Raw genomic sequence first — 54,788 nt, 5'->3', positions numbered from 1 at the left:
GATCAGATGTTCAGCGCGTTCGTCCAGAGCCTGACGGACCTCAGCGCCGAAACCGCTGTCCGACAGCGCGATCGGATCGCGGGCGATGGCCTGCCGGTCGAGCCAGGTCGCGCCCGAGGCGCCGACTTGCGCACCAAGATCGAGATCGGCGCGGACGGCGAGCGCGACGCGGCGCTGCCCCTGCGGGTCCTCCCAGGATCGCAACTCGACGATGGAACCGGGCGGACTGTCGCCGGCGGCGTCGAGATGCGGCAGCTTGATGTGATGGGTCCGCCCGTCGGTGCCGTCGACCACGGCATAAGCGGTGCCCTTCAACTCGTCGTCGAGGCCGCGCTCGACCAGGCGGCCGATGACGGGAACGTCAAGGCTTTCGCCGGCGAGGACATAGCTGGCCGAGCCGCGTTCGATGCCGCGTTCGGTCAGGGCACGGTGCATGCGCTTGATGATGTCGCCGCGCTCGCCCAGTTCACGCAGGACCGCTTCGGCTTCGGGCTTGATGAACCATTGCGAGAGGCCGATCTCTTCGGCAAGCCCGCGGATTTCAAGGGTTCGCAGCCGCCCCACCTTCAGAGTATGAAACTCGTCCGGCTGGCGGTCGGGAAGCGGGGCAAGGTCGATGATGCCGGACTTGCCGGCGTCGCGCACAAGCTGCCGGTCGAGCTGCGTCCAGCGTTCCGCCTCGACCTGCCGCTCCAGATTGCGGTGGATCTCCAGATCGGTGCGGGGCCCGAGTTCCTGCGTGACCAGATCCTGCGCACGGGCGCGCATGCCCTCCTTGAGGTAGTCGCGGGAAATCACCAGGTCCTGGCCATCGTCGGTGCGGCCGCGCAGGATGATATGGATATGGGGATTGTCGGTGTTCCAGTGATCGACGGCGACCCAATCGAGGCGCGTGCCGAGATCCTTCTCCATCTGCCCCATCAGCTCGCGGGCGTGATCCTTCAGATTGGCCATGTCCACCGCGTCTTCGGGCGAGACGATGAAGCGGAAATGATGCCTGTCGTCCTGGCACTTTTCCGCGAAAGCGCCGACATCCATGTCGTCCCTTTCCGGGCCGAACATCCGCGCCTTTTCCCCGTCGCGGGTCACGCCATCGCGGCGCAGATAATTAAGGTGTGCGCCGAGCGGAGCCGAGCGTGCCGTTTGGCGAACCACGCGGGTCTTGATGACGGCGATGCGCGAGCGTCCGGTGAGAAGCCGGTTGGCCTGGATGCTGGCGCGCTGACCGCGCCCGAAGCGTGAGCGGTTGCCCGAGGTGATCTTGCCGGAGCGCGAGACGCGTCCGCCGGCTTTCTGGGCGGCGGCGAGCGCCTGGGCGACAAAGGGCCTCGCCTGTTGCGCGCGGGTCGAGCGGATACGGCCCGGACGGATGCGGAACTCGTTGTCATCGGACATGGGGCGCCCCCGCACGGTGCAAATCATCAAGGAAAATCAGGAAGAGGAGCGCGCAGCGCACGGTGCGCGCCAGCGCCGCACGGTGCGGGACGCGCCGGAAACCTGAACAAAAACAACCGCCCGCCACAGCCGCACCGTGCGGCCTTTTATCTCGCCATCTTTCGGTCGTGGTGCCTGCCGCCACCCTCTGCGCCCTCCATGACACGCCAGCGCCCGATGGGATGCGAATTGCGGTGCCGCTGCTCATGGCCGGTCCCCACCGGCATCGCGGGCGACGAACAGCCCCTCCGACTGCAAGGCGGTGAGTGCGTCCGGTGCCGCCGGGACGAGCGAAGGGGCATCGTCCGGCGTGCGGTCGGGGGACGCGGGATCGGCAGCGGAAGCGCCGATTTCACGCGCGACGAAGAGCGCCGCCTCGCGCCAGTCGGGCGGCGGAGCGACCGTCGAGCCGCTGCCGGAAGGCCGCTCGCCGAGCAGGATCGGCGTCAAAGCAGCGACATAGGCGCGCGTCTCGGCAGGCAGCGGACGAGCCGTCGCGCGGTATTCATCGTAGCGACCGGGACCGGCATTGTAGGCCGCGAGCATCGCGGCAACATTGCCGTAGCGATCCCACATCTCGCGTAGGTAGGCGGTGCCCGCGAGGATGTTGTCGCGCGGCTCGAAGGGGTCGCGGCCGAGAGCATGGCGGATGCGCAGCTCCGCCCAAGTCGAGGGCATGACCTGCATCAGCCCCATCGCGCCGGCAGACGATATGGCGTGCATATTGCCCGCGCTTTCGACCTGCATCACGGCGATGATCCATGCCGCCGGGATGCCGAACCGCTGCGAAGCCTCTTCGATATGGGCGCCGTGCGGATGCACGGCGACGGCACGACCCATCACGGCGATCTGCGCCAGGCCGGGCAGCGGGGCAATGGCTGTGACGAACAGGCCGGAAAGAAGAAGGAGGAGGATGCGGCGGCGGGCGCCACATCTCCCCGAGGCGGGACGGATGCAGGACGTGACCATGATCACTCCTGCTCGTCGCGCTTCTTTTGGCGGGTCCAGTGCAAGCCCCAGTCGCGGCCGTCTTCGTCCGACTGGAACAGGCGGGCGCGGATCGGCTGCTGGAAAACTGGATCGTCGAGAAGCACGGAGACGAACGGTCCCGCGCGCTCGCCGGAATGTTTCCAGCCTGCGCCGACTTCCGGCCCATACTCATCGCCGAGATGGATGCGATAGGCAGGCGCCTTGTCGGCGTCCGCATTTTCCGACGGCGTAAAGGTCAGCTCGACGTCCAGCGAGAGCGTGCGGAGTCGCCCGGAATAGCCGGACGGGGTGCGGGTAAACTGGCCGATCTGTGCCATGGAAGGCTCCTTTCCTATGCGGTGGAGAAGACGCGGGACGGCTCAACGGCCCCGCTCTGGACGCGCTGTCACCGCATCGGCGCGCGCCAGACAAAGCGGCCCTCGCCGTCTTCGTCGGTGAAAAGCGGGATCGCGTGGCCGATCACCGCCGAGGCGGGGAACGGGCCGAAATAGCGGCCGTCGAGGCTGTCGCCGACGTCCGGGTTCATCAGGAACACTTCGCCCTCGGCGATGACGCGACAGCCCTGCCAGACCGGCAGGTCTCGGCCGAAGCTGTCGTGGTCGCGCGCCTCGCCGAGCGGAACGCCGTCGACGATAATGGCGCGGCCATCGCGGCACAGGCGCTGTCCGGGCAGGCCGAGAACGTGCTTCAGAAGCGGCACGTCGCGTGCGACGTAGCCGCGCTCGACCATAAACGAGGCGAAGGGTTCGGGTGGGATGACGGCGACCAGATCGGGCACCGCGATCCGGTCGTCGGGTGCGACAGTATAGAACCCGATCGGCACGCTGGCCGATGCGTTCCAGACCAGCCTTGGCGCAGTCGGAACGAATCCGGCAAAGGCGATCCCGAGCGTGGCAACCGTCGTCACCATGACATAGCGAAAGCGCGTCATGGGGCGATCTCCCGCCGCCAGAGCCATGCCTGATGACGCTCCGCGGTGTAGGGACGCGGCGCTTCGCCTGCGTTTATCCAGTGGGAGACGTGCCGCCAATGATCGGGATCGACTTGGGCCGGATCGACACCTATGGCCTCGATCCCGTCGACATGGCGAAGGACAGCCTCGACCTTCGGCCAGCCTTCGATCTTCAGCAGGATTTCGCCCCCTGGACGGACGAAGGGCAGCGTCTGATAGGACTGGCCCGGCGCAACCGCGCGCAGGATGTCGAGGCGCGAAATGATCGTGCCGTGGTCGTTCGCCGCCCAGCGGACGAACGCAAACACCGTGCCGGGATGGAAGAATACAACACGCCGGTTGCGATCGAGGATCTGCTCACCAGTCGCATGGCCGAATCTGATCCAGTATTCGGTCTTGCCTTCCACCCAGGTCAGTTCCGCGCGGGTCAGATCGCCGTCATGGGCGTCGATGCCGATCATGGGCGGTCTCCCCCTATGTCGGGAAACTCGCGCGCCAGCAGGTCGCGCAGCATGTCGGCGACGGTGATGCCGCGCTGGAAGGCCGCGATCTTGATGCGGCCGCGCAGCGCCGGCGTGATGTCCACGGTCAGCCGCGCCGAATAGGCGTCGGCGGTATCCGTGCGCTTTGGCGGCGCGTCGCCGGCCTTGATCCAGCTATCGGGATCGGCCGGGCGCGTAGCGAAGCAGCGCTTCTCGGTGCGCGCCGTCATGACGAAATTCCGTCATGGAATGGCAGCACGGTGGCGATGCGCGCCCGCGCGCACTCGGCCATGTCGGGGTCGATCTCGCAGCCGAGATAGCGCCGACCGGAAAGCCGGCAGGCTTCCCCGGCCGCGCCGGAACCGGCGAACCAGTCGCCGACCAGGCCGCCTTCGGGGCAGCTCGTGCGGATCAGGATCTCCAGGAGCGCCGACGGCTTTTCGGTCGGATGGATGGCGCGGCCGTGGCAGTTGCGCAGGTAGATGACCGAGCGCATGAGGCGCGGCCCGCCGTCATGGCTGACATAATGGCCGGCGTCGATCTGGCCGGTATGGGGCGGGCGCTGCTTGCGCCGCACCGTGCGGGCCGTCGCGTCGGGCGTGGTCTGGACGTCGTTGTAGATGTCACGCCAAGCGGTCTCGGCGGGATAGAACTGGACGGCCAGTTCATGCACCCGCTTGAAGCGGTCGGCATGAAAGCCGGTGCCGTTCTGCTTTTCCCAGACGATCTCCTGCGCGATCCGCAAGCCGGCGTCAGTGAAGCGGTCGGCGGTCGCCATGAAGCTGCGCAGCGAGCCGAAGACCCAGAGCGAGCCGGTCGGCCTGAGGGCGGCGCGCGCCAGCACGACCCAGCCCTCGACGCGCCGATCCCAGGCGAGCGAAGTGTCGCCATAGGGCGGATCGGCGATGATCATGTCGTAGGGTGCGTGCCAGGGCATTTCTTCGCGGCAGTCGCCGGTAAGGATCGTCATGCCGATACCCTCCCGATCCCCAGCAGGCCGATCTCGGCGGCCAGGGCGGCAATCTCGCGCGCGGCGGGTGATCGGCGCCCGATCTCGCGGACGAGCCGCCCGGTCTGCGCGGCGTCGGCGAAGACGACGCGCTGGCCGATGGCGCTGGTGAGCACGGGAGGATCGTGGTCCGCCAGCGTCTCGGCGGTCTCGCGGGCGATGACGGTGCGGGCACCGCAGCGGTTGAGCACGAAGCGGGCAACGAGCTGGGGCCGGTAGATGCGCGCCTCCGCCAGGAGGGCGAGCATCTCCGCCGAAGCCCAGCCGTCGAACGGCGATGGCTGCACCGGGATCAGCACGAGATCGGCGGCGAGCAGCGCGGAGCGCATGAGGCCGGCGACGCGCGGTGGCCCGTCGATGACGATGCGATCGACATCGCGGGCGAGTTCGGGCGCTTCGCGATGCAGCGTGTCGCGGGCCAGGCCAACGGTGCCGAAGGCGCGTGGCAGGCCCTCACGCGCGCGTTGTTGCGACCAGTCGAGGGCGGAGCCTTGCGGATCGGCGTCGATCAGGGTGACGCGCTTGCCACCCTGAGCCAGTTCACCGGCAAGATGCAGCGCCAGCGTCGTCTTGCCGACACCGCCCTTCTGGTTGAGGAGCGCGATGATCATTTGCACCCCCCCGGCAGATCGAGAGGCAGGCGGGGTCTTTCTGCAGATTCAGGAGCCTCGGTTGCGCCTCGATCAGATGCCGGTCGAGGCGATGCCGGGGCGTCGGATGCCCTCTTCTTAGCGGCTCTACCAAGGCTTCTGGCGGTGTCGCGGATGAGGTTTTCCACATCGCGCGCGCGCTCTTCAAAGTTAGACTCTTTGTTAGACTCTAAGTTAAGGGCGCGATTTCCTGAATGGGTTCCGGGTGTTAAGCCCGGTTTCGGTTCCTGATAGCACGAGCCTCCGGTTCCCGATAGCACGATAGTCCGGGTTCCCGATAGCACGAGGCCATCCACAGGTTTTCCACAGGGCGCGAGCGGCTCGAAGGCCAGCAGCATTCGCCCGCCGACCTCGGCCTCGAGAAACAGCGAATAGCCCGGCAGCGGCTGGCGCCGGATGATGTCGCGCAACTCGAAGGCGAAGCGCTTGAACGGCGACAGGCTGCCGGATTTCTGGTGAAGGTGACGGAAATCGAACCGCCAGCCATCGCGCTGGCGGCCGCCGTGCTTGCGCACCAGGCGGTAGAGCCAGCGGTCGAGGCCGCCGGTGAGATCGAAATAGGTCCGGTCGATGGTCAGCACGAGCGCATCGTCGAGGACGGCCTGGTAGAACCAGTCCGGCACGATCATCTCGATGCCATCGGGTCTGCCGCTATGGTCGGTGCGTTCCTGCCATTCGTTGATCCAGGAGAAGCGATGCCGGCGCCCTTCGACCGGCTGGCGGATCGAGGTGGAAATCGTGGTCGATTGCAGCCGGTCGAGCGCCGCCTTCAGGCGCTGATAGTCGCGCAAGCCGGTGCCGCGCCCGACATAGGTGAGAATCTCGTAGGGCGTGGCGGCCATCAGCCGGGAGGTGCGAAGGCCGCTGTCGCGGGCTTCGACGATCTGGCTCGCCGCCCAGATCAGAATATCGGCGTCCCAGATCGTGGCCATGCCGTGATCGGGAACAGCCTCGACCCGGATGGAGACATTGCCGGCGGCGAAGTCGATGGGCGCGATGCGCTTCGACTTGGCGAGGGAGAAGAAGGGATAGGCCATGAGATCCTGCGCGTCTCGTGGCGCGAAATCGCCGGGGAGCGCCCGGAACAGGTCGAGCTGCCCGCGCTCAGAAAGGGATCGGCGTCGCACCGTCATGAAGGGAACCGGCTGCGATCAGCGGGCGTAACGACCGGCCTGCGGGCCGGACGGAAACGCATGACGCTTGGCGGGCAGCACGGAGCCGCGCGGATCGGAGGTGGAGGTCACCGCGCCGCGCTCGGTCCAGGCCTCAAGATCGTCGATGGCATAGACCACACGGCCGCCAAGCTTGCGATAGGCTGGCCCGGTTCCGTAGGTGCGGTGCTTTTCGAGGGTCCGGGCCGAGAGGCTGAGAAAGGTCGCGGCCTCCTTGGTCCGTAGAAAACGCGGCGGCAGGACGACGGGTTCATGTGGCATGATCGGGCCTCCGTGGGGTTGCAAGCGGCCGCTGCGGATCAGCGGCGGGCAATGACCACGGTGGCGCAGGAAGAGCGGCGAGTTGCAGGGCGAAGTTGGGGGGTATCGAAATCGCCCACCATCAGGGCAAAGGATCGCGTTATCGTGGGCGGCGATGACGCAGGAGTTTCCGATAACCGCCGGCGACCATGGAACGGGCGTCGCGCAGGAGTGCCTTGATGGCATGACGGGCCGAGGACGCCTGCCATTCGTCCCGCTCAAGCCGGCCGGTGTTCAGAAGAACCCGCGCGATCTCCTGCTGCGTCGCGCCGGCCCGATGGCCATCGAAGGCCCGCAGCATCCGTCGGAGGCGCGCGCGTTGCTGGCGTGTCAGGCGCGTATCCGGCGGGATCGCGCGACCATGCAGGGCCGAAAGGAAGCGTTGAATGGCCTCGATCCGGTCGAAACCGGCGAGGCTGAGAGGGACGACGGCGACCGCGATCGCGTCCCCCATAATGGCGCCGTCGAAGATCTGGAGCTTCCGCCCATTGCCAAGCGGGACATGGAACTCCGCGCCAGCGTTCTCGACCGAGAAGTCGAGGCGCCAGTTCGGCGGAGCGCCGTCAGTGCTGTCGTCAAGTTCCGAAGGGGCTTCGGTCAGCACCACCACACTTGTGTCCTCCGCTGGGAGCCAGAAGACCGGCGCATCGGGTGGCGGGACCAGCGGATCGACAGGGAAATCGCAACCCCCAGCGCTGCCGGATCCGTTCGGTCAGCGGTTGGGGGTCTCCATGGTCGGCAATTGAGGCTTCAAAATCTGCGTCATAATCGTCATTGCGGCGCAGCCATTCCCAGGCCAGATCGGATGCCGTCAGTTCATCCAGATGGTCGTATTGCGCCGACGAACGCCAAGTCGATGCGTCAGGGGTCATCGCGGCCTCCCGGGTCTACTCAAACGAATTGAGAAGGGTCAGGATTCCCGCACGCGTTGAATTGAGGAAGTCAGGCGATGGTCAACAGGTGATGCGCGGCACGCATCACGCGTCAGGAATTGCGCTGGCTTTCGCGGACCAGTTCGCGGTAGCCGTGTTCGGTCATCCAATGCGCGCGAGCGAGATGAGTATCATGGATGGAGCGGCAGCGGTCGGGATCGCACTCTGGATCGAGGCCAAAGAGAACCTGCACAGCTTCGCGCCAATCGGCGCCATCACGCTCGGCATCGAGAAGGCGCATGTAGAGTTTCATATGCTCGCGATCATAAGACGTCAGCGTCTGGCTGGACGGTGGTGTGTCGAGATATGTCTGTGTCGCGCGGCCCATCATTCGCTCACGTTCGGGTAACGTATTTGTTAACCATCTTCGGCGGAAGATAGCCATTCCTTTTGACGAGAACCTGACATCACGCTGGCCGCTGTTTCACCGTTTGTCGGTGTTGACCGTATCGTGTTGCAGCAACACGCCCTCGCCCTTATCCGTCGACAAGAAAACGATCCCGGCCGCTTCGAGAGCGCGGCGCACCTGGTCGCGGGTGGACTCGAACACCTCGAGCCCGCTTTGGGATTCGAGGCGTTTGAGTGCGGTCAATGCGACCTGGGCCTTGTCGGCGAGCGTCTCCTGTGTCCATCCCAGTAACGCGCGCGCAGCCCGAGATTGGCGAGCGGTGATCATACATGATCACCTCCCACCGGGATACGCACGCACTCCAGAACTACGACTATAATAGTCGTTCTCGCTGTGAGCACCAGCCGAAATTCAGGTGCAATTATCAAGGATAGAGAGACGACGCTCCCGTCCATGCCCGTCTGATTCGGTCGCCGGACCTTGCCAGAAGCGGCGGGCGCGATCCGGTGAAGCAGGAGGGAAACCCGGCGGCTTGCGCCGCCGGGCCTCGGGTTCCCGATCAGAACGGAATGTCATCGTCGTCGATGAACTTGCCGTCGTCGTTCTGGGTCTGCTTCGCCCGGCTCAGGAAATCGACCGTCTCGGCGATGATCTCGCAGCCGTAGCGATCGACCCCGGCGGCATCGGTCCATTTCGTGTAGTGGATGCGGCCGCGAACCAGAACCTTCATGCCCTTGTCGCAATGCTGCTGGACCGTCTTGCCGAGGCCGTTGAAGCAGGTGATGCGGTGCCATTCGGTGTCCTGGACCCGATAGCCGTTCTCGTCGCGCAGGACGCGGCCTTCCGAATAGCGGGGGCGCGAGGTGGCCAGGGTGAAGTGGGTGATGCCGGTGCCGCCCTGGGTGGTGCGGGTTTCGGGGGCCTGGCCGATGTTGCCGGCGAGGATGACGATGTTCTGCATTGTAGGTCTCCGTTGCTCCTCGGAGGGACCGTCCCTCCGACGAGACCCGGCCAAGGCCGTCGGAAGACTCCTGCAACTGCCGCCCTTGCTGCAGCTTGCCCCCAAGGCCCCAGGTGGGGCGGGCAGCCGCGTTTGCGCGGCAACACGGCTGGGAGCCGCGGGGGTTGCTGGTGGAAGCCGAACGGACTTAGGGGATCAGTCAGGCGGAGGGATGGTGCTTTCGAAAGCAGATCGGGGACGCACAGCAGAACCATCGTCCTTGCTGGCGACAGCGACCAGGCAGGCCCCCATGCGAACCGAGACCACCGGCATGGCACTCCTTCAACCGTCTTTGCCGGTCACCGTCGTGTCCGCCGCCGGAAGGCCATGTCATCCGCGATGTGATCGGACAGGCTATCGGGTTCTCAGGTCCGGTATGGCGCCGCCCTGCTTCATCGGCCAAAGGCTCGGTCCCTCAGCATCGTGAAGGGACAAGGAAGGTGTTCGCGAAGGCCCCACGAAACGACGTGGACCGATGCAGCGGGGCATCGACCGCACGGGACCACGGTTCGCACCGCAGACCATTTCAAGCGCCGCGAGAAGCAGACCGGGTGCGATGGTGACATGCTGCGACGAACTGCTTTTCCGTCTTGGGCGAAACGACCGGGGCTCGGCGGCGCAAGCTGCCGGCCTTCCTCAGAAGTGGCTGATCGCGTCTGCCGTTTCAGCGCGAGAACACCGACTCGCCGAGGGCGTTCAGATTGACGATGGCCGAGATGCCGAGGACGAGACCGCCCATGCCGCCGAACAGGTTGAGAACCAGCCCCGAGTCGATGGCGTTCTTGGTGATGCCATAGACAAGGGCATAGCCGGCGATGACGGCGGGCACGGCGAAGAGAGCGAGCGCAATGAGCCGCAGGGCCGGGTTCTTCGCGAAGCCAAGAGTCACGATCACAAGCGCGATCGAGAGCACGGCGGCGCCGATGGCCATGAGGCCGGACATCACGACCCCGGCGCCCGCGCCCCAGGCATATTGCGCGGCCGTGATGGCTGCCATGACGGGCAAGGCATAGATCGCGAGATTCCAGGCGATCACGCAGGCCGCGATGGTGAGCGAGATGGCGAGCAGGATCAGCGTCATGGAAACCTCCAGAGAACGGTTGGGGATCACGACAGGCTGCCGGGAGATGCGCTCCGCCTGCGACTATGCTGCTTCGCCGGTTCTGCAAGGATGTTCCATCAAAGGCGCGGCCTTGCATCTTGTCAAGTATCGGCGGCCGAAAGCCGCCAGGCGGCGGCGCTTACGCGCCGCCGTCGAACTTCATGACCGGGATGCCGAGCTTGCGGGCCTTGTCGGCGAGATTCTCCTGAATCCCGGTGCCGGGGAAGACGAGGACGCCGACCGGCAGCACGTCCAGCATGGCATCGTTTCGCTTGAACGGCGCCGCCTTGGCGTGCTTGGTCCAGTCGGGCCGGAAGGCGACCTGGGGCACCTTGCGGTGATCTGCCCAACGGGAAGCGATCAGTTCGGCTCCCTTCGGCGACCCGCCGTGCAGCAGCACCATCTCGGGGTGCTTGGCATGGACCTGATCGAGCTTCGCCCAGATCAGGCGGTGATCGTTGAAGTCCGCGCCGCCAGTCACGGCAACCTTCGGGCCGGCGGGCAGCATCACCTCGGTCTCGGCCCGGCGCTTCGCGGCAAGGAAGTCGCGGCTGTCGATCATCGCGGCGGTCAGGTTGCGATGGTTGACCATCGAGCCGCTGCGCGGCCGCCAGGCACTGCCGGTGTGGTGCTCGAAAGCCTCGGCCGCGAGGTCGCGGAAGAGTTCCATGCTGGCGCGCCGTTCGATCAGGGTCTGCCCCTCGGCCGTGAGGCGTTCGAGTTCGACCGACTTGACCTCGCTGCCGTCCTGTTCCCGCTGAAGCCGGCGCTGCGCCTGCTCGTTGTCGTCGAGATCGCGCTCCACCCGGCCGGTGGCGCGGTGGAAGAGATTGACGGTCCCCCAGAGCAGCTCTTCGAGGTCGGGCTCTAAGCGGGTGTCGCCGAGCGTCGCGACGAGGGCGTCGAAGATGTCGGTGACGGCGGCGGCGACGGTGTTGCCCTCGGGCAGCGGCCTCGGATCGGGTTCGTCCTGGAACGGGCGCCAGCCGTAGAGCTGGAGTTCGGTGAGGGTGTGATCGGTCTGGGAGGAGGTGTGGACCGGCTCGTCGCCTGCGGAATAGGTTTCGTTCGTCATCGGGAGCGTCCTTCGTCTGGAGACCGCGCCCATCGCGGCCTTCGCAGGCGTCGAAGCGCACGGGCGGGACGGGTTGGCAGCCCTCGCCCGCTCCGCGAGGGCCTTGATGGCCGGGGGTGGGCTATTTTGACTTTCGCGATGCAAAGGCGGGGTTCGTCCCCGCCGGCGGAAAATAGTCCAAACCCGGCCATTGCCTGCCCGGCCCGTTTGTGCGCCGATCGCCCTCTCCGAAGGCCGTGGGCGCGGGACTCTCCGACGATGGATGCACCTGCCGATGGCGAAAGACTGAAACCGGCAGAGGATGACGCTGGGCCGCGCCTCCGGGACCGATCACGACCTCACCTCTCCATGAACCGGCGGACGTCTTCAGGATGAAGCTGATCCTTCAGACGCGCCCGGAGGGCATCGGCGCCGTGGCGTCGCAGATCATCGTTGAAATCGCCGTTGAGCGGCGTGAGCGACATCGCCTCGATCCCGAGGCTCTCTGCTCTGGCGGCCAGGCCGTCTCTTGCACCGTCCCCGGCCGGGTCGCGATCCCTGACGACATAGAGCCGGCGCAGCGACGGCGGGAACAGGATGGCAGCGAGGTGAGCGGCCGAAAGCGCCGCCAGCATCGGCATGCGGGGCAGAACCTGACGGGGCGACAGCACGGTCTCGATGCCCTCGCCGGCGGCGAGAACCTCAGCGGCGGTTCCGAAGCGGACAGCGTGCCCGAGAAGGACGCCCATCGCCCGCCGCGGTGTTTCGACAGCCGCCTTGCCGGAACCGTCCGGGGCGAGCCAGGTGCGATGCGCGCCGGTCTGCTGGCCCGCAAGATCGGTGACGGCGGCAACGAGTGCCGGCCGGATCTCGGTGGGTGAAGACTCGTCGGGTCTATAGTAGCACCTCGGATGGTAGCGCAGCGCGGTGGTGTCCGAGAGGGAGGTGATCGCCCGCCCGTTGAGGTAGATCGCCGCAAGGGTGCCGTGGATCGGCTGCGCCATGGCGAAGAGGCGGCGCGACGCTTCAGGCGAACCGGGCACGCTGCTGGATGTGCTGCCGGTCGGCGTCCTCGTCTTCTCCGGTTCAGGATGCGGGAGGGCAAGGAAACGGCGCGCTTCCTCGGCCACGTCCTTGAAGTCGACAAGGCCAAGCGCCTCGCGGATGACGTCGAGCAGATCGCCATGCTCCCCGGTGGCCATGTCGGTCCATTTCCCCGCCGCGCCCTTGCCGGAACCCGGGCCGGTCAGGCGCACGAACATCGAGCGGCCAGGAGTGTTCTGCACATCGCCGACCAGCCAATATCGCCCGGCGCGGTGGCCGGACGAGAGATAGTGGCGGCAGACCGCCTCGGCCTCTCGGCCGAGACGGGTCGCCAGTTCGAAGGCGTCGTGACGCGGCATCAGGCTGCCTCCCGTTCACCGATGCGCTCGACCGGCCAGCGGTCGAAGAGCTTGGCCAGCACGGCGGGTCCGCTGGCATCGACTGGCACGAACATGCGCAGCTTCCAGGAGATGATCTCGTGGAAGAGGCCGTATGCCGTGAGACGCTGGCGCATGGTGTCGGTGAAGCCGGAAAGCTCGATGCGGTTCACCCCCATGACGCGGACCCGGCGAAGCTGGAGGCCCTCGGAGAGATCGAGGATCGTCCGGCCTTCCATCAGCGCCGCGAAAGCATCCTTCGGCGTGACCTTCGCGATGCCGGTCGTGGTCGCGTTCGCGGCCCAGGCCGGGGAGACCTTGCGGCCGATGATGCGCTCGCCCGCGTCAGACTGGAGGCGATAGACGCGGGTGGACTCGTTCGGCAGCCGTTTCCAGATCGGCAGCAGCAAGCCCGTCACCATATACAGGGTGCTGTCTGCGAACTCCGGCACCTCCGCAAGTTCCGCATTCCAGGCCGCAGCGAATGCGTCCCGGTCGGCCTCGACCCAATGGGTCTCGCCCATCATCCTGATGGGGATATTGTGTGCTTCCATCGGCCGGATCAGCCTGACGCGGCGCTCGATCTCGCCATCGTCCAGCATGACGCTGGTGGTGGGGATTTGCACCGCCGCGCGGCCTGAGCGCCCGTTGATCAGGAGCTTCGCGCGCGGATCGTCGAGTTCCGCTAGGGCGGCATCGAGCATGACGGGCCGGTTGCGCTTGCGTTCGGTGATCGTCAGCAGGCTGGTCTCGGCCCCGGTGCGGGGATGGGTGTAGATCACCTGACGGTCGGTGACGGTGAAGCTCTCGGCGCGCAGCGTCTCCAGCCCAGCGTCATAGATGCCGGACGCGATGGCGCCCTCGATCCGCGCGGTCAGAAGCTGCTCGAAAGCGCTGAAGAGAACGCCCTGAAGCTCGACGGTCAGCGCCAGCAGCCGGTTCAAGAAAGTCGTGATGGCGGGCAGCTCGTCCTTGATGCCGTTCGCGTCCATCAGTTTCAACCCGGTGGCGGATTCGAAGCGTTCGAGCGAACATCCCTCGACCTTGCCGCGCACCAGCAGGAGATAGAGCTGGCGCAGCGCGTCGCGGGCGTAGGGACTTTCCAGATTGTCCTCGGGCCGGAACAGGCCCTGGCCGCCGGTCTGGCGCTGGCCGCGCGTGATCGCGCCCAAAGTGTCGAGGCGGCGGGCAATCGTGCTGAGGAAGCGCTTCTCGGCTTTCACATTGGTCGAGATCGGCCGGAACAGCGGCGGCTGCGCCTGATTGGTGCGATGCGTCCGGCCAAGGCCCTGGATGGCGGCGTCCGCCTTCCAGCCGGCTTCGAGCAGGTAATGGACGCGCAGCCGGGTGTTCTTCGCTGACAGTTCGGCGTGATAGCTGCGCCCGGTGCCGCCGGCATCGGAGAACACCAGCACCCGCTTCTGATCGTCCATGAAGGCTTGCGTCTCGGCCAGGTTGGCCGAACCGGCGCGACTTTCCACGACGAGCCGGTCGATGGTAACGCCGCCGCCGCGCTTGCGGACGATACGACGCGAGCGGCCCGTGACCTCCGCCACCGTGTCGGTGCCGAAATGCTGGATGATCTGGTCGAGCGCGCCGGGAACCGGCGGCAAGCTGGCGAGGTTGGCGATCATCTCGTCGCGCCGGGCCGCGGCCTCGCGGCTCTCGACCGGCTGGCCATCACGATAGACCGGGCGCGACGACAGGTTGCCCTCCGAATCCGTGAACGGCTCATAAAGCTGCACCGGGAAGGAATGAGCGAGGTAGTCTAGGACATACTCGCGCGGCGACAGGTCCATTTTCAGATCGCCCCATTCCTCGGTGGGGATCTCTGCCAGCCGCCGTTCCATCAGCGCCTCGCCGGTCGAGACGATCTGGATGACGGAAGAATGTCCCGCTTCCAGATCGGCCGTGATGGACCGGATCAGCGTCGGGGTTTTCATCGACGTCAACAGGTGCCCGAAGAACCTCTGCTTGGCGCTCTCAAAGGCCGAGCGGGCGGCGGACTTGGCCTGCCGGTTCAGCGTGCCGGACCCGCCCTCGCCGCCGGTGATGTTGGCGGCCTGCATCGCCGCATCGAGATTGTTATGGATGATGGCGAAGGCATCGGCATAGCTGTCGTAGATGCGGACCTGTTCAGGGGTCAGTTCGTGGTCGAGCAACTCGTATTCCACGCCTTTGAAGGACAGCGAGCGGGCGGTGTAGAGGCCAAGCGCCCGCAGGTCGCGCGCCAGCACCTCCATCGCCGCGACGCCGCCGGCCTCGATCGCCTCGACGAACTCCGCCCTGGTCGAGAATGGGAAATCCTCGCCGCCCCAGAGACCGAGCCGCTGCGCATAGGCGAGATTGTGGACGGTGGTGGCGCCGGTGGCCGAGACATAGACCACGCGGGCCTGCGGCAGGGCGTGCTGGAGGCGCAGCCCGGCACGGCCCTGCTGGCTGGCGGCGACATCGCCGCGTTCTCCCTTGCCTCCTGCGGCATTGGCCATTGCGTGCGCCTCGTCGAAAATCACCACTCCATCGAAGTCGGAACCCAACCATTCGACGATCTGCCTGACCCTGGAAATCCTTTCTCCGCGGTCGTCGGAGCGCAGCGTGGCATAGGTTAGAAATAGGATGCCTTCGTTCAGGGTGATCTTTGCGCCTTGCGGGAATCGCGACAGCGGCGTGACCAGCAGCCGCTCCATGCCAAGCGCCGACCAGTCGCGCTGCGCATCCTCCAGCAGCTTGTCGGACTTCGAGATCCAGACCGCCTTGCGCCGCCCCTGCATCCAGTTGTCGAGGATGATCGCTGCGGATTCCCGGCCCTTGCCGACGCCGGTGCCATCGCCGACCATGAACCCTTGGCGGAAGCGGACGGCGCCCTTGGCGTCCTCCGGCGTGGCAGCAAGATTGTCGAGCGTGTCGTCCACCGTCCAAGCCCCGGCGAGGAATCCCATATGGGCCTCGCCGGCATAGATCACCGTCTCCAACTGCGCCTCGGACAGCCTGCCGAGAATGTCTTTGGGCAGCACCGGACGATAGCTCGGCTTCGGCGGCGCGATGCTCGCCATCGAGGCCGACTGCACGAGCTGGGTCGGATGCGCCTGCGCCCCGGCGATGCGGATGGTCTGAAGACCGTATTCCTCGTAGATCGCGTCGGAGAGGCGGCCGCCCTCGGCCGGTTCCCAATCCACGATCTCGTAGGCGACCGGCACGGCCTCCGGTTCCGCAAGGGGCGCGTCGGGCGCGGATCGCGCGGCGCGGTTGACATAGCCGCGCACGGTGCGCGGCGCGGTCGGTCGTGCCACCGGCACGGCCAGGCCGGGATCGACGGGAAGCCTGGCCGGAAGTTGCTCCGCCAGCCAGCCCATCAGGGTGGCAACATCCGACGCCACACCGGGCGCTGCCGGGAACACCGCCGGGTCTTCGGCGGGCAGCTTGTCGATGACGGTCAGCCGCGTGTCGATGGTGGTGCCGTGCTTGGCATAGACCGATCCATCGATGACGGCCGAGAAGACCACGCGGCCGCGCTCCTGCAGCCGTTTCCAGTTAGCCGTCCAGGCCGGATTGTCGGGGGCGAAGCTCGCGCCGGTGATGGTGACGAGCCGCCCGCCGGGCGCAAGGCGCGCCAGCGTCGAGGCGACATGGCGGAAGGCGGCATCAGCCACGCGGCCCTCGACATGGGCCATGACCGAGAACGGCGGGTTCATCAGCACCACTGTCGGGATCAGGCCGGGATCGAGATGATCGTCGATCTGGGCGGCGTCGAAGCGGGTGATGGACAGGGCCGGAAAGAGGGAGGAAAGCAGGCCGGCGCGGACCTCGGCCAGTTCGTTGACGAGCAGCGCACCGCCGGCGATCTCGGCCAGGATGGCGAGGAGCCCGGTGCCGGCCGAGGGCTCCAGCACGCGGTCGGCGTGCGTGATCGCCGCCGCCGTCACCGCAGCGAAGCCGAGAGGGATCGGGGTGGAGAACTGCTGGAAGGTCTGCGCTTCCTCGGAACGCCGGGTGTGGGTCGGCAGGAGCCCGGCAATTTTCGTAAGCTGCGGCAGGATTGCCGACGGAGACCCGGCTTTGCGGAAAAGTGCATTGCCGTATTTGCGCAGGAAGAGGACGGTCGCCGCCTCGCAGGCATCATAGGCGGTCTTCCAGTCCCAAGCGCCGGCGGCATCGGACGTGCCGAAGGCGGCCTCCATGGCGCCGCGCAGCGTGGCGGCGTCGACACGCTGACCGCGTTCCAGATGCGGCAGCAGCAGACCGGCAGCGGTGAAAACGCAGGCCGCGGTCTCAGCGTCATGGTCGAACGGAAGCGGCGCGGTGGCGGATGCCGCCGCGGATGCGGAAATCATGTTCATCGGGGATTCCTCGGGAGAGCAAGTCAGGATCAAGCCGGGCAGCGCTCTCTCTCGACCGCACCGGCTCAAACCCCTTCCGGCCCATCTCTCGCTCTGAAGCCGTGGCGAAAGCAGGCATGAAACAAGCGCCCGACCGTCAGGCTGGGCGCTTGTGGGTTTCAGTCGATGGCCTGGAAAATCGCCGCCGCCTCCGCGTGATCGGCGGCATGCTCGTAGAGGCGACCATAGCCCTCGGCGAGTTCGTCGTCATCGTAGCGGAAGGAAAGATGCGAGAAGGCGAAGAGCGTGGCGATGATCCCGGCGGCATCGCTTGAGACCTCGCCCTCGAAGCCGTTGCCTTCGCAGAACAGGCGGCAACGGGGCTTTGAGGTCGGCGCGAGATAGAGCGGCTGGCCGGCGCGTTCGTAGAAATCCCAGAGCCCGCCGCCGTAATCGCCGGGGCTGAGTATCTCCATGAAGCGAAAGACGGTATGCTCGCCGATGATGAGCAGGCGCCGGCCAAAAAGGCGCGGCAGGAAGTCCATGCGGCGCTCGTCGGGGACGCGGATTGCGGATTGGGAAGCAAGTTCGGGCAAAGCCATGATCGGTCTCCGAGAGGGAAAGGGGCACCTGCCGGACGACCCTCTCTCAACCCGTCCGGGGGCACCTGTTCCCGGCCCTCCTTTCGCTCTGGGGGCTTGAAGTGGACCATTATCTGGACCATCTTGTGCAGAATAGCGGAGAACATCTGGAGTGATATGCGATGAGGGTTTCTGTCACCGAGGCGAAGGGGCAGCTCACCGAACTGGTGAAGCGGGCCGAAGCCGGCGACGAGGTGATCCTGACGCGGCGGGGCCACGAGGTCGCCCGCCTCGTGCCGGTTGCCGTGGTGGCGACCCCGAAAGGCCGGCGCGCGCTGATGGAGCGGGTCCGGGCCACGGCGCGGGGCAAGGCATTGCCCGGCGCGGCTGCCGCGCGCAGCCAGGATTTCCTCTACGGGGATGACGGGATGCCGGCATGATCGCCGTCGATACCTCGGCGCTGATGGCCATCGTGCTGGACGAGCCGCAGGCCGAGACCTGCATGGTGGCGATCGAGGCGGCAGACGGCCTGCTGATCTCGGCCGGAACAGTGGCCGAGGCGCTGATCGTCGCCGGGCGGCGCAATGTCGGTGAAGAGATCGCCGCCCTGGTCGAGGGCCTTGGGTTCGAGGTGGTCTCCGTCACTGAAGCCTCGGCACGCAGGATCGCCGAAGCCTATGCCCGCTGGGGCAAGGGCGTTCATCCCGCCGGACTCAACTACGGGGATTGCTTCGCCTATGAGGTCGCCAGCGAACGCGGCTGCCCGTTGCTCTTCGTCGGCGACGACTTCTCACGGACGGACCTGCTGTCGGTTCTGTGAGGCAGCGCAGAAGGGTTTCAGCCGAAGCGCTTTCCATCAACTGTGAAGCTGTATTCGTTGGCAACGATGGCCTCATCGACCGCCTCATCCGAAGTCAGGTAGTCGTATTCGCGCTCAAGCTGGCGATAAAGCCAACGGGCGAGATCGCGCAATGCCTCCATGACGGTCTCCTCGGCATCGGCGGTCATGTCCTGCCAGGTCGGGCTGTCGCGGGTGACCGAGATCGCCATGCAGTATTCGTGATAGTATCGCCCCCGATGGGTCGCCTCGGCGGTCAACTGGTAGAAGTTGCGGCGTTGCGCCTGGTGCAGGGCATCCGCGATGCGGTGCAGCTCCACATCCTTCGGCGCATAGGTACGGATTTCCGCCGCCGTGCCTTTGCGATAGGAATAGTGGCCTTCGAACGCGGCGCCATCGCCCTGCGACCAGAAGCCCGTAAACCAGATGCAAGGCTCTTGTCGCACGCCGCCGCCCATGAGGCGGACGGTGCGGCTCTTGATGCGGATGCCGAGGATGTCCGCGATCCGCCGGAAATCCTCATAGACGGCATCGTACCAATCGTAGTCGAAGCCGCCCTCGCGATACCAGGCGCGGGCATTGTCTTTCGCGGCTTCGGAAAGCTCGTCGAGCCGATAGACCGTGGTTTCGATGACGTCAGGCATTGGGGTCGCCCCCGTCCAGAACGGTGGAAAGCCAACCGTCGGTGTAGATCCAGTCCACCGTCTCGCCGGTGGCGAGGTCGAGGACATGCGCGCCGCCCCCGAACCCGTCGATTCTCGGACGTGAGCAGGTATTGGCGTATTGCATCCCCCATAGCCCGGTCAGGCCGAACGCGGCGGCACAGCGTTTGACGAACTGGATGACATGCTCGGGATCGCCGGTGCCGTCATCGCGCATCCAGAGCTGGGTGCCGCCATGTTCGGGCTGGATCGAAAGCATGAAGCCGTCCGAGGGCGGATCTTCGGCGGCGTTTTCGCGCGCCAGCGCGTTGTAGAGATCAAGCGCGCGGGCGGCGTTCTCGGGGCTGCCCACGTCGAGCAGGCAGGAGAAATGGGTGAAGTAGTCGGCCATGTCAGGCTCCTGAAACGAGAAGGCCCGGCGCGGGGCCGGGCCTAGTGGATGGAAAGGGGCGACAGGTCAGGCAGCTTGTGGCAGCCGCAGCAGATCGGCAGTCGTCTCGCGCCAGAAGGGATCGACCAGCCGCGCCTCGAGCAGGCTGGCGCGGTGGCGGAGATCACGAGCCGATACCGCATCGCCGCGCCCGGATGCCGTGAAGGCCATGCCCCGCAGACGGCTGGCCTCCGTGACGGTGCGGCGAGCCTCGGCGTCGGAGGCGACCGGATGCTGCCAGAGCACGATCCCGGCCCGGACCTCACCGGCAAGGACAAGGCCCAGTTCGTTGTCCTGAATGACCATGACGCGGGGGCGAAAGCGCAGCGCATCGCCCTGTCCAACGCGGAAATCACCGCGCGCAACGCGCTGGCTGGCGATGATCAACGCCTCTTCGGGGGATTGGCACTGGCCGATGACGAGCGTGCGCTCGAAGCCGCCGACGTCATCGCTTTCGTCATCGCTGGCGATACCGATGCAGGAGATGCGCAGCGGCAGCTTCTGGGCATGACGCAGCCGGGGCAGGATCTGTCGCGCGACAATTTCGCCGATCGAGGCGAAAGTGGTGTGGTGGGAAAGGCTCATGGGGAATGCTCCGCGACGGACGGCGGAAGCCCCTCTCCCGCCTCACAATCCGTCACGGCCAACCGGCCCGCACTCTTACTCTCCCGTCCCGACGGTGGATCGTCCCGCACCTCGCCGGGACGATCCGGCGATCAGCACCAGGGCTCACGCCGCCCGGCCCAGGTTCTCGCCAGCCCTTCATCGACGAGAATATCGCCGACATCGCGGCCTTCGACGCGTATCGCCGCCAGGGTCCGGCCATAGCGGTCGGTCCCCTGACGCAGGATTTCGACCCGCCGACCTTGCAGGATTTCCGCCAGCCTGATCTTCGCTTGCCGGGCAAGGTCGGTTTCATGGATGCAGCGGCCCTCCATTTCGGGAGCGTCGATGTTGAATATCCGAACAGCTTCGGACTGCTGTCCCATACCCAGCCGGATCGAGTCACCGTCCCAGACGCGGATTTCCGCCGGTTCGCAGGAAGCCGTGCAGAGCAGGACGGAGATGACGATATGGCTGAGCATGGCAAGAGGCTTTCATAAGGGGGAGGCTGACGCGACTGCTCAGACTTCTTCCTGAAGTCGGCCATTGACGCAATGCGGATCGACCTCCGCCTCGATCCGCTGCGTCCGCCCCATCCAAGGCGCCGGGTGGATTGCCCGCGCCCAATCGGCGAAGGACGGGATACGGCCCAGATCCTCGCGGACATGCTGCTCCCCGACCCATCGGGCCGGGATCACCCTGCCGGTGGACAGGGTGATCGTCGCCCCGAAAATGGTCTCGGCCATGAAGATGCCCTCGGCATGGTGGCGAAGCGCGCGATGACGAAAATCGGCCAGGATCTCCTTGCTGGCATCGAACCAGCTATGGATGGGCAAGTAATCCTCGACCGTGCCGCCCCATTTCTTCACCGACGAGAGCGCATGATGATAGGGATGTGCCATTTCCACCCCCTCAGAACTCGTGACTGTAGAATTCGGTGGCGGTGTAGCGCTCGTTGTAGTCGAGCGTGATGGTGCGCGCCGCCACATCGAAGCTGAACTCGCCATAGGCGCCATCATTGTTCTCCCAGCCGCCATGGGTTTCCGAGAGGAAGTCATAGGCGAGCTGTTCGATGGCCGCCTCAACGCCCATTGAGATTGCGGTCACCTTGTCGGTTCCCCATGCCACCGTGGCAATGGTGATCTCGCCCTGCGGCAGGTCCACGGTCCGGTCGTCCGATTGCGCGGTGATGTCCTCGATCTGGCCGCTGTCGCCAGAACCGTCGAAGGTGACGGTCACGAGAGTGATGCCTGCGGCGGCCAGCGCATCGAACAGCGCCGTCTTGTTGTCGGGACGGACCGCTTCAGCGCGACGGTTGCGCTCATCGCGCTCGGCGAAGAAGCGCGCGACGCTGGCGGCCATGTCGAATTCCGGCGTGGCTGGTTTGTCGGTATCGGTCATTGGATGATCCTCCAGGAGAGCGGGATGATATGGCCCGGCGGCGCTCTCCTCTCCTTCCGCCAGGCTCGCCCCGATCCCGGCCCAACTCTCCCTTTCCAGAGCCGAGGCGAGGCCTCGGCACCGCCGCTGGCGATGCGCAGCCTGCGCATGGCACAAGGCCCGGCTGCGCCTGACGCGGGCCGGGCCGTCGGGCGGAGGCGCTTTCGCGCCTCAGCCGAAGGGATCGAGTTCGAGCTTCACCATCTCTTCGTCGCCGTCGAACTCGTCGGCGGGCATGGCGCCGTTATCCTGACTCTGTGTTCTGTCTTACCGCTGTGACGTTCGCAGCACACGATCAACGTTGACGACATTCCCCTTCGCTTGAGGTGAGGCGATGCGATTTTCCCGCCGGGACGGGCTCGAGCCCGTCCCGGCGGGAAAATCGCGGCCGAGGAGAACAGGATGCCCCAGCTCTTCTTCACGGATCTTTCGACGCTGCGGCAGTCTGTTACGGTTGATGGCGTCGTCCACAGGCTGTCGGTGGATGAAGTCGCAGCCGCCGAGAAGCTGAACCTCGTGGACGGCATGCCGTTCATTCTTGGCGATGACGACAGCTACGATCACGACCTGAACCGGTTCTTTCGAGCTTGCCCCACGTTGGGGGTTCGTTCGCCCAACAGCTTGCGCGCCTATGGTTGGGATATCCTGATCTGGATGCGCTTTCTTGCCGAGCGCCGAGACAACAGAGCCCTCTGGGCGGCTGATCGGCACGATGTCGCAGCCTTCCATGCGGCGCGACGTCTGGCGCTTCCTCCGGCGCGCATCTCGGCCGCGAGCTGGAACCGGTCGGTAGCAGCGCTCGACAAGCTTTACCGATGGGCTCTTGAAGAGGGAATGATCGCCAAATCGCCTTTCACCTATCGGCAATCATGGCGACGGACGAACGGCGGCGGGGCCATAGCGGTCGCTGCCAATGTTGCCACCGAGCGCGGCGCACGGACACGCGATATCCGGTTCCTTTCCCTGGATCGGTATCTCCTGTTTCGCGAGATCGGCTTGCGTGGTCGTCTTCCAGACGGGAGCGAGGATCCCACCTGGCAGGGCCGCAACAGCGAGCGCAATGCGTTGTTCGCCGAATTGCTCGTCACGACGGGCCTGCGGCTCCAGGAAGCGGCAAGTCTGCTCTGGATCGAGTTCCCGAGGACGGAGCCGGTCGGTGCATTGAGGAGCCGATCTTTCCGACTGGCGCCGGCCATTGCCAAGGGTAGCAAGGGGCGCGAGATCCGCTTGCCCGAGCGCGTGCTGAAGCGTCTGCATGAATACGCGGCGTTGGAACGGACCAATGTCCTCATGCGCCTTTCGCAACCGCGCAATAGGTCAATCGAACATCCGATCCGTGTCGTCAGCCACGATCGGGGAAGGCTCCTTCTGGAAAAGGACACAGTTCGAGCCAGTGTCGACGTGCTGGCGCCGCGCGAACGCAGCCGCTTGGTATGGGCGGAAACATCCGAACCATTGTGTCTTTGGCTGGCGGAAGGGGCGCGGCCCATGCCCCCGGCCGCTTGGGAGGTGGTCTTCCGGAGGGCAAGCGTACGGTGCAGGCGGTTCGGGATCGACCTCGACGTCACTCCGCACATGATGCGCCACACCTTTGCGGTTCATATGCTGTCGCTGCTCGTGCGTGAACAGATCGGATGGGTACTCGACGAACGCCGATCCCATATCGGCGCGGCGTACCGCCGCTTGATTGGCGATCCTCTTCTGAAGTTGCAGCGTTTGCTGGGCCATAGCCGCATCGAAAGCACTCACATCTACCTGGATTGCATGGAAGAAAGCCAGGAAATGATCGACGCTGCGGTCGAGGCCTGGGAACTGCGCGTTAATGCTGGTGGACCCCTGTGATGAAACGCGGTCGTCGTGCCACCTTCCCAGTTGGAATCGAATTGTTCGACACTCAAGAGGAAAATCCGCAAAATCCGCTCGTCTTCGTCCTTCGGACGGAAGATGCCGGGAGGATCGACGTCAATCTGTCTTCCTGGCCGCTGACGGCGCTGACCCATGAGGTTGCGCCATTCCTGCAGGAGTATCTCCACCGGATGGGGCCGGCACCACTCTGGAAAACCGCAGGCACCTTTATCCGCCGTCTGCGGCGGTTCTGGCTGTTCCTGGAAGGGGCGTCGGTAAAACCTCGTCGTCTCGACGACTTAACTCCGGCGGTAATCAATGCCTATGAGGACTGGCTGGAGCAGAACGGCGGCGAGCGACCCAATCAGCGCAATGTGCTCGGTGCTCTGATCGGGGTGCTGCGCGTCGCCGCCGAGCTCAATCCTGAAAGGCTTCCGCCCGAAACACTGTTGCGCCTGAAATACATCGGTCACGGCGAGCACGGCGTCTCAAAGCCGCGCGATGCCTACAGTGGGAGGATTGCCTCGACGTTGCTGCAGGCAGCGATGCGCCAGATCATCGAGGCTCGCGACCGGATAGCGACGGGCGAGGCTCTGCCTCCCCCACTTCTGGATGTAGGCCGTGATCCAGAATTGCGCCGTCGCTATGACCTAGTGGTCGAACAGATTGTGACGGCGGGAGTAGTCGCCGGGGAAGGCGCGCTGTTCGACAATCTGCGCTACCACGCTCATAGATGCGGGCTCGAGCCGCCTCCGGTCGAGGAACTGCATGCCGGCTTCCATCTGACCCGGTACGATGTCGTCGGCTTCCTCGTCTGGCTGTCCTTGACGACCGGCATGGAGATCGAAGCGCTGCGTGGGCTTGAGGCTGACTGCTTGCGCAATCCCAACCGGGGTTATGTCGAGATCGAGTATCGAAAGCGGCGCGCGCATCATGCCCAGTGGAAGCGCTTGCGTGTCCGCGATGGCGGACGGGAGACGCCCGGAGCCGTCCTGCGGCTGGCGATCAAGCTGACGGAAAAGGCTCGGCAGCACACTGGATCGAGCAAGCTCTGGATCACCTGGAAGCCGGGGCGCCTGTCGTCGCCGAAAAAGCTGGGGACCTGCGTGGCCGCGTTTGTCGAGAAGTACGGAATCGTCGATGACGCCGGAAAATCGCTGGCGCTCAATCTCTCCAGGCTGCGCAAGACCCAGAAGGCTGACTGGTATAAGCGGACCGGAGGGCAGTTGGAGAACTTTGCCGTCGGCCACACGGTAGCGGTGGCGGCCAACCATTATGCCGACATCCCCGCCCTTCGGCATCTGCATGAGCAGACGATAGTCGAGGCACTGACCGACGCGATGGCGCCGGCTCTGCGACCTTGGATCGTTGTGCCCGCGGATGAAGCCCGGCTGCGAACCTCAGCCGACGCGACCGGGCTGCCGGTGCCGTCGGAAAAGATCGGCCCGCTCCTGGACGGAGAGCAGGATCTTTGGCTGGCGGCGTGCAGCAACTTCCGCGTCAGCCCTTTCGGTCGGGAAGGCGAAGCCTGTCCGACGCCGTTCTGGGGGTGCCTGGAATGCTCCAACGCGGTCATTACCGCACGGAAACTACCGGCGCTGATCGCGTTCCAGGCGTTCATGGACGAGCTGCGGGAGGCGTTGCCTTCTGGCGACTGGAACGAGAAATTCGATCGGCCATACCGCAGGATCACGGAGCAAATTCTGCCGATGTTCCCGTCCTCCGTCGTCGGAGGCGCACGGGTTGAGGCGGCAGAATCCTCGGCGCGGTTGCTCTATCTTCCGCCGGAGGCTTACGGCTCATGACCACTACCTCTCCTTTGAACGATGAGCGTGCCGTCTCACGCCTCAGGGTCGATGACGACATCGTTTTGGCTTCGATGCCTCTCAGGGATGGTACCGACCGAGCGGCGCTCTCGCGGTTCGGCGATGATGTCTGGGATATGGCGCCGGCGATGTTCAACATGGCCAGAAAGGCCTTTCGAACGGTCGACTTCGGCGTGATCCCCTGCGCGGCAGAGCGGTTGCTTGCGAAGGAATACATCTATGCCTGGATGAATGAACGGCGCGCCGACGGTGAGCCGCGGTTGCGGCCAGTCTCCGGCCATACTGCGCTTGCGACGCTGCGCCGGTTCCTGGACTTCGTGCGCTCGCGGATCGGCAAGCTCGATCTGGCAAACGTCGATCAGGATTTGATCGATGCATACGCGACCCATCACCGGGCGCGGCCGATCACGCCGGGGCGCGTGGGTGTGTGCCTCAGGCCCATCGTCCAGCTTCATCGCCTGGCGCCCTATCTGACGTGCGGTGGCATCACCTTCACCCCGTGGCGCGGCCGACCGGTCTATCGGGCAACCGGCCAGGGAACGCGCTGTTCGGAAAACCGGACCGCGCGCATCCCGGAGCCGGTCATCGGCGCAATGCTGCGATGGGCCTTGAAATATGTCGAGCACCTCTGCGACGACATCTTCACTGCCCGGGCTGAAGCCGATGCACTGAACAGCCGGTTCGCAGCACGCTCGCGCGCCCGCCACACGCGGCCCGCGGTAATGCTGGCCTCCTGGATCGACAAGCGTCGCGAGGAAGGAAGAGGCATTCCTGTCTGGGAAAGACCTCTTTCGATCGGGGGGCTGACCGGCAGATTGTCGCGGGGCGGCAGGTTTGATGGCGAGGTCATCAATCTGAAGCTCCTGACGATGCAATGCGGGCTGCATCTCACCACCGTCCACAAAGATCCGGCCCTGTTGTCGATGGTTCATGATGCTGTCGACGAGCTTGGGTTCGAGGTGGGCGGGATGGACACGCCGATCTCCCCGGATCCCGACACGGGGCGACCGTGGCGGGAGCGCTTCGATGCCATCAGCCTGGCGCGGGAAGAACGGCACCTGCAGACGGCCGCCTATATCGTGTGTTGCTATCTGACGGGCATGCGCGACGGTGAGGTGCAGTCGCTGCGATCCGGCTGCCTGAAACGGAATCTCGACCGGGACGGGCGAACAGAAAGGCTGGCGATCGAGGGCGTGACCTGGAAGGATCGCGGCGCTCGCGGCGAACAGGTCGAATGGATCACCATCGAGGCCGCCGTCCAGGCGATCCGGGTTGCCGAGCGTCTTTCGGAACGATTCCGCCGGAATGCGGGGACAGAGCGGCTATGGCTTGCCCTTGACGACCGCGAGACGAACAATGCCGAGACGCCGATACTCATCGCCAAGAAGATCAACCAATTCCGAGAACATCTCGATGAGCGATATGGCGCGGACGATAGTCCTGTGATCCCCCGAGTGGGAGAAGACGTCTGGCGCTTCAACACCCGTCAGTTCAGGCGAACGCTGGCCTGGTACATCGCGAACCGGCCCTTCGGGGTTGTCGCCGGCAAAATCCAGTACAAGCACGCCTCCGTGGCCATGTTCAACGGCTATGCCGGCTCGTCCGCATCCGGCTTCAGGCAGGAGGTCGAACAGGAACTGGCGCTCGGACAACTCGACGACATCATCGACTACTTCGAAAACCATCGACGCGGTCACGGTCCAGGCGGACCCGCCGGTAAGCGCGTCGGCGTGGAACTGGAGCGGGTCGGCCGCGAACTCGGCCCGCTTCCGGGGCAACTGGCCGATCGCAAGCGCCTGAAGGCGATGCTGGCGCATCTGGCGCGCACGCTGCATGTCGGATATCTGAACGACTGCTTCTTCGACCCATTGACGGCGCTCTGCCTGCGGGAGTCTGAGAAACCTTCAGCCTCGGTGCCGGTCCTGTCGCGATGCGCGCCCGACCGATGTCCCAACGCCTGCCTCGTCGAGCGACATCTCCCGCCATGGGAAGCCTCCATTGCACAGGCGGAGGATCTTCTCGCCGACAAGCGTCTCTCCCCGCTGCAACGCGAAGCGCTGCGCCTGGACAACGACAGAAAACGCAGGCTCATCGCGCCGTTGAAGGAACGCACATCATGAAGCCGGTCAGTGCAGCCACGGAACAGGCGCTTCGTGAGGCGATGGCGCGCCTCCTTTATGGGTGCCCCCGCGTGGCTGATGGCAGGCTGACGGTTGTGAATCTGGCCATCGAGGCAGGTGTCAGTCGCGCGACCGCGAACCGCGCTTCCGAGGTGCTGGAAGCCTTCCGCCATGCAGTTGCCGAGTCGAGAGCCCGGCGCAACGCGACGGATCGGCCGGCGGGGACGGCCCGGGCCGAACATGAGCGGCGCGCCGTCGAAACCGTGCTCGCCCAGCATCGTCAAGTCCGCGCGCTGTGCCAGCTTATGGAACGGCGGCGCGATAACCGCACCGCCGACGTCATACCGATCATCGGCAGGAAACGCCCTTGACGCCGATTGTGCTCACCCGGCGCAGCAGGAGAGTTTGGCGATGTCCTTGCCGAACGAAAGTGCTGCGAGCTTCAGCCCCTCGACCGTGGTGAGGTAAGGAAAGATCGTGTCCGCGAGGTCATCGACGGTGAGACCCTGGCGGATCGCGAGAGCCGCGGTCTGAATGCTGTCGGCACCTTCCGGCGCGAGGATGTGGGCGCCGAGCAAACGACCGCCAGCAGCATCGGCCACGAGCTTGATAAGCCCACGAGTGTCGCGGGCGGCGAGTGCGCGCGGCACCTGATCGAGACCGATCGTCGAAACGCGGATCTCATGCCCGGCCGCACGCGCCGCCGCCTCGGTGAGACCTACGCTTGCGACCTGCGGATCGGTGAAGACGATAGCGGGCATGGCGCTGTTATCGTAGCGCAGGCTGTCGCCATTGAGGGCGTTCTTGGCGGCGAGCTTGGCGCCATAGGCGGCCATGTAGACGAACTGGTCGCGGCCGGTGACGTCGCCGGCGGCATAGACGCCAGCCTTGGTCGTGCGCATGCGGTCGTCGACCACGATGCCGCCCTTCGCCGAGACGGTGATCCCGTGCTCGGCCAGCCCAAGGCCTTCGATGTTGGGCGTGCGGCCCGTGGTGATCAGCACCTGATCGGCGTCGATCTGGACATCGTGACCGTCACGCGTGACGGTCAGTGACGCTCGGCCCTCGGTTTTGCGGATCGCGCGGTAAGCGATGCCGGAGATAACGGTGATGCCTTCATCCTCGAAATACCCCGTGAGCGCCGCGCCGATCTCGGGCTCGGCCTCGGGGAGCAGTCGGGACCGGCAGACGAGGGTCACCTTGACGCCGGCACGGGCGAACATCTGGGCGAGCTCCGCGCCGATATAACCGCCGCCGATCACCAGCAGCGATCGCGGCAGTTCCTCGAGGTCGAGCGCCGTCGTACTGGTGAGATACGGTACGGTCTCGAGGCCAGGAATAGCAGGAACTGCCGGCCGCGCGCCGGTTGCGATAATGATCTTGCCAGCGGCAATACGCGCGCCGTCAACTTCGACACCGCCGTCGAGGAGGCGAGCCGGCCCGTCGCGATAGGCGATACCATTGTACGCGGGGAGCAGGTCCGCGTATTTGGCCTGGCGCAGCCCAGACACGAGCGTGTCCTTCTGACGAACGGTTCCGCGCCAGTCTGTCAGTTCGGCTTCAGCAGTAATGCCGGCAAAACGTGCCGCCACGCGAGCGTTATGAAGCGTCTCGGCCGCGCGGATCAGGGTCTTCGACGGCACGCAGCCGACATTGACGCAGGTGCCGCCGATGGTGCCACTGCCGATGAGCGCCACCTGTGCGCCCTGATCGGCGGCCGTGATCGAGGCCGAGAAGCCGGCCGAGCCGGCGCCGATGACGACGAGATCGTAAGCGCCTCCATTGCGACCGTTTGTGCGCAAGGGTCGGTTGGCGACCACCAGGCTCTTCGACGCCACATCGAGACCAGCGAGGCTCGGCCCGAACAGAGCACGGCCGGCTTCCAGTCCTTCCTCGATCGACAGCCGGAAACCTGGCTCGTCGGTGGAACGTTCGTCGCGCCAGGCGGAAAGATGCTCGTCCGAGCAGAAAAAAGCGGTCGTCGCGCAGAGCGAGCTCGCGGCGCAGCCGCCTTCATAACGGACGCTCTGCCACATGACGGCCGACTGTGGCTCGACGTCGGCGAGTGCCCGCCCTCGGTCCTGCGTGGTGATCCGGATCAGTGCGCCGCAATGGCCGCAGGGCGAGGCGATCGCGGTGTCGCGATCGGTCATGGCACCGATGCCCAGCGCGTCGACCGCGCACATTGCATTCAGCGTGCGTCCGTCCAGAGTGACCCGATGGCCGGTGTTATGATCGCTGAACGGATAGGCGCCGACGATCAGCTCGCCATCGAGAACGACGAGGTCGCGCCGGCGGAGCTCGTCGAGCAGTGGCCGGATGACCATCTCACTGAGTTTTGTACGCTCCGCAAGCGCGCTTATGGTCGGGGCACCCCCGTGGTCGGCGTAGAGTCGGAGCAACGCAACACGCACCCTGTCGGTGGCGGGATCGTAACCGCTCCAGCGATTGAGCACGTGGTCGGACCCGACCATCGCCTGCAGAGCGTTCTTGACCACAGGCGACGTGACCGCCGACCAATCCGGAAACGTTACGCCCGGTCGAACGGCAAAGCTCGCCAGTGTCGCGGGCTGAGAAACGGCCGGGTTGTCCCGGGAGGAGGTTGCACAGCAATCGTTCATGGCTTCACGCCTTCCTTGCGAATCTTCGTCTCATAGGCCGTGGCTCTTGCCCGGCGATGATGGGGCCCCCACGCGCCGAAGCCGAAGCCCGCGACGATCAGGGGAAGCACCACTGCACCCACACCTGTCAGCCACGTGCCAAGACCCGCCAGAGACAGGCCGACGGCGAGGAGCGGCGCCGCGCAGCAGATCGCGGCGAGGACGGCGCCAACGGCACCTGCGCGGATTACGGCGCGATCAGTCATCTAGCTGCCTTGCTGCGTCGGGTGGGCCGGATAACCAGCATTCATGCTGGCGGCTGCGATGGCATCGGTGCTCGTCTTAGCGTCGTCGAAGGTCACGGTCGCGGACTTCGCCTCGAAGGAGACGGTCACCTTCGCGACACCGGGGATTGCCGCCATCGTGGTCTTCACGATGTAGGGGCACGAGGCGCAGGTCATGTTGTCGACGGCAAACGTCACAGTGCGTTCGGCGGCGAAGGCGGCAGGCGCAGTCATCACCGACGCGATCAAAGTGAAAGCGCTCAAACTCTTCCTCATGGGGTAGTCTCCTCTTGGTGTCAGGCGGAAAGCAGCAGCGGCGCGACGTAGTCGAAGGCGAAAGCAGCGGCGACGAGTACGGTCGCGAACCAGAGCGCGATCTGAACGAGGCGGCTGGGGACGGCGCGCGTGCAGGCAGCCCCATCGGCACAGGCCTGTCGCGGCTTCCAGTAGACAAGGTAGAAGCCGTAGCCGAGCATGCCCGCCGTTGCGGCGACAAACAGTGGCTTGTAGGGCGCAAGCGCCGTCAGATTGCCGATCCAGGCGCCGCCGATGCCGAGGCTGAACAGGACGAGCGGAATGATGCAACAGGACGAGGCGGCGATGGCGCCGAGTATGCCGCCGACGGCGACCAGGCGCTGTCGCCCGGCCTCGCTTCGCTCTGGCGTCGTCAGGTTTGCCGCAGTCGGTGCAACGTCTGCTGGTCCGTGTCGGGATGCATTCATGTTCGACCTCGCTCTTCTTGTCGAAAACCTATCCAGGCGCTAATGTGCGGTCTGTAGCAACTACAGGGTCAAGGGGTATTTTTGGATGCGCGATCACGCTGGCGTGAAAGGCCTCAAGCGCGCCGAACTCGCACAGCGCACAGGGTGCAATCTGGAGACGGTCCGCTATTACGAGAAGGTCGGCCTCCTGCCGGAGCCGCCGCGCACGGCGAGCGGCTATCGCAGCTACGACAGCACCCACGAGCGACGGCTTCGCTTCGTCTTGCGGGCGCGCGAGCTCGGCTTCTCCCTCGATGAAGTCCGTGAACTGCTGCGCCTCGTCGACGAGCGCGACCAGCCCTGCGCCGAGGCAAGCGCCGTTGCCGCCGCGCATCTCGACGACGTGCGTGAAAAGATCGCCGACCTGAAACGCATGGAGCGAGTGCTGAAGGACGTGGTGGCCCAATGCACAGAAGGCAATCGGCGGGAATGTCCGCTGATCGAGACGCTGTTCCGGGAGCCGGCGAGCTCAGCGAAATGCCAGTGAGACAGCTTGACTGTTCAGATAAACGCCGTGGGTGCCGTCCCCGGCCTGGAACACGACGATCACGACCATCAGCGTGGTGGCGAGGCTGGCGGCGAAAGCGGTGGCATCTGCGTAGGACATGGGTTCCGGCTCCTGTCTTTGGAGGCGGGGGACCATCCCCCGCGCGACAGGCGCCCGAAGTGTCTGACCGGATCTGCAATCACCCTCGGGCGTTCGGATTCTTTCCGAATCCCCGAGGGCGGCACGCGCGCGTAAGCCGACCCCACCGGGGTTGAATGCAAAGAGACGGTCGGACCAAGGTTAGCGAATGGAAGCGGGGGATGGTGCTTTGCGTCGAGCCGGTGCCGGAAACCCGTCGCAGATGCTTTGCTGCGCCAGCCTCGTTGCCGGCGGATATTCAGGGTGTGTTTCAGGCCGGGGACGGAACCCGTTGCCCCCACAACACCAAGGAGTTGGCGCAATGGTGAAGCTCGAACTCGATCCATCGCTGCTTGTGCAGCGATACCCGATAGCCCCGTGTGCAAGGTTCGGCTTTCAGGGCCGGTCAGTCCCAGAACCCATCGGCGATTTCGCGGGCGATCATGGCGCGGGCCTTCATCATCACATCGTCGCCGGAGGTGTCGATATGACCGAAAAAGCGCGTCCGGGCGCCATGGGCCGTCCAGTCGGCATAGCGGCAGTATTCGCGGGCATCGAGCCGGAAGGCGCGCATGTCCTCGGCCCAATGCGGTTTCGGTTCCACGATGACGGTGACGCCGTTGCGGGTTTCCTCCCAGGGAAGCGAGCGCTCCGATGGCGGATTGCGGCGGTCATCGGCGAAGATTTCATCGACCGTCATCATGATGCGCCCCCATCTTCGGCCTTCTCGACAAAGCCGGCAGGATCGTCGGGATCCGGCGGCAGATAGGCGTCATAGGGGTTGCCGCTTGCGAGATGGCCGAACGGCGTGAAGACGTAATCACCCCCGTCGCGGCCGACCGCGCACAGGACATAGCGTGTCTCACGGGTCGCGGCGTCGAGGCATTCCATAAGGGCGAGATTGCCGTCATCGGCAGCACGAAGCAGAGTGTCGAAGTTCGTTCGAACGGGATCGGGAATGGCCATTGTGTTCTCCTGAAACGAAGAAGGCCCGCCGTCACGGGACAAGCGGGCCGGATGAACGGGATCGGCGATGGTCACGCGGCAGCTCGACCCTCGACGGCATCGGCGCCTGCCTCGTCGGCGGTGATCTCCTCGAGGCGCGCGCGGCTGTAGCCGTTCCTGGCTAGCCAGAGTTCGGCCGCCTCGTGGTTCTCCGCGAGGTGCAGCAATTCGACGTTCTCTCCGACATCCTGCACAACACGGACCTGACCGATCTTCGGGCGTTCGACAACCCGGAAGCTCAGATCGCTGTCGATGCCGTAGCTGCGCATGATGGTGATGAGGATGATGCCGCCTTCGCCGAAATCACCCTCATGCAGGGTGAAGGACGGCGGCGTCGTGTAGGTCGGGCGCTCGCGGCCCGGTTCCTTGCGCACGAGGCGACCGGCCCCGTTGCGGGATTTCCACGCGGCGAGCTTCTTGGTGAAACGTGCGGGCGGTTTCGGCTGGCCGTCGCTATAGGCCACGAGCGAGCCGAGAGGCGCAATGTCGAAAATGAGGGAAGCGGACATGATCTTGCTCCTGAAACGAAAGCGGCCCGGCGAGATGCCGGGCCTTCAGATGGAAGGGATGGAATGCGGGGCGGCGGAGGCCGCCCCGCTGCTGCGCGTCACTCGGCGGCGACGAGGGCCTCTGGATCGTCGGCGGCCTCGGCCGTGTCCTCATGGCCACCGGCGAGGAAGTCGGGCAGCGCCACGCTGTCCTCGTCCTGATCGGTCGCGCCATCCACGGCCTGCGCCTCGATGGCGGGGCGCAGCGGCTCCGGCAGCCAGCCGGTATCGGCCAGGAGCCGTTCGGCCTCCTTCGCCATATCGCCCTTCTTGAGATGCGCGATGAGATCGGCCGCGCGATCGCCGGCGCCCTCGCGCACCGCCTCGATGATGCGGGTCTTGGTCACGCGACCCAGGTAGTTCTCGACCGTGGGCCTCCAGCCCGCTTCGACGAGATCGAGGCCGGTGGCCTGTGCCAGCCGTTCGGCCTCGGCCATGCGGCGGTCGAGACCGTGCTGCGAGATGCCATTCCCCGAATAGGGGTTGGGCCGCTCGTAAAGCGCGTTGACCCCGAAACTGACGCAATGGGCGAGCAGCGCCAGGCGGCTGGCATCGTCGAGACCGTCGATCCAGTCCCAGAGCCGGTCGTCATCGCCAGCGGGGATGTCGCCCCGCCAGGCGTCCGCGCGCTCGTCGATCATCTTCGCGGCGGCGCTGTCAGCGAGCCCGGTCGCATCCGTGGGAAGATAGATGTGACGCACGGCGGCATAGAGGCTGGTTCCCGAGGTGGCGGTGCGCTCGAAAGTATCGAGAACCAGCTTGTGCAGCAGCGCCGTCATGGCGACGCGCGGATTCTCGGCAAGCGCATTGCGCAACGCCAGCGTCCGCCAGGCGGTCAGGTCGGTCACCAGCCGCTCGGGCAGCGGCTTGACGGCATCGTCCTCCTCTTCATCGCCGTCCGGGACCGGCTCGCCGCCGACGGTGATAACCGCGCGCTGCACCGCATCGGGATCGGACGGGTCGGCACCTTCGCCCGCATCCTCACCATCGACGCTCTCGGGTTATTCGTCCTCGGGGCGGACATAACCGGGACTGACGATCAACTCGCCATCGCGGTCGATGCTGACGAAAACACCGGCACGGGCGATGTCTTCCGGCGCGAAGGTGACGGGCCGGTTCTCGAAGCCTTCCAACTCGGCTTCGATCTCCCCGAGCCGCTGGTCGATCTCATCGGGCAGGTCGTCGGCTTCTGCATACTGCGCTTCGAGTTCGTCATACTCGTCGCGCAGCGCCTCGCGGGCGGTGCGCTCCTCGTCGGTCAGCTCCTGGGTCACACCGACCAGCCTGCGCAGGCCGTTGGCGTAGCCGTAGGGAAGTTCGACTGCCGCGTCGATCCACTTCCAGCCCTGTCCGGCGATCTCGTCGGCGACAGTGCGCAGCTTATCGTCAACCAGGCGGTCGAGCAGCGTGACGTCCTGCAACCAACCGCCGTTCTCGTCGGAGAAGAGATCGCGCAGCACCGGGCCGCCCGCCGCCTCATAGGCGTCGATGCCGATGAAGCGGGCGCGCTTGTCGGCAGCCGGAACCGTGGTCTCGGTCAGCAGGCTGCGGATGTGCCAGGGCTCTTTCTGCCACGACGTGCTGATCCGCTCCCAGACCTGCTGCTGGCGCTCGTGGTCGGGATTGACGGTGAAGGCTTCCAGCATCGCCAGCGTCATCTCATTCCGCGCATAGGCGTCGTGCAGCGCCGGCGCGACCGTCGCGAGACGAAGGCGCTGCATGATGTAGCGCGGCGTGGTCCGCCAGGCGTCGGCGATCTCCTCCTTCGACATGCCCATGTCGAACATCCGCTTGAACGCCTTGAACTGGTCGAGCGGATGCAGGGCGAGGCGCAGCAGGTTCTCGGCCAGCGAGTCGTCGACTGCCGAGGTCTTGGCATCGGCCTTCTTGACGATGCAGGGGACGAGGCCATCGGCCGGGAAGCGACCGGCTTCGACGAGGCGCGCGATGGACCTGTAGCGGCGGCCGCCGGCCGGGGTCTCGAAATCGCCGGTCTCAACGCCGTCCGCGTCGAGGATGGCGCGAACGTTGAGGCCCTGCACGAGATCCTCGCGCCGGTCGATGTCATGGGTAAGTTCGTCCAGACCCGCCTCGACGTCAGCCTCGCGAACATTGCTGTCCGACAGCCTGATCCGGTTGAACGGAATGTCGCGCGCCCGTGAAAAGACGATCATCGGGGCGACGGGCTTCTTCCTGGCAGCTTTGGCCATGGTGATTTCTCCGCGACGGGCGGCCGGGAGCCACTCTCTCGACCTCCAACCCGTCACGAAGCGAAGCGCCGCCCTCTTCCTCTGAAGAGTGCGACGCCAGGCCACAAAGCCGGCAACCGGAAATCAGGATTCCCGGCTTTCCGTATCTGTGGATGTGCGGGTGAATGCCGCACCGGCGCGGTAGAGGGCTCGTTCCGCCGCCTGGATGCTGCCGGTTTCCCACGCAGCCTCCGCCCAGACCGAGATCGGGAAATCCCCGGTGAAGAGCAGATCCCGCTCGATCCCCATGCCGAAGGGCAACCGGACCCCACGCAGCTCTTCCAGGCTCCACGAGCCGAGTTCGGGGTAGCCGATATCGGCCAGGCCGAACATGATGTCGCCGCCCTGATCCAGCTCGGTGGCGAGCCAGACGCCCGCGCCGAAGGGGTTGAAGAATTTCACGACGGGGATGTGATCCCCGCCGCGCTGGCATCCATTGGCCAGAAGCCGGTCACGCTGTGTTCCGGTCAGGAGGATCATGCCGCGACCCTCCCGTCGATTGCAGCCGGATCCGGTTCCCCGGCATCTTCGGCCGGCAGATGCGCCAGCAGCCAGTCGGCCGCCTTACTGGCCTGTGAGGCCGCGCGGACAATGGCGCGGTTATCCTCGCGCAGCACCTCCAGCCAGGAGCCGATGTAGTCGGCATGGCGCACGGTCGGCACGATGCCGAGCGAGGCGCAGCAGAAGGCCGCGTTCATCTCAGCCACCAGCTCCTCGAAGGCGTATTTCTTCGTGCCGAAACTGCCCGAAAAATCCCGCCCCAGGCGCGAGGCATGGCCTGTGGCGTGACCCATCTCGTGGAGCGCCGTCCTGTGCCAGTTGATCGGTTCGAAATAGGCGGCCGGTGGCGGCACCTGGACATAGTCGAGCGCCGGAACATAGAAGGCGCGATCCCCGCCGATGCGGAAATCGATACCAGTGGCACAGATCAGCGCCTCGACCCTCGGCTCGATCATGCCTGGCGGTGGTGGTGGTGCCTCGACAGCGATGTCCTCGGGCAAGCCTTCGCATTGCGCCGCGTTGAACACGGTGAAACGCTTCAGGAACGGGACGCGTCCCGGTTCTTCACCGGTCTCGCGGGCTCGGCGCTTCTCGTCTTCCGGGGTGAAGCGGTCGGCATAGACGACCGTCGTGCCGTGCTCGCCCTTACGGACATTGCCGCCGAGGGCTGCCGCCTGGCGATAGGTGAGCCAATGCTGGGTCGGATAGCCGTTCTGGACCACGGCACCCCAGAGGATCAGCACATTGATCCCGGAATACTGCCGCGAGGTCGCGGCGTTTCGCGGCATGGCAAGCGGCGCTTTCGCCGCAGTCCCCCAAGGCTGGACCCAGGGAAGCCGTCCTTCCTCCAGCTCGGCGATGATCTTGTCGGTGATGTCGTCATAGAGATTGCTGCGGGCGCCGCCTGGGCGAGCGCGGTCCTGTCTGGCCATCGGGATGATCTCCGCGACGGGCGCCGGAGGCCACTCCTCCAGCACTCAACCCGTCACGGAAAACCCGTCCGCACTCTCCCTCTCAGGGGGCGTTGCGGGGTCTCCCCGCTGAAGGGGGTGCGCCGGCAACGATAGTGCCGGCCAGGGGGAAGGCCTTCCCCCGTCAGGCCCACGGCAAGATGCGCGTTTATTCGCGGGAACAATAAAAAGAGCCCGCGCGAATGAAGAATCAGAAGCGAATAGCCGTCGCCGGTGTTGGCGTCTGCCGGTATGATGAGGTGAGTTTGGCGCTCAGGCTTGGAAAACTAATGACGCAGCATGACCAGCACATCGCCACGTGGCGGGATGCTTTTCGCGACGAGACAACGGGCATCCACAGAACCATTCAGGATCTGCTCTGGAACTACGCCGCCTTTCGCACGACGGTTCGGATCGTCCGTCTTGCAAATGAGAAGAGAGGCTCGAGACCCCCGCTTAACCAGATGATGTTCAATCTCGTTTCCGAGGGATACTGGTCAAGCCTGCTTCTCGGCACTCGCCGACTTCTCGATAAGGCCCCGATCAATGGCCCCAAGGGAGTTTACTCGATCCGATCTGTCGTCAACGACGTGAAAGCGAGCCAAAACTGGTTGACCAGGAGAATCTACGTCGAGAAAGTGCTTGACGCGCAATACGATCTCGATCGCCTGCATCAAGAACAACATGACCACCTCGTCGCCGCAAATGGGCGTCCGGTGTGGGGTGATCCAGAGCTCATGAAAAGTCAGGCCGCGCATCGGCATTTCGATGTTTTGAGCGGCGTGTCTCCATCAGGGCGTAACCCGAGCGATCTGATCTCAGCCACGGTATTGGAGAAGATCGAAACTCGGCTCGCCAGCCTTGATCGAATTGCCGAGCACGTTAACTCGCATGTTGCTCATGCCGGGAACAAGCAAAGTCGGCAGGACAGGGAGCTTGGTGATTTCGACATTCGCGATGCCGAAAAGACTCTCAGGCAGTTGAAGGAAATCGCGGATCTGGTCGGAGTGTGGTTCGCCAACGAAGGCGGTGCGGGCCTCGCCACATATCTCGGTGACCAATTCGAGGGCCTCGATCATGCGGTCGTAGACAGCGCCGACCTTGCCGACCTTTTAGAGCAATGGCGATTGATCGATAGAGAAATCGCAGAATGGTCGATCCGGCCAGAAGATTTGTGACCCCCGAGAGGCAGGCCGATTCGTTGGTTCGAACCGATACCGCCTTCTGTCAAAGCCACCGGCTTTACCGAAAATCCCGCGCCTTCACCCTGATACCGCCGGCCCCCGGCCCCTGCTGCCCGTCCGTCGCCACCTCGCGCTGCACGACAGTCGCCAGATCCCGCGACAGATCGACGATCCGATGGGCGACGAGATGCACGATCTCGCCCTCGCGCTGAACGCGGCCCCGCACGGCGATCATGCTCGATGAGAGAATGACCCGGCGATAGCGCTCGAAAATCTTCTGCCAGACGACGAGATTGGCGATGCCGGTCTCGTCCTCGAGCGTGATGAACATGACGCCATTGGCCGAACCGGGGCGTTGGCGCACCAGCACGATCCCGGCAGCCTCCAGCCAGCGCTGATCACGGGCCGCCATCGCCTCGGCGCAGGTGACGATCCGGCGCCTCGCCAGGTCCTCGCGCAGGAAGGAGACCGGATGGCGACGCAGCGACAGGCCGATATGCCCATAATCCTCGACCACCTCGCGGCCAGCAGGCATCGCTCTGAGCGCGATCGCCGGCTCGTCGAGTTCCGGAACGGTCCGTCCCTCGCGCTCCGAGGCGGCGGCGAAGAGCGGCAGTTCCTCGTCGCGCAGCCCCTTGATGGCCCATTGCGCCTCGCGCCGGGCCAGACCGAACGCCGGGCGGAATCCGTCGGCCGCCGCGATCTGATCGAGCGCCGCCACGGGTACACCCGCCCGCCGCCAGAGATCGTCGACCGAGGTGAACATCTCATCGCCCTGGGCCGCGACGATGGCGGCGGCATGGGCATTGGCGAGACCCTTGACCATCCGCAGCCCGAGGCGGACGGCGAATCGGCTTTCGTCTCCGGTCGGCTCCAGCGTGCAGTCCCAGCGGGAGGCATTGATGCAGACCGGGCGGACCTCCACTTCATGCTCGCGCGCGTCGCGCACAATCTGGGCCGGCGCATAAAAGCCCATGGGCTGGGCGTTGAGGAGCGCAGCGCAGAAGACATCCGGGTGCCAGCATTTGAGCCAGGCCGAGGCATAGGCGATCAGCGCAAAGCTCGCCGCATGGCTTTCCGGAAAACCATAGGAGCCGAAGCCTTCGAGCTGCTGGAAGGTCCGCTCCGCGAAGTCCTGCTCGTAGCCACGCTCGATCATCCCCGAGATCAGCCGGTCGCGGAACTTCGAGACCCCGCCGGTATGCTTGAAGGTCGCCATGCTCTTGCGCAGGAGATCGGCCTCGCCAGCGGTGAAGCCCGCGCATTCGATGGCAACGCGCATCGCCTGTTCCTGGAACAGCGGCACGCCGAGCGTCTTGCCCAGCACCTTCTCCAGCTCGGGCCGGGGATAGTCGACCTCTTCCAGACCCTCGCGCCGGCGCAGATAGGGATGAACCATATCGCCCTGGATCGGCCCCGGCCGCACGATCGCGACCTGCACCACCAGGTCGTAATAGGTCCGGGGCTTCAGGCGCGGCAGCATGGACATCTGCGCCCGGCTCTCGATCTGGAAGGTGCCGAGTGTGTCGGCCTTGCGGATCATCGCATAGGTGCGCGGATCCTCGGCCGGGATCGACGCCAGATCGAGGCGGATATCCTTGTGCTCGGCCAGCAGGTCCAGCCCCCGGCGCATGCAGCTCAGCATGCCGAGCGCCAGGACATCGACCTTCATGAAGCGCAGCGCGTCGATATCGTCCTTGTCCCATTCGATGATCTGGCGCCCCTCCATCGCCGCGGGCTCGATGGGGACGAGATCGTCGAGCCGGTCGTGGGTCAGCACGAAACCGCCCGGATGCTGCGACAGATGCCGCGGCGCGCCGCGAAGCTGGGCGGCCAGTTCGAGCGTCAGGCGCAATCGGCGATCTTGCGGGTTGAGATTGAGATCGCGGAGCTGCTGCTCGGTCACACCGGCCTCGGACCAGCCCCAGAGCTGGCCGGACAGCGTCTGGATCAGGTCTTCGGGAAGCCCCAGGGCCTTGCCGACGTCCCGCAGCGCGCCCTTGGAGCGGTAGCGGATGACGGTGGCGGTTAGCGCGGCGCGCTCGCGGCCGTAATGCTCATAGACCCACTGGATCACCTCCTCGCGCCGCTCATGCTCGAAATCCACGTCGATGTCCGGCGGCTCCCGGCGCTCCTCGGAGACGAAACGCTCGAAGAGGAGATCGTTGCGGCCGGGATCGATCGCGGTGATACCGAGCACATAGCAGACGGCCGAGTTCGCGGCCGATCCGCGCCCCTGGCAGAGGATGCCGCGCGACCGGGCGAAGCGGACAATGCTGTTCACCGTCAGGAAGTAGGGCGCGTAGTCGAGCTTGCCGATCAGGGCCAGCTCATGCTTCAGCGCCGCTGTCACCTCGTCGGGGACACCCTCGGGATAGCGGCTCGCCGCGCCCTCCCAGGTCAGCCGCTCCAGGGTCTCCTGCGGGGTCAGCGCCGGATCGTCGCGCTCTTCGGGATATTGATAGCGCAGCTCGTCGAGCGAGAAGCGGCAGCGATCCGCGATCTCACGCGTCCGGGCCAAAGCCTCGGGCCAGCGCGCGAAGAGCCGGTGCATTTCGGCAGGCGGCTTCAGATAGCGGTCGGCATGGCGATCGCGCCGGGTGCCGAGCGCATCGACGGTGAGATTGTGCCGGATCGCGGTGACGACATCCTGCAGGATGCGGCGTCCGGGCTCATGGAAGAGCACGTCATTGGTCACGACGGTGGGCACACCTAGGCCCGCAGCGAGCGTCGACAGCTCCCAGAGGCGCATCTGGTCATTGGGCCGCCGGCGCAGCGTCAGGCCGAGATAGGCGCGATCGCCAAAGGCATCGCGCAGGCGCCGCAGCCGCAGACCGCAGGTCTCGTCGGCGAGGTCCGGCGCCAGGACCACGATCAACCCCTCGCCATAGGCGACCAGATCGTCCCATTCGAGATGACAGCGCGCCTTGCCCGCCCTCCCCTTGCCCAGCGACAGCAATCGGCAAAGCCGTGAATAGGCCGCCCGGTCGGTCGGATAGACCAGCACCGACATGCCGCAGGCAAGATCGAGGCGGCAGCCGACGATCAGCCGCACCCCCGCCTCCTTCGCCGCCTCATGGGCGCGCACGATGCCGGCCAGCGTGTTGCGATCGGTCACGGCGAGCGCCTCGATCCCCATCGCGGCCGCCGCGGCGAACAGCTCCTCGGCCGAGGACGCGCCGCGCAGGAAGGAGAAATGCGACGTCACCTGCAATTCGGCGTAAGCGGGCGCGCTCATCCGAATATCCCGTGCAGGAACCAGCGATGCGAGCCGGTGGCCGCATCCTCGCCATCGCCGGAGCGGAAGATCCAGAAGCGTTCGCCGGCATCGTCCTCGACCCGGAAATAGTCCCGCACAGCGATGAGCTCGGCATCGCGTTTCCACCATTCCCCGAAGATGCGCTCGGGGCCGTCGGCCCGGCGAACACGGCGGCGCACGCCCTTCCAGGAGAACCAGTTCGGAGGATGGTCCGGCAGCAGCGCCATGGTCTCGATCGGCTCCGGCTGGGAGAGCAGCCGCGAGGGGCGCGGCCAATGGTCCGGCCAGCCTGCGCCCGTATCCTCGGCAAGCGCCGGCAGGCGGCGGACCGAGCGTTCGGGCACATCGCTCGCCACCGGGGCGAAGCGATAGACCGCCCGCGCGCCGACCCGGTTCGCCAGCGTGTCGATCAGGCCGGAGAGATCCGGCGCCCCCTCTTCGATCAGGCTGCTGGCCGCCTGTTTCAGGGCCAGCGGTTCGGCCAGGGTGGCGGTCAGCGACATGATCTCGACGCCGAAGCCTGGCGCGATCGTCTCGATCTTGTCGCAGAGAAGCCGGGTCAGGCGCGCGGGATTCCGCACCGGCATGGCCAGACCGATGCGCACCGTCTCGACCCGGTTGTCGACGCGGTAGCAGAGCAGGTCGAGACGGCGCGCGCCAAGACCCCGCCCTTCGAGCGCCTCGCAGAGCGCCATGACCAGCTTGCGAATATAGCGCGCGATGGTCTCGGCGGCGCCTATGGGTTCGGCGAAGACGCGGCGGACGGAGACCAGCTCCTCCAGTCGGATCGGCTCGATGGGTTCGGCGACCGCACCCAGGGCCTGATCGAGACGCCGGCAGAGCTCCGGGCCGAAGCGCCGGGTCAGGGGCGCACGGGGCTGCCCGATCAGGTCGCCGATGCGGACAAAGCCCAGGTCATTCAACCCCACCGCGATCGCGGGCGGCAGGCGCAGTGCTTGCAGCGGCAGCGGCGCGAGGACCGGGACGGTTTCGCCGGGAGGGGCGACAAACAGCGGATCGGCCGCGTAGCGCGCCAGCGCATGGGCCGCGCCCCAGCTATCGGCAATGGCGGCGCGGGCGGTGACGCCGGACATGACAAGCCGACCGGTCAGCACCTCCAGCATGGCCGCCTCACCGCCATGCAGATGGTCGGCGCCGGTCGCGTCGATGACGATCCCGTCCGGCGCGTCGGCGGCGACGATAGGTGAGAAGCGTTGCAGCACCCAGAGCGCGAGGCGTTCGAGGCTGTCCAGGTCGGCCCGCGGGTCGGCGGGCTCGATGTGGAGGCCGGGCACCATCGCCTGGGCCTTGGTGACAGGCATTCCGGCGCGCAGGCCGAGCGCCTGCGCGGCCGGATCGGCCGCCGTCACCACCCGGCGGTTCTTCTCCTTTCCGGCGATGACCAGCGGCGCCTCACCGGGCGGCGCTGCGTCGCCCGCCTTCCGCCGCAACCGGTCTGTCGGCCAGTTCGGCAGGAAGACAGAGATGACCCGAGCCATCGCACGCCTCCAGTTCGATATCGAGACATTCGCCCGCCCGCGCCCGGATCAACTCAACGAGCCAGCGCGGCCGTCCAACACCGGGAACCGGAAGGGGCGCGGACGGCAGCGCCGAGATCCGCCAGCGGGTCATCGCCGCCGTCGGCTGCCCGAAATCGCTCGCCTCCGCCTGCCGCCGCCAGCGGCGCAACGCGATGCAGATCGTCGCCGAACCTTTCGCGGCCAGATGCAGCCGCCGCGAGGCGGGCATCGGCAGGCGCGCGACGTCACCGACGACCGCCCCCAGCCCGCCATGCCGCAGCCCTTCCTCCATACAGGCGAGAGTCGCCTTGTCGTCCCCGGCTTCGACGAAGATCACCCGGCCGGGCGGCAATCCGGCCTGCTCCAGCCCCGGTGCGAAGAGATCCTGGAGCGCCACGCACCAGAGCACCTGGCCGGCGGTGCGGGCGGCGATCCCGGCGGTGAAACAGGCGGCAGCCGCGCCATCCACCGCCCCGTTGCCGCCTCCGGCGACTTCATGGAGGCATCCGAGCGCCAGTCCGCCACCGGGCAGCTTGCGATCCAGCGGCGCGATCCCGAAGGGCAGCACCTCGTGCGGACGCACGCCATCGCCTTCGAGCCGCGCGATGCGCGCCCGAAGTTCGGCAATGGCTGGGCTGTCGGCACGGCTGGGCATATGAGGATGGCGTCTCCGGGGCTTTGCACTGGTCGATTCTGTTGCTATGTTCTTTATTTGTTCTCTTGTGGGTCGAGAGTCAATCTCGGCCATCCCGGAAGTGATCGACGGCGCGCGATGCCCTATGGTGGCGTAAAGTATTCGCAAGGAGAGTAGTGGGGCGATGTGCAACCTGTATCGCATTACGACCAATCAGCAGGCGATCAGGGATTTCGTGGCCGCCACCCATGACAGCATCGGCAATCTCGAACCTTCGATCGACGTCTATCCCGACCGGCCGGCTCCGGTGGTGCGCAACACCGATGGCGGACGGGAACTGGCTTCGCTGACCTGGGGCATGCCGACGCCCATCGAATATCTGAAGTCCCGCGATGCACCGGACACCGGCGTCACCAATATCCGCAACACGGCCAGCCCCCATTGGCGCAAATGGCTCGGAGTTGAGCATCGCAGCGTGGTCCCGGCCACCGCCTTTTCCGAATATGGGCAAAAGCCCGATCCGGTCACGAAGCGCAAACCGCTGCACTGGTTCGCCCTCGATGAGACCCAGCCCCTGTTCTTCTTCGCGGGAATCTGGACGCCATGGCGCGGAACCCGCGGATCGAACCGGACCCCGCGTCCGGGCGATCATCAGCTGTTCGCCTTCCTGACGACCGAGGCCAATGGCGTGGTGAAACCGATCCATCCGAAGGCCATGCCCGTCATCCTGACGGGCCGTGACGAAGTCGAGACCTGGCTAACCGCCGACTGGAAGGAAGCGAAGGACCTGCAACGGCCGCTGCCCGACGAGCGGCTGGTGATCGCGGAGACGCCAGCGAGCGCAGCCGCCGATGGCATGTTGCCGGGCCTCTGACAATGATCCGGAGGACGAAAATGGGCCGGAAGGAAGAAGAACAGTTAGCGGCGACGCTCGCCAAGGCGATGGCGATGATCTGCGTCCGCAACAGCATGCTGGAGGACCTGCATGCGGGGCCGGTCCCGGTCACGAAGACCGGTGACTATTCCGATGTCTTCGTCATCGACGCCGACGGCAACCACATCCCCTGGGGAAGCGTGTCGCGGTTCGACGATGAGGAGATGCGCGACCTGATGCGGCAAGTGGTCAATCGCCTCTACACGTTCCAGACCTGTTTCGCAGAGCCCCAGTTTCAGGCGGTGATCGACAAGTGGCTCGGGGTGACGCGCACCTGGGACGAGCCGGTTCTCGACGAGCGCCTCGCGGGAAGGCCAGTATAGATTTCCTCGCTCCGGCAATCATTGCGCTCGAACGGCTGCTCATATGAGCCCTTCAAGCGTCCAGGCTGATAATCTGGGTCCAATAGCTGATCCGTTGAGCAGGCACGGCGTCCCGCTCTCTCAGCGATCTCAACATATCCAAGATCGGCTTGGTTCGCGAGGTAGGCAGCACGGGCCTCGGCATGGTTGGCATGCGATCAACGCAAATCGATCCGTGCGACCAGCGCCTCCTCCGCTTCAGTGAAGGCGAGCCTGTAGCGGTTCGCCGCATCCATCCGTTTGCTCATCTCAGCGTGATCCTATTGGCTTCGACGTGACGAAAAGCCTTCGACCGGCACGTGAGAAGTATCACCTGCATCCGCTTCGAAGCGTCCTGCAGGATGTCGGTCATCGTCTCCAAGCGGGCATCATCGGAATAGACGAGAGGGTCGTCGAGGATCAGAGAGATCGGCGCTCCATCCTCGAGCAGGAGGTCCGCAAACGCGAGCCGAGTCAATATCGCCAACTGCTCCTGCGTGCCTCGACTGAGATCACCACAGGATTCATCGATCCCCGCCCTCGTGAGGCCGGTCAGCCCGAGCTCCTCGTTGAATGACAGATCACATCCGGGAAGAAGCTGCTGGATGTATCGACTAGCCCGAGCCGTGACGGGTGCGAGGAATGTCCTCGACGCTTCATTCGCGGCATCCGACAGCGCCTCGCGGAGCACCTCAAGCATGTCGGCCTCATGCCGCAAACGATCGCAAGCGGCGATCGCGGCCTCCTCTTCCTCCCGCGTTTCGGCAAGGCGACCGGCAGGCCCGTTTGTCCCTTCCCTAACGATCGTGGATTCGAGCGACGCGATCCGGGCGGTCAGTTCAAGTCGTTCCTCGCCGGCCCGGCTGGCGGCACGATCGAGGTTCACAATGCGGCGTCGGATAGCGTCGGCGTCGAAAGACGTGGCGCTTTCGCGCGCCTTCTCGAGAGCTTCGAACTTCGCGGCACGCTCCCGCTGAGCCTCACCGCGCGCCGCTTCGAGCGTTTCCCGATCCCCGATCTCTAGGAGGTTCCGGAGATCTTCAGCCGCAGCCTCGGATTCGCGGATGGCTGCGGAATAATCGGCTTCGGCCGTTGCGAGCGTACTCTCCGCCTTCGACAGAGCCGTCCTCCCGTCTTCGCGCTTTCCGGATGCGGCAGCCTCGGCGAGCTTGGCGTCGACCACCGCCTTCTCCAGCGTGTCGACATTGTCGGTTGGGGCGACAACGTCGGCGATGTCGCCCAGCTCGGCCACGAAGGCGCGCAGGGCATCTGCCCCGGGCGCCAACCCGATTGTCGGATCTCCAGGACATGCCGAGGCGATCTGTGTCCGGAGCGCCTTCAACTCGCGCTTGGCAGCGGAGGCCCGTTCGTTCCGGGCCACGCCCTCCGCATGCGACTTGATGCCGAGCGACCGCAAGGCGGAAGCGAGTTCTTCCGTCGCCGCTGCAAGATCGGCCTCAATGGACTGACCCGAACCCTGCGGCGGGCGCACGACTAGGCTGCCCGCATCACCCAACTCGAACTTGGTGGTCTTGAGGACGTCAACGCTGGTGACGTCGGTCGTCAACCCGTCAATCCTCAAAGATGCGCCCGCCCCGAGTTCGACTTCTACCTTCACAGCGCCTGCTTCGAACCGGGCGCGTGCCTGGATGGCGGCAAGCTCGAGTTCGGTAATCTCCTCAAGGTCGTCACTATCGACGGCCCCGGCGGAGTCATCAACCAGCGCACGCTCACGCTCCTCTAGCTCGGCTAGAGCTTTTCGCGCATCGATCGCGCGACGAGCGCCCGCGGCATTAGCGAACCCGCGCAATCGCGCGCGTGCGGAGGACAGTGCCTCCTCGTGTTTCTCCCTTTCCGCGCGAGCCTCGTCGAGCGCGGCGCGGAGTGATTTTTCCTCCTCACCGGCACGAGCAGCCTCAGCCTTGGCTTCGTCCCGCAGACGAGCCTTCTCTTCGAGGTATGTGCCGGCGGATCCGACGCGAGCCTCGGCTGCGTCCAATCGCTCGATCCTCGACGAAGCCGTCTTCGCGACCTCGTCGGCGCGTCCGAATTGCGCCTCCGCCGCAGTCGACCGCAGAGAGGCGGTCTCCGCGACCTTCTGGTCCGCCTCGAGCTTTTTTCGCTGCTCCGCCGCCTCTGGGTCGACGAGATCACGCTCGATAATCCTAAGCCGTGACCTCGCCGCGTCCAACTCGGTGAGAGTGTTCTCGTATTCATGGAAGTTGGTCTCGGCCGCCTGGCGGGCAGCCGTCGCCGTGGACACGCGAGCCTCTGCCACCGCTAAGTCGCCGCGCGACTTGCCCGTCGCCGATGTGCGCAGCGCTGAATATGCCGCTTCGATGCTGGCCCGGATCGCGTCAAAGCGTCGACCACCCGTCACCGCGCCGACTTCCGCCTCGAGCACTCCCCGAACGGTATCGCGCACGATGCGGTTTGGACTCTCCACGGAGAGTGCCGTCGCCTGCTCGACCCAGAGCATGCCAAGGGGCCCGCGCGTTTCGGGATCGCTGCCCCGGTTGTTGCCCCGCTCGAATCCGAGCAGCTCCTGCAGCGCTTCTTCGGCCGCATCGCTCTCTCGTCGCCCGCTCGCGCCGGTAAGTCGCACGGAGGGAGACTTCATGAACTGCTTCTCGAGCCTCCAAGTCTGCCCGTTGAGGCCGAAGCCGACAGTGACACGGGGCGCCACGTCATCACCAGTCGGGACATAGGAACGGACGAGTTCGGTCTTGGCGGAGTAGCGGATGAAGAAGGCCGCACGCAGGGCCTCCAATAGGGTAGATTTGCCCGTCTCGTTCGGCTCGACTACGATGTTCAAACCGTCGGTGAAGCCGTCGATGCGTAGCGGTTCGCGGAACTTGCGGAAGTTCTCGACCTCCAGGGATTTGAGGATCATCGCGCAACCTCCGCATCGAATCGCATCGCCTCGACATAGAGACGCTCCAGCGCCGCGGCGGCGATCTGGGCATCGGAACCCGATCCGGTAGCCCTGGCCTGTAGGGTAGCAGTCGCCCCGGCGAGCGCACCTTGGACATCGATTTGGGCGACGTCCTCTGCCGTCGGACGCGCGGTCAGGCCATCCGCGTCGAGTTCCAAATGCCGCAGTTCGTGCGCCAGACAGTCCTGGACGGCCGACGTCATCGTGACGCGGTCGGCGAGACTCACCACACCGACGAGATGGAGCGAAAGGAGCACGTCCGACAAACGCGCCTCGCTGCGGAGCGCGGCGAGTTCACGGTCCAAGTCTTCCATGTTCTCCATACTCCAGCGGCGCGACATCCAGCGATATCGACCGGTCTCGATCCGCTGCAGCTCGGGCGTTTCGTTGGATCGCAGGCTCACGCCGATGCAGCCGCCCGGCTCATCGCGCCCGAACCGGTCAATTTCAGGGGTCCCGCTGTAAGCGGTCCGGTCGCCAACCGTCAAAAAGCCATGCCAGTCCCCGAGCGCGAGGTAGTCAAGGCCCGCGGACTTGGCGCGATCCGGCGGGATCAGATTGGAGCTCTCTCCGGTGGCGCCAAACTCTGTGATGGAGCCATGTGCGAGACCGATGCGGAGTGCCCCCGGCGGCGTCGTCATATCGACCATCGCCGCGGAAGGATCGGACACCGTCTTCCGGTGCTCCAGGGGCGCCGGCAGAAGCCAAGCACCCTGCTCCATCTCAATAGGCTCGGGAGTGTCCACGATCCGGACTGAGGCAGGCGCACGCCCGCGCAGCCTGCTCCAGAGTCCACCGGCTCGCGCATGATCGTGGTTGCCCGGCATCAGCCACCAGGTGACCGACGCCCGCTGCATACGTGACAGCATCTGCGTGACGATGCGGTCGCCGGGTTCGACGTTGTCGAACACATCACCGGCGACGACGATGTGCGTGGCACCGCTGGATATTGCCGCAGCACCGAGGCGATCGATGGCATCGAGGCGAGCCTCAGCCAACGCACTACGCACCTCCTGCGGAAAGCGCCCGAACGGCTTTCCGAGCTGCCAGTCAGCCGTATGGATGATCTTGAGCGTCGCCACGAATCAGTTCCTCGTTACAGTGCCACACATGGATCACGCACCCACTGCTACCGGAGCTTGCGCCTCCGTCGGGTCCGGGATTTCCTCATCGCGGAAGAAACGCCACATGGCACGGACGAGGCTCTTCAGCATCTCGCTCTCGTGGCCCTGTTCTTTAGCACGGAGAAGTGTCTGATAGACGATTTCCGGTATCTTCTGCGCATCGTTGCTCGGATGCACACCAAAGGGTTCGCAGGCAGCAGCAAGGCACGCCGTGTGTACTTCAGGCGTGAGATCCTCCTTGAGCTTGTGCTCCAATGTCTTTTCGAAATGCGCGTAACAATCGCTGATGAGGTCGCTAGTGGGCGCGGCGTCGATCTGATCGTTCGGCTTAGCGAGCTTGCTCAAAGCAAGATCGGTTGCCGGCGTTCGTTTAGCCTCGGGTAACTGCTGGTCGCAATCCCATAGCATGAAGGTTGGAATACCCAGCTCGCGAAAAATCACATAGGGACGATCGAGATTGGCTTTGCCTTCGGTTGACAGGATGGCGATGCCGGCCGCCTCGAAATTCACGCCGAGCATCCGCGCCGTCGCGGTGAGCGCCGCTTTATCGCTTCGGCCCTCAACCAGAATCACACCGGTGGCGAAAAAGCCTTCGGCCAATTCAGCACCGAGAATGTGCAACCGCGGCATCAAAGTCTGTGCACTGAAAGTGCCAGCGGGCTTATTCCAGCCGCGTTCGAGCTTCTGCGCAACGGTGCCGAGATCCAGCGCTTGCAGGCTGCATTGCTTGAATTCACTGTCGTCACAATGCGAGCGCCGGGTAAGCCTGATCTCGTCGGCCTTCCCCATCGAAATGAACATTGGCGAGTGCGAACCGAAGATAACCTGTGTGTGGCCCTGCGCGCCAGGGAGCGTACCGCTACTCAAGCCCCGCAGCACTTCCGCGAAGTGCCGCTGTTTGGTCGGATGCTGATACAGTTCGGGTTCTTCAATTGCGAGGATAAGCGTCGGTGCCTGCGCCATGACCGCAGCCGCAGCCGCAGCGGGCGCGTCATCACTGCCGTCAACGTCACTATCAGGGGGTGCCTCGTCGCCCTCCGGCACGGCAGTTCGCGCAAGATGCTGGAGAAGTGTAAAGATGAAGGCACGCTGGAGGCCGTGACCTTGCCTGTCCACCGGTCCACCGAAGCCTTCGTCCTTGAGAAACACATCCGCCATTGGCAACGGGACTGGCATCTCGCCGACCTCGCGCCAGGCCAACGAAACTTCAGCATCTTGATACAAACCCCGCAGGTCGGCGGTGAGGGTCCCAGCGAGCGCACCGAGTTCAGGCATATTTTCGGCGGATACCAAGGCCTGGTAGGCCTCGGTCAACTGCGCCTTGAACGCTTGAACGTCCGGCCGCTGAAGGATCTGACTGCGCACTAGCAGTTCGAGTAGTTTGCCGATGACGCTCGTCTTGCCGTCCGCCGCGTCCGCTGATGCGTCGCGAACCGCCGGAATGAACACGAAGCTCGTGTGCTGCTGGAGCTTGCCTCGGCTGTTGTTCTGGAATCCGAAAAACTGACCATCGTCGGGCAGCAGCACCAACTGATCGGGATGCTCAGCCTCCCAGGTTAGCATCGCCTGGTCGACCGCTGCCGCACTGCCAGCAGTGGGAAGGTCGGCGTAGAGTGGGTTATTCTCGCGCAGGGCATTATAAGCAGCGCGCTTGGGTGTGGCTGCGGAATGAGCCCGAACAGCGACGAAGTCGGGAATCTGTGGAACGACACCATGATAGCGTCCACTTGATGGACCTCCGTCAAAAATGCGGGTGACGACCAACCTACCATCCCGCACCCGATCCTCGAACGCTGCGGCTTCTTGCTCGCTAAGCTGGTGAAAGGTTAGTTCAATCTCGATCGGCTGCCCTTGATCGCGTCCAAAGAAATCGTCAGCGTCGCAGTTTTTCGTAGTCGAGTAGAACTTCTCGATAGCCTTCAAGATTGAAGACTTTCCTGCGCCATTGCCGCCGATCAATGCGGTGTGTGCGCCAAAAACGACTTCGACATCGCGAAGTGAACGGAAATTTCTGATGCGAGCACGCTCAAGCTGCATGGCATTTTCCCCCGAGTACACCAGTTGTCGAATCCGAGCGGCGGGAATGCAAGTGCGATGAACAGCTACTCCATCAAGTCGCGCCTACCTCGCACGGCAAAGCCTTGGTCACACTGGGCGCTGAAAAGCTGCTTCCAGGATCAGCGGATCATCGTCGAAACGACAGAGAAGGGGCGCACAGTGAGTTAGTTTGATCTCGCCAGGCGGTCGACGGCGTGGAACTAACGTCTACGGGTTGCACCACCATTCTTCGCCATCGGGCCAGGGTCTGGCCAGCCTTTCGGCAATCAGGATGTCACCGATGTCGCGACCACCGATTCTGATCGTCACGAGCGTCCGCGTGCCGGTGTTGTCCGGCTCTCCATATTCGACGGTCCAGTCGTGCGAGTTCAGCAGCTCGATCACCCGATCACTGGCTCGGTGTGCCAGCGCGATTTCGGCGTCGCCACCACAGATGTGGGTTTGCGGTTCCGGGGTGTCGTAGCCTTCCATGCGCAGCTTTTCCCCGTCGATCCAGATCGTGTCGCCATCAACGAGGCAATATTCGTCGGCGGTACGGGCCTGGCCGGGAACGCACTTCGCAATCTGCGGCCGAGGCTGAGCCTTGGCAGGTTCGGGCATGCCGCCGACCGCCCAGAATAGCGCGAAGGAAAGCACGAACATCTGCCAGTGGAATGTGGGCAATGGGGGAGGACGAATTTGCATGGGCGGATCTGATCTACTTCAATCTGACTGAAGGGGCGGATCGCTACGGTTGGAGGCCAGCCAAGCTTTCACCCACCGCCCTCGCCGAGCGAGGCAGCGATGTCGCTGATCGAGCGGAGCAGAACCAGGGGATCATCCCTGGAAGGCTCGAAGCCACGCCGCCTCCAGAACTTGGCCGCCTCCCCGTCGACGGCGTTGACCAGCAAGGCCCGCCCGCCGATCAGCGATGCGGCCTGAACGCAGCGCTGGAGAGCATGCTTCACAAGACCGGTCCCGATGCCCAGCCCTGCCCATCCGGTGTCGGTTGCGAGTTGGCCGAGCAGCATACAGGGGACCGGGTTGGGCGGCTGCCCCGTCCTGATCGAACGCGGCAGAACCGAAGGCACCACACCGGTAGGCGCGAGGCCGTAGAAGCCGACCACGCGCCCAGCCTCATGCACGACGAGGACGGCGGTGAAGCCCTTCTGCTGATTGGAGAGGGCGCGTGATTTCAGCCAGTGGTCAAGCGTGGGCTTGCCACAGGTGAACTCGGACACATCGTGTTCGGCAGAGAGCGGTTCAGGACCCGAAAGGTGCAAGAGCTTACCGCTTCGCCACGTAGCCGGGCTCCCATGGCGCGGGCCGCTTCAGAACGTCTACCATCTCCGGAACGGGAGCGGCCGGACGCGCCAGCACATCCATGAACTCGGCGAAGCCCTCCGGGCTCATCCGGATCAGGCCCTGCTCCATGACGACCTCCTCGGCCGCGCGCACAGCGGCGTCGCGCACGAAATCGGTGCGCGAGCGGCCGCGCAAGCTGGCGGCGCGATCGATCATTGCGACATCCGCCTCGGGCAAGCGCATCGAGATCGGGTATTCCTTGCGTTCGGCGGTCGTGGCCATGGCGAATCTCCTTGGTCGGCATATAGCGCCTTGTATCGCGAATTACAATACGATAAGGTTGCGCCTACAGTCAATGACCTCATGAGGAGAGGCGACGAGGCCAATGATGACCGGGCCAGCGAGGGATTCCGATAGGTTATTTTGCTACGCCATGGCTCGCCAGGACACGCTGAGCTACGCGATAGCACGCTCACCCGCGCCAATTGCCGCCGAATATTCGCCTTCAATTTCCGTTGCTTATGCTTCCCTCGGGGCGAATGCTGCAAGTTATGACCTTGCGAGCCCCAGGAAACCCGGCAAAGATGACAGGAGGAGAGCGCGAAGCGCTGCTCGAATCCTTGCTGCTGGACGTGCCGGAGCTGACGTTTACGCCACGCGGCAATCCCGACCCACGCCTTCTGCGACTGGTCGGCATCCTGGCGAGGCAGGCGGCGCAGGAGTGCTATGCAGAGGAAGTGATGATGTCACGGCAAAGGAGGAAGCGCTCCTCCTGATATGGATGGGAGCCAAGTTTTGAAAGTCGCGATCTACGCTCGCTATTCTTCCGACAATCAACGCGACGCTTCCATCGCCGACCAGTTCCGTATGTGCCGTCTCCATGCCGAGAAGCAGGGCTGGCACATCGTCGAGGAGTATTCGGACCACGCGATCTCCGGCGCCTCGCTGATCCGGCCGGGCATTCAGGCGCTCATGGCCGACGCAATGGGCGGCCGCTTTGACCTGATCCTCGCCGAGGCGATGGACCGCCTCTCCCGCGACCAGGAAGACATCGCGGGCATCTTCAAGCGCATGTCCTATGCCGACGTGAAGATGTTCACCCTGTCGGAAGGCGAGGTGACGCATCTGCATGTCGGCCTCAAGGGCACGATGAATGCGCTGTTCCTGAAGGATCTGGCCGACAAGACCCGCCGCGGGCAGCGCGGCCGCGTCGAGGCAGGCAAATCGGGTGGCGGCAATGCCTATGGCTACGATGTGGTCAAGAAGTTCGATGCGAACGGCGAGCCGATCCGCGGCGATCGCACCATCAACGAATTCCAGGCCGAAGTCGTGCGCCGCATCTTCCGCGACTATGCCGCCGGCAAATCGGCCAAGACCATCGCCTTCGCCCTGAACAAGGAAGGCATTCCCGCTCCGTCAGGCGGCGACTGGGGCTTCAGCACGATCAACGGCAACCCGAAACGGGGCAACGGCATCCTCAACAATGAGATGTATGTCGGCAAGATCGTCTGGAACCGACAGCGCTTCGTCAAAGATCCGAGCACCGGCAAGCGGCAGGCCCGCCCCAACCCGGAAGAGGAATGGGTCATCCAGGAGGCGCCGGAGCTGCGCATTCTCGACGACGACCTCTGGAGCGCGGTGAAGGCGCGACAGGAAAAGAACAAGATCGCACGGAAGGAAAACGGCGAGGCCGATCTCTCCCGGATCAATACCCGCCGCCGTCCCAAATACCTCTTCTCGGGACTGACCAAATGTTCCTGCTGTGGTGGCGGCTATTCCGCGATTTCGGCGACGCTGATCGGATGTGCGACAGCGCGCAACAAGGGGACCTGCAACAACCGGGTCAACATCCGCCGCGACGAGCTTGAATCGCGTGTACTCAATGCGCTGCGCACCAAGCTCGTCGATCCGGAGCTCTTCGCCCATTTCTGCGAGGTCTTCACGCAGGAGATGAACCGCCTGCGCATGGAAGGCCGTGCGGGTATCGCGTCGGCCGAGGCGGAACTGGCCAAGGTCAACCGAGAACTGGAAAAGATCCTCGACCTGTACCTGAGCGACGCCCTTTCGGTCGACATGGTGAAAGAACGCAGCAAGAAGCTCGAGGCCCGAAAGACCGAACTGGAACAGTTCCTGGCCGAAGCCGACGAGCCGCCACCGCTGCTGCACCCGAGCATGGCACTGCAATACCGCAAGCGGGTCCAACAGCTTTACGACGCTCTGCAGGACGAAGATGAGGGGAAGCGGATCGAGGCCGCCGACACGCTGCGCTCGCTCGTGGATCAGATCGTGCTGACCCCAGTCGACGGCAAGGTGGAGATCGACGTTCAGGGCGATCTCGCTGGAATCCTTACGATTTCCACGCAAAGCAAAAACCCCGCAGCGGGTGCTACGGGGTCGCAAGTAAAGATGGTTGCGGGGGCAGGATTTGAACCTGCGGCCTTCAGGTTATGAGCCTGACGAGCTACCGGGCTGCTCCACCCCGCG

The 54,788-nt window shown here is 65.1% G+C and carries 57 protein-coding genes, 1 tRNA gene and 1 pseudogene (1 of these 59 running past the window's edge); 12 read left to right on the top strand and 47 right to left on the bottom strand.

The genetic code is table 11. The features are described 5' to 3' along the window. From DKP76_RS15945 to DKP76_RS15850, 20 genes are all read right to left on the bottom strand, one after another. Nucleotides 1-1,395 carry the 5' portion of a relaxase/mobilization nuclease domain-containing protein gene (locus DKP76_RS15945; RefSeq protein ID WP_012092635.1) on the bottom strand. Its footprint begins 345 nt before the window's first position, so the window shows 1,395 of its 1,740 coding nt (coding positions 1-1,395); the start codon lies at nt 1,393-1,395; its stop codon lies beyond the left edge, outside the window. Nucleotides 1,396-1,638: 243 nt separating this feature from the next. Further along, a complete protein-coding gene (locus DKP76_RS15940) occupies nt 1,639-2,403 on the bottom strand; it encodes a lytic transglycosylase domain-containing protein (protein ID WP_012092634.1) in 765 nt (254 codons plus the stop codon). A gap of 2 nt (nt 2,404-2,405) precedes the next feature. Further along, entirely contained in the window at nt 2,406-2,741 is a 336-nt protein-coding gene (locus tag DKP76_RS15935; protein ID WP_012092633.1) for a DUF736 domain-containing protein, read from the bottom strand. A 68-nt stretch (nt 2,742-2,809) separates the two neighbouring features. Continuing rightward, complete coding sequence (locus DKP76_RS15930; protein ID WP_012092632.1) at nt 2,810-3,355, bottom strand: S26 family signal peptidase; 546 nt, start codon at nt 3,353-3,355, stop codon at nt 2,810-2,812. Beyond that, nucleotides 3,352-3,837, bottom strand: a complete 486-nt coding sequence (locus DKP76_RS15925) for a DUF2840 domain-containing protein (protein WP_012092631.1) — start codon at nt 3,835-3,837, stop codon at nt 3,352-3,354. The genes DKP76_RS15930 and DKP76_RS15925 overlap by 4 nt, the downstream gene beginning before the upstream one ends. Next, complete coding sequence (locus DKP76_RS15920; RefSeq protein WP_012092630.1) at nt 3,834-4,088, bottom strand: hypothetical protein; 255 nt, start codon at nt 4,086-4,088, stop codon at nt 3,834-3,836. The genes DKP76_RS15925 and DKP76_RS15920 overlap by 4 nt, the downstream gene beginning before the upstream one ends. After that, the gene (locus tag DKP76_RS15915; RefSeq protein ID WP_012092629.1) at nt 4,085-4,828 is read right to left on the bottom strand and encodes a DNA-methyltransferase; all 744 of its coding nucleotides are present in this window, start codon (nt 4,826-4,828) and stop codon (nt 4,085-4,087) included. The genes DKP76_RS15920 and DKP76_RS15915 overlap by 4 nt, the downstream gene beginning before the upstream one ends. Continuing rightward, nucleotides 4,825-5,478 (bottom strand): ParA family partition ATPase, encoded by a 654-nt coding sequence (gene parA, locus DKP76_RS15910; protein WP_012092628.1) that lies wholly within the window; start codon nt 5,476-5,478, stop codon nt 4,825-4,827. The genes DKP76_RS15915 and parA overlap by 4 nt, the downstream gene beginning before the upstream one ends. Continuing rightward, nucleotides 5,475-6,650 carry a replication initiator protein A gene (locus DKP76_RS15905; RefSeq protein ID WP_012092627.1) on the bottom strand — a complete coding sequence of 392 codons (1,176 nt, stop codon included), beginning with the start codon at nt 6,648-6,650 and terminating at the stop codon, nt 5,475-5,477. Before DKP76_RS15905 ends, parA begins: the two co-directional genes overlap by 4 nt. 18 nt (nt 6,651-6,668) lie before the next feature. Beyond that, nucleotides 6,669-6,950 carry a helix-turn-helix transcriptional regulator gene (locus DKP76_RS15900; protein ID WP_012092626.1) on the bottom strand — a complete coding sequence of 94 codons (282 nt, stop codon included), beginning with the start codon at nt 6,948-6,950 and terminating at the stop codon, nt 6,669-6,671. A gap of 139 nt (nt 6,951-7,089) precedes the next feature. Further along, complete coding sequence (locus DKP76_RS15895; protein WP_036749067.1) at nt 7,090-7,599, bottom strand: DUF2285 domain-containing protein; 510 nt, start codon at nt 7,597-7,599, stop codon at nt 7,090-7,092. Next, a complete protein-coding gene (locus DKP76_RS15890; protein ID WP_012092624.1) occupies nt 7,565-7,861 on the bottom strand; it encodes a transcriptional regulator domain-containing protein in 297 nt (98 codons plus the stop codon). The genes DKP76_RS15895 and DKP76_RS15890 overlap by 35 nt, the downstream gene beginning before the upstream one ends. Before the next feature lie 112 nt (nt 7,862-7,973). Next, nucleotides 7,974-8,249 (bottom strand): DNA -binding domain-containing protein, encoded by a 276-nt coding sequence (locus DKP76_RS15885; protein ID WP_028034393.1) that lies wholly within the window; start codon nt 8,247-8,249, stop codon nt 7,974-7,976. Between the two features lie 96 nt (nt 8,250-8,345). Beyond that, the gene (locus DKP76_RS15880; protein WP_012092622.1) at nt 8,346-8,597 is read right to left on the bottom strand and encodes a helix-turn-helix domain-containing protein; all 252 of its coding nucleotides are present in this window, start codon (nt 8,595-8,597) and stop codon (nt 8,346-8,348) included. 232 nt (nt 8,598-8,829) lie between these two features. Then, entirely contained in the window at nt 8,830-9,231 is a 402-nt protein-coding gene (locus tag DKP76_RS15875) for a single-stranded DNA-binding protein (RefSeq protein WP_012092621.1), read from the bottom strand. A gap of 703 nt (nt 9,232-9,934) precedes the next feature. Beyond that, the gene (locus tag DKP76_RS15870) at nt 9,935-10,351 is read right to left on the bottom strand and encodes a hypothetical protein (RefSeq protein WP_012092620.1); all 417 of its coding nucleotides are present in this window, start codon (nt 10,349-10,351) and stop codon (nt 9,935-9,937) included. A gap of 160 nt (nt 10,352-10,511) precedes the next feature. Continuing rightward, nucleotides 10,512-11,447, bottom strand: coding sequence for a DUF2493 domain-containing protein (locus DKP76_RS15865; protein ID WP_012092619.1), 936 nt, complete (start codon nt 11,445-11,447; stop codon nt 10,512-10,514). 338 nt (nt 11,448-11,785) lie between these two features. Then, nucleotides 11,786-12,829 carry a DUF7146 domain-containing protein gene (locus tag DKP76_RS15860; protein WP_036749060.1) on the bottom strand — a complete coding sequence of 348 codons (1,044 nt, stop codon included), beginning with the start codon at nt 12,827-12,829 and terminating at the stop codon, nt 11,786-11,788. Then, the gene (locus DKP76_RS15855) at nt 12,829-17,184 is read right to left on the bottom strand and encodes a strawberry notch-like NTP hydrolase domain-containing protein (protein WP_109707748.1); all 4,356 of its coding nucleotides are present in this window, start codon (nt 17,182-17,184) and stop codon (nt 12,829-12,831) included. The genes DKP76_RS15860 and DKP76_RS15855 overlap by 1 nt, the downstream gene beginning before the upstream one ends. A gap of 158 nt (nt 17,185-17,342) precedes the next feature. Beyond that, nucleotides 17,343-17,765 (bottom strand): antirestriction protein, encoded by a 423-nt coding sequence (locus DKP76_RS15850; protein WP_012092616.1) that lies wholly within the window; start codon nt 17,763-17,765, stop codon nt 17,343-17,345. Nucleotides 17,766-17,926: 161 nt separating this feature from the next. Here DKP76_RS15850 and DKP76_RS15845 point away from each other — a divergent pair, with 161 nt between their 5' ends. Both DKP76_RS15845 and DKP76_RS15840 read left to right on the top strand, forming a co-directional pair. Continuing rightward, complete coding sequence (locus DKP76_RS15845) at nt 17,927-18,184, top strand: type II toxin-antitoxin system Phd/YefM family antitoxin (RefSeq protein WP_028034381.1); 258 nt, start codon at nt 17,927-17,929, stop codon at nt 18,182-18,184. Beyond that, entirely contained in the window at nt 18,181-18,564 is a 384-nt protein-coding gene (locus DKP76_RS15840) for a type II toxin-antitoxin system VapC family toxin (RefSeq protein WP_012092614.1), read from the top strand. Before DKP76_RS15845 ends, DKP76_RS15840 begins: the two co-directional genes overlap by 4 nt. Nucleotides 18,565-18,581: 17 nt before the next feature. On the opposite strand, the gene DKP76_RS15835 is transcribed toward DKP76_RS15840, so the two are convergent. The 6 genes from DKP76_RS15835 to DKP76_RS15810 all read right to left on the bottom strand — a co-directional run bounded on the left by DKP76_RS15835 (nt 18,582) and on the right by DKP76_RS15810 (nt 21,678). After that, nucleotides 18,582-19,226, bottom strand: a complete 645-nt coding sequence (locus tag DKP76_RS15835) for a hypothetical protein (protein ID WP_012092613.1) — start codon at nt 19,224-19,226, stop codon at nt 18,582-18,584. Beyond that, complete coding sequence (locus tag DKP76_RS15830) at nt 19,219-19,635, bottom strand: hypothetical protein (protein ID WP_012092612.1); 417 nt, start codon at nt 19,633-19,635, stop codon at nt 19,219-19,221. The genes DKP76_RS15835 and DKP76_RS15830 overlap by 8 nt, the downstream gene beginning before the upstream one ends. A gap of 66 nt (nt 19,636-19,701) precedes the next feature. Further along, complete coding sequence (locus DKP76_RS15825; RefSeq protein ID WP_012092611.1) at nt 19,702-20,259, bottom strand: hypothetical protein; 558 nt, start codon at nt 20,257-20,259, stop codon at nt 19,702-19,704. Nucleotides 20,260-20,390: 131 nt separating this feature from the next. Beyond that, on the bottom strand, nt 20,391-20,759 hold the full coding sequence (locus DKP76_RS15820) for a thermonuclease family protein (RefSeq protein ID WP_012092610.1): 369 nt from the start codon (nt 20,757-20,759) through the stop codon (nt 20,391-20,393). 39 nt (nt 20,760-20,798) lie between these two features. Further along, on the bottom strand, nt 20,799-21,179 hold the full coding sequence (locus DKP76_RS15815; RefSeq protein ID WP_012092609.1) for a DUF6915 family protein: 381 nt from the start codon (nt 21,177-21,179) through the stop codon (nt 20,799-20,801). 10 nt (nt 21,180-21,189) lie between these two features. Then, entirely contained in the window at nt 21,190-21,678 is a 489-nt protein-coding gene (locus tag DKP76_RS15810; protein ID WP_012092608.1) for a DUF6878 family protein, read from the bottom strand. Between the two features lie 441 nt (nt 21,679-22,119). Here DKP76_RS15810 and DKP76_RS15800 point away from each other — a divergent pair, with 441 nt between their 5' ends. The 4 genes from DKP76_RS15800 to DKP76_RS15785 are packed head-to-tail and all read left to right on the top strand — an operon-like array spanning nt 22,120 to nt 27,879. Continuing rightward, nucleotides 22,120-23,559, top strand: a complete 1,440-nt coding sequence (locus DKP76_RS15800; protein WP_012092607.1) for a tyrosine-type recombinase/integrase — start codon at nt 22,120-22,122, stop codon at nt 23,557-23,559. Then, entirely contained in the window at nt 23,559-25,367 is a 1,809-nt protein-coding gene (locus DKP76_RS15795; protein WP_012092606.1) for a hypothetical protein, read from the top strand. Before DKP76_RS15800 ends, DKP76_RS15795 begins: the two co-directional genes overlap by 1 nt. Further along, nucleotides 25,364-27,508, top strand: a complete 2,145-nt coding sequence (locus tag DKP76_RS15790) for a hypothetical protein (protein ID WP_015647726.1) — start codon at nt 25,364-25,366, stop codon at nt 27,506-27,508. Before DKP76_RS15795 ends, DKP76_RS15790 begins: the two co-directional genes overlap by 4 nt. Then, complete coding sequence (locus tag DKP76_RS15785; protein WP_109707747.1) at nt 27,505-27,879, top strand: hypothetical protein; 375 nt, start codon at nt 27,505-27,507, stop codon at nt 27,877-27,879. The genes DKP76_RS15790 and DKP76_RS15785 overlap by 4 nt, the downstream gene beginning before the upstream one ends. A 12-nt stretch (nt 27,880-27,891) precedes the next feature. Here DKP76_RS15785 and merBA read toward each other — a convergent pair whose 3' ends face one another. The 4 genes from merBA to DKP76_RS15765 are packed head-to-tail and all read right to left on the bottom strand — an operon-like array spanning nt 27,892 to nt 31,114. Next, complete coding sequence (gene merBA, locus DKP76_RS15780; protein ID WP_012092603.1) at nt 27,892-30,129, bottom strand: bifunctional organomercurial lyase/mercury(II) reductase MerBA; 2,238 nt, start codon at nt 30,127-30,129, stop codon at nt 27,892-27,894. Continuing rightward, a complete protein-coding gene (locus DKP76_RS15775) occupies nt 30,126-30,374 on the bottom strand; it encodes a hypothetical protein (protein WP_012092602.1) in 249 nt (82 codons plus the stop codon). The genes merBA and DKP76_RS15775 overlap by 4 nt, the downstream gene beginning before the upstream one ends. Continuing rightward, nucleotides 30,375-30,668 carry a heavy-metal-associated domain-containing protein gene (locus DKP76_RS15770; RefSeq protein ID WP_012092601.1) on the bottom strand — a complete coding sequence of 98 codons (294 nt, stop codon included), beginning with the start codon at nt 30,666-30,668 and terminating at the stop codon, nt 30,375-30,377. Between the two features lie 20 nt (nt 30,669-30,688). Beyond that, nucleotides 30,689-31,114 (bottom strand): mercuric transporter MerT family protein, encoded by a 426-nt coding sequence (locus DKP76_RS15765; protein ID WP_012092600.1) that lies wholly within the window; start codon nt 31,112-31,114, stop codon nt 30,689-30,691. Between the two features lie 85 nt (nt 31,115-31,199). On the opposite strand from DKP76_RS15765, the gene DKP76_RS15760 reads away from it, so the two are divergent. Then, nucleotides 31,200-31,640 (top strand): MerR family transcriptional regulator, encoded by a 441-nt coding sequence (locus DKP76_RS15760; protein ID WP_012092599.1) that lies wholly within the window; start codon nt 31,200-31,202, stop codon nt 31,638-31,640. Here DKP76_RS15760 and DKP76_RS19445 read toward each other — a convergent pair. The 7 genes and pseudogenes from DKP76_RS19445 to DKP76_RS15730 form a co-directional block, all read right to left on the bottom strand. Beyond that, the gene (locus DKP76_RS19445) at nt 31,623-31,760 is read right to left on the bottom strand and encodes a hypothetical protein (protein ID WP_166436082.1); all 138 of its coding nucleotides are present in this window, start codon (nt 31,758-31,760) and stop codon (nt 31,623-31,625) included. The two genes, DKP76_RS15760 and DKP76_RS19445, sit on opposite strands and share 18 nt — an antisense overlap. Before the next feature lie 424 nt (nt 31,761-32,184). Continuing rightward, nucleotides 32,185-32,481 (bottom strand): hypothetical protein, encoded by a 297-nt coding sequence (locus tag DKP76_RS15755; protein ID WP_012092597.1) that lies wholly within the window; start codon nt 32,479-32,481, stop codon nt 32,185-32,187. Then, nucleotides 32,478-32,744, bottom strand: a complete 267-nt coding sequence (locus tag DKP76_RS15750) for a DUF6117 family protein (protein ID WP_012092596.1) — start codon at nt 32,742-32,744, stop codon at nt 32,478-32,480. Before DKP76_RS15750 ends, DKP76_RS15755 begins: the two co-directional genes overlap by 4 nt. Before the next feature lie 71 nt (nt 32,745-32,815). Continuing rightward, complete coding sequence (locus tag DKP76_RS15745) at nt 32,816-33,292, bottom strand: hypothetical protein (protein WP_012092595.1); 477 nt, start codon at nt 33,290-33,292, stop codon at nt 32,816-32,818. 98 nt (nt 33,293-33,390) lie between these two features. Further along, nucleotides 33,391-35,541 (bottom strand): annotated as a pseudogene (locus tag DKP76_RS15740) (ParB/RepB/Spo0J family partition protein). A 123-nt stretch (nt 35,542-35,664) separates the two neighbouring features. Then, nucleotides 35,665-36,060: a DUF2958 domain-containing protein gene (locus DKP76_RS15735; RefSeq protein ID WP_012092593.1), complete on the bottom strand. Its 396-nt coding sequence runs from the start codon at nt 36,058-36,060 to the stop codon at nt 35,665-35,667. Further along, nucleotides 36,057-37,013 (bottom strand): ArdC family protein, encoded by a 957-nt coding sequence (locus DKP76_RS15730; RefSeq protein WP_036749324.1) that lies wholly within the window; start codon nt 37,011-37,013, stop codon nt 36,057-36,059. Before DKP76_RS15730 ends, DKP76_RS15735 begins: the two co-directional genes overlap by 4 nt. 221 nt (nt 37,014-37,234) lie before the next feature. Between DKP76_RS15730 and DKP76_RS15725 the strand changes: the two genes are divergently transcribed. Beyond that, the gene (locus DKP76_RS15725) at nt 37,235-38,209 is read left to right on the top strand and encodes an AbiU2 domain-containing protein (protein ID WP_012092591.1); all 975 of its coding nucleotides are present in this window, start codon (nt 37,235-37,237) and stop codon (nt 38,207-38,209) included. Between the two features lie 64 nt (nt 38,210-38,273). Here DKP76_RS15725 and DKP76_RS15720 read toward each other — a convergent pair whose 3' ends face one another. From DKP76_RS15720 to DKP76_RS15710, 3 genes are read right to left on the bottom strand one after another with little or no spacing between them, the layout of a single operon-like run. Further along, nucleotides 38,274-41,453: an error-prone DNA polymerase gene (locus DKP76_RS15720; RefSeq protein WP_109707746.1), complete on the bottom strand. Its 3,180-nt coding sequence runs from the start codon at nt 41,451-41,453 to the stop codon at nt 38,274-38,276. Next, nucleotides 41,450-42,973 carry a Y-family DNA polymerase gene (locus DKP76_RS15715; RefSeq protein ID WP_012092589.1) on the bottom strand — a complete coding sequence of 508 codons (1,524 nt, stop codon included), beginning with the start codon at nt 42,971-42,973 and terminating at the stop codon, nt 41,450-41,452. The genes DKP76_RS15720 and DKP76_RS15715 overlap by 4 nt, the downstream gene beginning before the upstream one ends. After that, nucleotides 42,888-43,649 (bottom strand): ImuA family protein, encoded by a 762-nt coding sequence (locus tag DKP76_RS15710; protein ID WP_012092588.1) that lies wholly within the window; start codon nt 43,647-43,649, stop codon nt 42,888-42,890. The genes DKP76_RS15715 and DKP76_RS15710 overlap by 86 nt, the downstream gene beginning before the upstream one ends. Nucleotides 43,650-43,812: 163 nt before the next feature. Between DKP76_RS15710 and DKP76_RS15705 the strand changes: the two genes are divergently transcribed. Continuing rightward, nucleotides 43,813-44,502 carry an SOS response-associated peptidase gene (locus tag DKP76_RS15705; RefSeq protein WP_028034378.1) on the top strand — a complete coding sequence of 230 codons (690 nt, stop codon included), beginning with the start codon at nt 43,813-43,815 and terminating at the stop codon, nt 44,500-44,502. A gap of 20 nt (nt 44,503-44,522) precedes the next feature. Beyond that, complete coding sequence (locus tag DKP76_RS15700; RefSeq protein ID WP_012092586.1) at nt 44,523-44,885, top strand: hypothetical protein; 363 nt, start codon at nt 44,523-44,525, stop codon at nt 44,883-44,885. Between the two features lie 283 nt (nt 44,886-45,168). Here the strand turns inward: DKP76_RS15700 and DKP76_RS15695 are convergent, their stop codons facing one another. The 6 genes from DKP76_RS15695 to DKP76_RS15670 form a co-directional block, all read right to left on the bottom strand. Beyond that, a complete protein-coding gene (locus DKP76_RS15695; protein ID WP_012092585.1) occupies nt 45,169-47,796 on the bottom strand; it encodes an AAA family ATPase in 2,628 nt (875 codons plus the stop codon). After that, the gene (locus tag DKP76_RS15690; protein WP_012092584.1) at nt 47,793-48,920 is read right to left on the bottom strand and encodes a metallophosphoesterase family protein; all 1,128 of its coding nucleotides are present in this window, start codon (nt 48,918-48,920) and stop codon (nt 47,793-47,795) included. Before DKP76_RS15690 ends, DKP76_RS15695 begins: the two co-directional genes overlap by 4 nt. A 33-nt stretch (nt 48,921-48,953) precedes the next feature. After that, on the bottom strand, nt 48,954-50,999 hold the full coding sequence (locus tag DKP76_RS15685) for an ATP-dependent nuclease (RefSeq protein WP_012092583.1): 2,046 nt from the start codon (nt 50,997-50,999) through the stop codon (nt 48,954-48,956). 228 nt (nt 51,000-51,227) lie between these two features. Then, nucleotides 51,228-51,704 (bottom strand): thermonuclease family protein, encoded by a 477-nt coding sequence (locus DKP76_RS15680; RefSeq protein ID WP_012092582.1) that lies wholly within the window; start codon nt 51,702-51,704, stop codon nt 51,228-51,230. A gap of 68 nt (nt 51,705-51,772) precedes the next feature. Further along, nucleotides 51,773-52,240 (bottom strand): GNAT family N-acetyltransferase, encoded by a 468-nt coding sequence (locus DKP76_RS15675; RefSeq protein WP_223850374.1) that lies wholly within the window; start codon nt 52,238-52,240, stop codon nt 51,773-51,775. 46 nt (nt 52,241-52,286) lie between these two features. After that, nucleotides 52,287-52,586 (bottom strand): type II toxin-antitoxin system TacA family antitoxin, encoded by a 300-nt coding sequence (locus DKP76_RS15670; RefSeq protein ID WP_012092580.1) that lies wholly within the window; start codon nt 52,584-52,586, stop codon nt 52,287-52,289. A gap of 302 nt (nt 52,587-52,888) precedes the next feature. Between DKP76_RS15670 and DKP76_RS15665 the strand changes: the two genes are divergently transcribed. Beyond that, nucleotides 52,889-53,080 carry a hypothetical protein gene (locus DKP76_RS15665; protein ID WP_012092579.1) on the top strand — a complete coding sequence of 64 codons (192 nt, stop codon included), beginning with the start codon at nt 52,889-52,891 and terminating at the stop codon, nt 53,078-53,080. A 19-nt stretch (nt 53,081-53,099) separates the two neighbouring features. Next, nucleotides 53,100-54,755 carry a recombinase family protein gene (locus DKP76_RS15660; RefSeq protein WP_012092578.1) on the top strand — a complete coding sequence of 552 codons (1,656 nt, stop codon included), beginning with the start codon at nt 53,100-53,102 and terminating at the stop codon, nt 54,753-54,755. On the opposite strand, the gene DKP76_RS15655 is transcribed toward DKP76_RS15660, so the two are convergent. Continuing rightward, nucleotides 54,712-54,788 (bottom strand) — tRNA-Met (locus DKP76_RS15655). The two genes, DKP76_RS15660 and DKP76_RS15655, sit on opposite strands and share 44 nt — an antisense overlap.

This window comes from Falsochrobactrum shanghaiense, from assembly GCF_003149535.1.
Classification (GTDB): domain Bacteria; phylum Pseudomonadota; class Alphaproteobacteria; order Rhizobiales; family Rhizobiaceae; genus Brucella; species Brucella shanghaiense.
Note: the sequence above shows the minus strand (reverse complement) of the source record. Positions and strands in the feature narration are given on the sequence as shown.

Excerpts from the sequence above, each read along its gene's own strand:
- DKP76_RS15940 (WP_012092634.1), bottom strand. The coding sequence starts at position 2,403 with ATGGTCACGTCCTGCATCCGTCCCGCCTCGGGGAGATGTGGCGCCCGC.
- DKP76_RS15935 (WP_012092633.1), bottom strand. The coding sequence starts at position 2,741 with ATGGCACAGATCGGCCAGTTTACCCGCACCCCGTCCGGCTATTCCGGG.
- DKP76_RS15930 (WP_012092632.1), bottom strand. The coding sequence starts at position 3,355 with ATGACGCGCTTTCGCTATGTCATGGTGACGACGGTTGCCACGCTCGGG.
- DKP76_RS15925 (WP_012092631.1), bottom strand. The coding sequence starts at position 3,837 with ATGATCGGCATCGACGCCCATGACGGCGATCTGACCCGCGCGGAACTG.
- DKP76_RS15920 (WP_012092630.1), bottom strand. The coding sequence starts at position 4,088 with ATGACGGCGCGCACCGAGAAGCGCTGCTTCGCTACGCGCCCGGCCGAT.
- DKP76_RS15915 (WP_012092629.1), bottom strand. The coding sequence starts at position 4,828 with ATGACGATCCTTACCGGCGACTGCCGCGAAGAAATGCCCTGGCACGCA.
- parA (WP_012092628.1), bottom strand. The coding sequence starts at position 5,478 with ATGATCATCGCGCTCCTCAACCAGAAGGGCGGTGTCGGCAAGACGACG.
- DKP76_RS15905 (WP_012092627.1), bottom strand. The coding sequence starts at position 6,650 with ATGACGGTGCGACGCCGATCCCTTTCTGAGCGCGGGCAGCTCGACCTG.
- DKP76_RS15900 (WP_012092626.1), bottom strand. The coding sequence starts at position 6,950 with ATGCCACATGAACCCGTCGTCCTGCCGCCGCGTTTTCTACGGACCAAG.
- DKP76_RS15890 (WP_012092624.1), bottom strand. The coding sequence starts at position 7,861 with ATGACCCCTGACGCATCGACTTGGCGTTCGTCGGCGCAATACGACCAT.
- DKP76_RS15885 (WP_028034393.1), bottom strand. The coding sequence starts at position 8,249 with ATGGGCCGCGCGACACAGACATATCTCGACACACCACCGTCCAGCCAG.
- DKP76_RS15880 (WP_012092622.1), bottom strand. The coding sequence starts at position 8,597 with ATGATCACCGCTCGCCAATCTCGGGCTGCGCGCGCGTTACTGGGATGG.
- DKP76_RS15875 (WP_012092621.1), bottom strand. The coding sequence starts at position 9,231 with ATGCAGAACATCGTCATCCTCGCCGGCAACATCGGCCAGGCCCCCGAA.
- DKP76_RS15870 (WP_012092620.1), bottom strand. The coding sequence starts at position 10,351 with ATGACGCTGATCCTGCTCGCCATCTCGCTCACCATCGCGGCCTGCGTG.
- DKP76_RS15865 (WP_012092619.1), bottom strand. The coding sequence starts at position 11,447 with ATGACGAACGAAACCTATTCCGCAGGCGACGAGCCGGTCCACACCTCC.
- DKP76_RS15860 (WP_036749060.1), bottom strand. The coding sequence starts at position 12,829 with ATGCCGCGTCACGACGCCTTCGAACTGGCGACCCGTCTCGGCCGAGAG.
- DKP76_RS15855 (WP_109707748.1), bottom strand. The coding sequence starts at position 17,184 with ATGAACATGATTTCCGCATCCGCGGCGGCATCCGCCACCGCGCCGCTT.
- DKP76_RS15850 (WP_012092616.1), bottom strand. The coding sequence starts at position 17,765 with ATGGCTTTGCCCGAACTTGCTTCCCAATCCGCAATCCGCGTCCCCGAC.
- DKP76_RS15845 (WP_028034381.1), top strand. The coding sequence starts at position 17,927 with ATGAGGGTTTCTGTCACCGAGGCGAAGGGGCAGCTCACCGAACTGGTG.
- DKP76_RS15840 (WP_012092614.1), top strand. The coding sequence starts at position 18,181 with ATGATCGCCGTCGATACCTCGGCGCTGATGGCCATCGTGCTGGACGAG.
- DKP76_RS15835 (WP_012092613.1), bottom strand. The coding sequence starts at position 19,226 with ATGCCTGACGTCATCGAAACCACGGTCTATCGGCTCGACGAGCTTTCC.
- DKP76_RS15830 (WP_012092612.1), bottom strand. The coding sequence starts at position 19,635 with ATGGCCGACTACTTCACCCATTTCTCCTGCCTGCTCGACGTGGGCAGC.
- DKP76_RS15825 (WP_012092611.1), bottom strand. The coding sequence starts at position 20,259 with ATGAGCCTTTCCCACCACACCACTTTCGCCTCGATCGGCGAAATTGTC.
- DKP76_RS15820 (WP_012092610.1), bottom strand. The coding sequence starts at position 20,759 with ATGCTCAGCCATATCGTCATCTCCGTCCTGCTCTGCACGGCTTCCTGC.
- DKP76_RS15815 (WP_012092609.1), bottom strand. The coding sequence starts at position 21,179 with ATGGCACATCCCTATCATCATGCGCTCTCGTCGGTGAAGAAATGGGGC.
- DKP76_RS15810 (WP_012092608.1), bottom strand. The coding sequence starts at position 21,678 with ATGACCGATACCGACAAACCAGCCACGCCGGAATTCGACATGGCCGCC.
- DKP76_RS15800 (WP_012092607.1), top strand. The coding sequence starts at position 22,120 with ATGCCCCAGCTCTTCTTCACGGATCTTTCGACGCTGCGGCAGTCTGTT.
- DKP76_RS15795 (WP_012092606.1), top strand. The coding sequence starts at position 23,559 with ATGAAACGCGGTCGTCGTGCCACCTTCCCAGTTGGAATCGAATTGTTC.
- DKP76_RS15790 (WP_015647726.1), top strand. The coding sequence starts at position 25,364 with ATGACCACTACCTCTCCTTTGAACGATGAGCGTGCCGTCTCACGCCTC.
- DKP76_RS15785 (WP_109707747.1), top strand. The coding sequence starts at position 27,505 with ATGAAGCCGGTCAGTGCAGCCACGGAACAGGCGCTTCGTGAGGCGATG.
- merBA (WP_012092603.1), bottom strand. The coding sequence starts at position 30,129 with ATGAACGATTGCTGTGCAACCTCCTCCCGGGACAACCCGGCCGTTTCT.
- DKP76_RS15775 (WP_012092602.1), bottom strand. The coding sequence starts at position 30,374 with ATGACTGATCGCGCCGTAATCCGCGCAGGTGCCGTTGGCGCCGTCCTC.
- DKP76_RS15770 (WP_012092601.1), bottom strand. The coding sequence starts at position 30,668 with ATGAGGAAGAGTTTGAGCGCTTTCACTTTGATCGCGTCGGTGATGACT.
- DKP76_RS15765 (WP_012092600.1), bottom strand. The coding sequence starts at position 31,114 with ATGAATGCATCCCGACACGGACCAGCAGACGTTGCACCGACTGCGGCA.
- DKP76_RS15760 (WP_012092599.1), top strand. The coding sequence starts at position 31,200 with ATGCGCGATCACGCTGGCGTGAAAGGCCTCAAGCGCGCCGAACTCGCA.
- DKP76_RS19445 (WP_166436082.1), bottom strand. The coding sequence starts at position 31,760 with ATGTCCTACGCAGATGCCACCGCTTTCGCCGCCAGCCTCGCCACCACG.
- DKP76_RS15755 (WP_012092597.1), bottom strand. The coding sequence starts at position 32,481 with ATGATGACGGTCGATGAAATCTTCGCCGATGACCGCCGCAATCCGCCA.
- DKP76_RS15750 (WP_012092596.1), bottom strand. The coding sequence starts at position 32,744 with ATGGCCATTCCCGATCCCGTTCGAACGAACTTCGACACTCTGCTTCGT.
- DKP76_RS15745 (WP_012092595.1), bottom strand. The coding sequence starts at position 33,292 with ATGTCCGCTTCCCTCATTTTCGACATTGCGCCTCTCGGCTCGCTCGTG.
- DKP76_RS15735 (WP_012092593.1), bottom strand. The coding sequence starts at position 36,060 with ATGATCCTCCTGACCGGAACACAGCGTGACCGGCTTCTGGCCAATGGA.
- DKP76_RS15730 (WP_036749324.1), bottom strand. The coding sequence starts at position 37,013 with ATGGCCAGACAGGACCGCGCTCGCCCAGGCGGCGCCCGCAGCAATCTC.
- DKP76_RS15725 (WP_012092591.1), top strand. The coding sequence starts at position 37,235 with ATGAAGAATCAGAAGCGAATAGCCGTCGCCGGTGTTGGCGTCTGCCGG.
- DKP76_RS15720 (WP_109707746.1), bottom strand. The coding sequence starts at position 41,453 with ATGAGCGCGCCCGCTTACGCCGAATTGCAGGTGACGTCGCATTTCTCC.
- DKP76_RS15715 (WP_012092589.1), bottom strand. The coding sequence starts at position 42,973 with ATGGCTCGGGTCATCTCTGTCTTCCTGCCGAACTGGCCGACAGACCGG.
- DKP76_RS15710 (WP_012092588.1), bottom strand. The coding sequence starts at position 43,649 with ATGCCCAGCCGTGCCGACAGCCCAGCCATTGCCGAACTTCGGGCGCGC.
- DKP76_RS15705 (WP_028034378.1), top strand. The coding sequence starts at position 43,813 with ATGTGCAACCTGTATCGCATTACGACCAATCAGCAGGCGATCAGGGAT.
- DKP76_RS15700 (WP_012092586.1), top strand. The coding sequence starts at position 44,523 with ATGGGCCGGAAGGAAGAAGAACAGTTAGCGGCGACGCTCGCCAAGGCG.
- DKP76_RS15695 (WP_012092585.1), bottom strand. The coding sequence starts at position 47,796 with ATGATCCTCAAATCCCTGGAGGTCGAGAACTTCCGCAAGTTCCGCGAA.
- DKP76_RS15685 (WP_012092583.1), bottom strand. The coding sequence starts at position 50,999 with ATGCAGCTTGAGCGTGCTCGCATCAGAAATTTCCGTTCACTTCGCGAT.
- DKP76_RS15680 (WP_012092582.1), bottom strand. The coding sequence starts at position 51,704 with ATGCAAATTCGTCCTCCCCCATTGCCCACATTCCACTGGCAGATGTTC.
- DKP76_RS15670 (WP_012092580.1), bottom strand. The coding sequence starts at position 52,586 with ATGGCCACGACCGCCGAACGCAAGGAATACCCGATCTCGATGCGCTTG.
- DKP76_RS15665 (WP_012092579.1), top strand. The coding sequence starts at position 52,889 with ATGACAGGAGGAGAGCGCGAAGCGCTGCTCGAATCCTTGCTGCTGGAC.